Source organism: Streptomyces fumanus (genome assembly GCF_014655295.1).
Lineage (GTDB): Bacteria > Actinomycetota > Actinomycetes > Streptomycetales > Streptomycetaceae > Streptomyces > Streptomyces fumanus.
This window is the reverse complement of the sequence record NZ_BNBI01000014.1, coordinates 171,614-224,071: the sequence shown is the minus strand read 5'-3', so window position 1 is coordinate 224,071 and position 52,458 is coordinate 171,614. Positions and strand designations below refer to the sequence as shown.

Here is a 52,458-nt window from a genome sequence, read left to right as displayed (position 1 = left end):
GCGAGCTCTCCAACGCGGCGCGGGAGTTGGCCTGGATGGGCGATTCACCGATCAGGATGAAGCACAGCACCCGCGCTTCGTCCGAGAACTCGATGTAATCGACAGGCAGCATCGACAATCCCCATTTCACGCGGCAGCGCAGCCACCGACCGCGACAGAAAGATCGCGAAGTCGGACTGGAGTACCGAGCCGAATCGCGACTAGAAGAAGTGCCAGGAAGCCGTGGACTTGTACCCCGTGGTAGCGATGTTCGCCTGGTACCAGGCCCGGCCGAGGTTCTTGACGCCGCCGTCGTCGTATCGCAGGTAGACATCGACCGGGTTGCCGCCCAGGTAGATGGGGACGCACTCACCCGGGTGGGCGGTGAAGGAACGCAACGGTTCCCACCCGTCCGAGGAGGGCTCGCCGACCTGCTGAATGAAGGAACTGTAGGTGCCCTGCGAGCAGAGCATGTACGCGCCGGGCACACCGTTGGCACTCGCCGTACCGGCGGCCATCCCGACGCTCAGACATGCCACAGCCAAGACAGTGACCGCGCCCTGGCGCAGCCTGCGTGATGCGATCTTCATGCTTGCCCCGATCCTGTGAGGTGGTCAGACCGGCAACCTCAGCAAGCCTTGTCGGGCGACAGGGCCACGGGAGGTCACCGCCCTCCGCAACGGCGAAGTATCCCGACAGGTTCACGGGCTGCTGCCGGTTGCTTGCCGCCTCACCAGGAACGACCTTGACGATCAGAAGAGTGAGTGGTTGACTACTCACACAACGGAGGACCCATCACCGAAAGGCGACAAAAATGTCCGACAACGTAGCGATCTCGGTAAACCCCAGCGAGGAAGAGGTGCGCCCCTCCCTCGCCAAGGAAGCGGAGACCCCGGCTCGTGCCGCACTGACCACCCAAGCCGATCCCGGCTCGAAGAAGCAGAAGCGGATCAAGCGCCGGGTGGCCGAAGCAGCCGTCTACACCGGACTCGGCGCCGTGGCTCTCGCCGAGCCCTGGCTACTGCTCCTCATCGTGCCTGCGCTGGCGATGGCGTTGAAGGATTGATGCATTGGTCGCGCGACTTGGTCGTCCCACAGCAGGCGCCCACTTTGTGACTCGCGCGGTCGAGAGCGACGAGGTGCTGCCGGTCGGCGCGTCGAGAACGGCCATGCGGATTCGATCGCCGACATCACTTGACGGCGCCGGCGGTGACGCCGCGGGTGAGTGTGCGTTGGAAGACGAGGAAGAAGACGACCATGGGGATGACGCCGAGGAGGGCGGCGGCGCTCAGGGCCGTGGGGTCGCTGGTGTACTGGCCCTGCATGACGGACAGGCCGAGGGGGACGGTCTGGTTGTCGTTGGAGATCAGCAGGACGAGGGGGTAGAGGAACTCGTTCCAGCTCCAGACGAAGAAGAACACGCACATCACCGACAGGGTCGGCCAGCTCATGGGCAGGATGATGCGCCACAGGATGGTCCAGCGGCCGGCGCCGTCGAGGGAGGCGGCCTCGATGAGTTCGCGGGGGAAACTGCTGAAGACGGAGGAGAGCAGGTAGGTGCCGAAGGCGCTGTAGGTGATGCCGACGAGGATGGTGTAGCCGAGCTTTCCGTCGTACAGGCCCATCTCCTTGAACAGGTAGTAGATGGGGTAGACCAGTCCTTCCTGCGGCAGGACGTTGACGCCGAGGAAGAAGACGAGGAAGGCGGTGCGCCAGCGGATGCGGCCGATGCCGATGGCGTAGGCGTTGAAGAGGGCGAGGACGACGGCGATGAGGACGACGCCGAGGCTGATCTGGATGCTGTTGACAAGCTTCTGGGTGAAGTCGACGCGTTGCCAGACGTCGCCGATGATGTCCCAGTTCCAGCGTTCGGGCCAGGACAGTGACCCGTGGGCGCGGTAGTCGGCACTGGTCTTGAAGGAGTTGAGCAGGATGATCGCGAACGGGGCGAGGAAGGCCAGGACGAAGACGGTGACCGCGGCGAGGACGGCGTAGGAGCCCGCACCGCGCCTGCGGGGAGCCTTGTTCCCGCGCCGCCGCGTGGGGGCGCCAGGGCCGAAGGTGTGTGTCTTCGTGGTGCGGGAGGTGACGGGGGTGGTGGTGTCGGTGGTCATGGTCATCCGTCCTCGCGGGCCTGGCGGGTGAGCATCGTTCCGGCGATGATCAGCACGAGCAGGGTGATGGTGCTGGAGATCGCGGATCCGTAGCCGACGTCGGCGCGTTCGAAGAAGTTCTGGTAGGCGAAGTAGGCGGGGACGAGGGTGGAGTTGCCGGGGCCGCCGCCGGTGAGGACGAAGATCTGGGCGAAGACCTTCAGGCCGGCGATGGTGGTGGTGACCAGGACGACGTAGACCTCGGGCCGCAGGATGGGCACGGTGATGCGGGTGAAGCGCTGCCACCAGGAAGCGCCGTCGAGTGAGGCGGCCTCGTAGAGTTCGGGGTCGATCCGCTGCAGGCCGGACATGAACAGCACCAGCGGGTAGCCGAGCTGCATCCAGACGAGGACGCCGAGGACGACCCAGAGGGCGAGGCCGGGGTCGCCGAGCCAGTTCTCGGCAAGGGAGCCGAGGCCGATGGTGTCCAGGACGCTGTTGACGGCGCCTTCCGGGGCGAGGATCCATTCCCACATCAGGCCGGTGACGGCGACGGGGATGACCTGGGGCAGATAGAGGCCGGAGCGGAAGACGCCGACGATGCCGTCGCCGTGCTTCTTGCCGATGTAGTCGAACAGCAGGGCGGCCAGGAACAGGCCCAGCAGGGTCGGCACGATGGCGATGCCGATGATGACGAAGGCGATGTTGCGGAAGGAGGCCCAGAAGTCGGCGTCCTGGAAGAGGCGGGTGTAGTTGTCCAGGCCGGTGAAGACGGGATCGCCGATGCCCTGCCACTTGGTGAGGCTGTAGTAGAAGGTCATCACCAGCGGGACGACGAGGAAGAGCAGACTCAGCAGCAGGCCCGGCGCGAGGAAGACGGCATAGCCCGTGGACCGCGGGTGACGTTTGGTTTTCACTGTTGCTCCTGGTTGGGCGGGACGGCTGCGGCGGTGGGCCGGGCAGCCGTCCCCGGAACGCGGTTACCGGCCGGCGGTGCGATGCGGCGACGGCCGGGACGGGAACGTCAGGGCCTGGTCGCGAGGTACTTCTCGTAGGGGGCCGCGAGTTCGTCGAGGACGGAGTCGGCCTTGCCGCCGTTCATGAGGTTCTGCGTGGCGGCGACCCAGGTGTCGTAGTAGCCGGCGACCGGCCAGTCGGGGTAGAAGGCCAGGCCGTCGTGGTCCTGGATCTGCGCGAAGGCTTCGGTGAGCTGGCGGGACTTGGGGTTGGCGATGTCCTCGGGCTTGGCGGCGAGCGGGACGTTGCCCTCCTCACCGATCAGCTTCTGGATCCTGTCGGACATGGTGATGTCGATGAAGTCCGCGGCGAGCTCCTTGTTCCTGGCCTTGGTGGGGACGACCCAGTTGTTGCCGCCGGAACCGAGGGTCCTCTCGCTGCCCGGGTAGGCGGCGGTGGACCACTGGAAGTTCTTGATGTCGGTGGTCAGACCGCCGAACCACCAGTTGCCGCCGACCATGATGGGCCGCTTCTGCGAGACGAACTGCTCGACCATGTCGCTGCCCTTGAGGCCGACGTCCTTCTTGTCGAAGTAGCCCTTGTCGAGCCACTCGCGGTACTTGTCGACGGCGTAGGTCATCTCGGGGCCGTGGAAGTCGACCTTGCCCAGGTAGCTCTGGTACTTGTCGACCCAGGTGTTGTTCGCCTTGGACAGGGCGAGCAGGTAGAGCCAGTGGCTGGCGGGGTGGTCGTTGCCGGCGTTGGCGAGCGGGGTGACGCCGGCGGCCTTGAACTTCGCGAGCGCGGCCTCGAAGCTCTTGAAGTCGGTGGGCTTGTCGACGCCGTACTTCTTGAACAGGTCGTCGTTGTAGTAGGTGAGGACGAATTCACCGTAGTTGGGTATGCCGTACCACTTCTCGCCGCCCATCTCGCCCTTGTCGTCGTAGCGGGCGGTGACGGAGGCGCTGTCGCTGATCTTCCGGTCCCAGCCGTGTTCCTCCACGAGGGGGGTGAGGTCGGTGAGCAGGCCCTGCTTGGCGAGCTGTCCGGTGGTGGCGTTGCCCTTGTTGTACTCCATGACGTCGGGCGCCTTGTCGGAGTTGAGGATCATGCCGGCGTTCTGCTGGATCTGCTCGAACGTCTTGCGCTCGAAGACGACCTTGACGTCGGGGTGGGTCTTCTTGAATTCGGCGATGGCCGCGTCCCAAGCCTTGCTCAGGGCCCCGTCCGCCTGCTCGTAATGCCACAGGCGGAGGGTCTTGCCGTCGCCCTCGGCGGTGCCGGAGCCGCCGCAGGCGGTCAGCGGTGCCAGCAGGGCCAGGGCGGTGACCGCGAGCAGGAGCGGTTTTCTGCGAAGGGCGGAGCGGGTGCGCGGGATGTTCATGGCTGTTCCTCGGTGTGCGTCGTTGCGACAAGGGCGGGCGGTGTCAGCCAGTGGTGCGGCGGCGGTGGACGCGGGCTTCCCACGGCTGCAGGGTGTGCCGCTTCGTGAGCGCGGTGGTGGCGGCGACGTTGGCGATCAGGGTTTCGCTGTGCTCCCAGCCGTCGGGCAGGTCGACGGTGAGGTCGGTGCCGCTGAAGTTGGCCAGGACGAGCAGTTCGGTGCCCCGGTCCGCGTCGTGGCGGGTGAAGGCGTAGAGCCGCTCGTGGTCGGGGTGGAGCATGTGGAAGTCGCCGTGGGTGAGGGCGGGCTCGGTGTGCCGCAGGGCGATCAGGCGGCGGTAGTAGTGGAAGACCGAGTCCGGGTCGGCGAGCTGGGCCTTGGCGTTCACGTGCGTGTGGTCGGGGTTGACGGCGATCCATGGCGTGCCGGCGGTGAAGCCGGCGTGCTCGGTGGCGTCCCACTGCATGGGGGTGCGGGCGTTGTCCCGGCTGCGGTGCCGCAGCCCCCGCATGACGGCGTCGGGATCGGCCCCCTGGGCGGTCTGCTCGCGGTAGTGGTTGAGGGACTCGATGTCCCGCAGGTCGTCGACGGAGGTGAACGGGGCGTTGGCCATGCCCAGTTCCTCGCCCTGGTAGACGAAGGGCGTGCCCCGGTGCAGGTGCAGGACGGTGGCGAGCAGCTTGGCGGAGCGGTCCCGGTGGGCGGGGCTGTCGTCGCCGAAGCGGGAGACCACCCGGGGCTGGTCGTGGTTGTTCCAGTACAGGCTGTTCCATCCGGTGGTGCCCAGGCCGGTCTGCCAGCGGCCGAGGCTGGCCTTGAGGTCGGTCAGCCTCAGCGGCCGGACGTCGAACTTGCCGCCGGGGCCGTGGTCGAGGCCGACGTGCTCGAACTGGAAGACCATGTCCAGCTCACGTCGGGCGGGGTCGGTGAACAGCCTGGCCTGCTCCACCGTGACGCCGGGCATCTCGCCGACGGTGAGCAGTCGGCGGGGGTGGCGGTCGAAGACCTCGCGGTGCATCTCGGCGATGTAGTCGTGGATGCGGGGTCCGCACACGTAGTAGGGGTGGCCGAGACCGTAGCGGGCGCCTTCGGGGACGATTCCGTCGGGCAGGGCCGGGTCCTTGGAGATCAGGTTGATGACGTCCATGCGGAAGCCGTCGACGCCACGGTCGAGCCACCAGCGCATCATCGCGTACACGGCCTGGCGGACTTCGGGATTGTCCCAGTTCAGGTCGGGCTGCTTGCGGGAGAAGGTGTGCAGGTAGTACTCGCCGCTGGCGATGTCGTACGTCCATGCGGGGCCCGAGAACCACGACTCCCAGTTATTCGGTTCCGCTCCCGGTGTGCCGGGCTCCATGCCCTCGCGGGGCGGGCGCCAGATGTACCAGTCGCGCTTCGGTCCGTCCGGTCCGCCGTCGCGGGAGGCGGTGAACCAGGCGTGCTCGTCGCTGGTGTGGTTGACGACCAGGTCCATCACCAGTTTCATGCCGCGCTCGTGCACCGAGGCCAGGAGCCGGTCGAAGTCGGCGAGGGTGCCGAAGAGCGGGTCGATGTCCTGGTAGTCGCTGATGTCGTAGCCGTTGTCGTCGTGCGGCGAGGGGTAGACGGGGGAGAGCCAGAGCACGTCCACGCCGAGTTCGGACAGGTAGTCCAGACGCTCGATGATGCCCTGGAGGTCGCCGATGCCGTCCGCGTCGGAGTCGGCGAAGGAGCGCGGATAGATCTGGTAGACCACCGCGTTGCTCCACCAGGAGTCGGCGGGGCTGGCTGCGTTTTCCGGCACGTCAAACCTCATCGTGTGGGATCTGCTACGGAGAGTGAAGGGGCGAGTGAAGGGGGAAGGGCTGGGCAGGCCGTGGTGCCGGCCGGCGGCGTGGGTCAGGAGATGGCCGCGCCCACCGCGTCACGGATGACGAGGCAGGCGGCGCCCCTGGCCCACAGGTCGTGGCGGACGGGGTCGACGTGGATGTCGCAGTCGCGGGCGGCCGTGGAGAACGCGTGCGCCTCCAGGGCCTGGGTCGCCGCCGGGCCGAAGAGGTCGTGGGCGACCGCCCCTTCTCCGGCGATGATGATCTTCTGGAGGTTCAGCAGGTTGCACATGCCGGCCAGTCCCCGCCCCAGGGCGGCTCCCGCTTCGGCGAACGCGGAGCGGGCGACCGCCTGGGCGGACCCGCCCGCGGGCGAGCGGGCGAGGTCGATGGCTTCGGCGATCGTGGTGCAGGGGATACCGGCGTCCCGCAAATGGCGCAGGACCGCCCGGTCCCCGGCGAGGGCTTCCAGGCAGCCGCGGCGGCCGCAACTGCACATGGGGCCCGCGGGGTCCAGCGGCAGGTGGCCGAGTTCGCCGGCCAGGCCGGTGGCGCCGGAGAACAGGGCTCCGTCGAGGAGGAGGCCGCAGCCGATGCCGGGGCCGACGGTGACGACGGCGAAGGAGTCGACGTCACGGCCCTGCCCGAACCAGCGTTCGGCGACCACGAGGGTGTTGACGTCGTTGTTCACGACGACCGGCAGCCCGGTCGCCGCGCGCAGCGGGCCGGCCACGTCGACCTTGTTCCAGTCGAGCAGGGCCGAGTAGCGGCAGATGCCCGAAGCGGAGTCGACATGGCCGCTGACCCCGACTCCGAGCCCCAGCACCCTGTCCGCCGCTTCGGGCGCCTCGGAGAGGAGCCTGCTGGTCAGGGCGGCAGCGGCGGACAGGGCGGTCTCGGGTGTGCAGTCAGCGATCGGTTCCTCGGCGCGGGCCAGGACGTTGGCCGCCATGTCGGTGACCACCCCGGAGACCTGCGCGGGACCGATCTTCGTGCCGACCACGATGTGCTTGTCCGGATTGACGTGGAGCATCTTCTGCGGCCGGCCCCGCCCCTGGGGAGCGGCGTCCGACTCGCGCAGGTAGTCGTGCTCCAGGAGCGGGGGAAGCATCCGGGTCACGCTCGAGGGGACGAGCCCGAGACGCTGGGCGAGCTGGGTACGCGAGAGGGGACCCGCGGTGAGGACGGTCGCGAAGATCTCCGCCCGGGTCTGTTCACCCACCAGCTCCGAGAAACGGATCTTGGACGGGCTCATCACGCGTGCCTCCAAAGGTGCAGTCGGTCAAGGGCTGGTCTGTCCGGTCCGCTTCCATCGAACCCGATGCGGTGCGTGCCGTCGCCCATGACGGCGAAACACCGGCCCAGCCAGGGACAGGAAGACCACCGTCCTCTCCTCCCGCCTCGCTCCAGGCGCCGGCCCGGTGCCCCGGACCGGCTGGACATGACGGGAGTCTGTCCCCCCAGTTTTCGTGCGTCAAGAAAGAAAACAGCGCGTTACGCAACCGTAATCGCGCCTCATGCTCCGGCTTCCTGGGCGAGAAGTCCCGGTCTGAGACATCTGTTCGGCCGGGAGGGAGGCCGATCGGCAACGAATCTTGTTCATTTCGTTGACACGGCGAAGAAATGACGGGACGTTATCCGGCGACCGCACCGCACTGGGCTGTACGTGGCCCGGTTCCGGCCGGGGACACCCGGATTCCGCCCCGGCACACCTGTAGGGACCCACCGGTGGCCGCCTCGGCCGCGCTTCCCCCTTGACGCGTGCCGTCGCACCGGCCTGCGCGCTGATCGAGCCGCCCGGACGAGGACGCCTGGGACGGTGCGGAGACGCCGGTGGGCCCCTTATCGCCAAGGAGAAGGACATCAGCATGCCCGCAGCAGCACTGAGACGACTGGCGGCGATCGCCGTCGGTCTGGCGCTGGCACTGGCCTCGGTCATGGTGCCCGTCGGCACGGCCGCCGCCGGGACATCCCCGGCCCGCCCCGCCGCCGGGGCCCGGCCCGCCGCTTCGGCGGCCGAGCCGAGGCTCTCGGACAGCAGCGCCCTGAAGACCTGGTGGCACGACAACTACGAGTACAACACCACCAGCCCGGTGGCCAATGACAAGGTCCGGCGGTCGTCGTTCTACGACGTGAAGGTCGCCACCGCCGCGGCCCCGACGACCAAGTACGACTCGTTCGCGTACATGAGCATCCCGCGCAGCGGCAAGGGCAAGATCGGCTACACCGAGGAGGACGGCGCCGAGTTCTCCTCGTCCGCGAACCTCACCATGAGCTGGTCGTCCTTCCAGTACACCACCGATGTGTGGGTCGACGTCTCACTGCGCACCGGCCAGACGATCTCCTCCGCCGACCAGGTCAAGATCAGGCCGAGCAGCCTGAACTTCGCCAAGGAACTGGTCGACAGCACCACCGTGCGCGTCAAGGTGCCCTACGACGCGGCGGGTTACCGGTTCTCCGTCGAGTTCGACCCGCAGCTCTACACGGCCTACAACGACATGTCCGGCCCCGCGAACGACGCCGGCAAGCTGACCACCCAGGGCGGCGGCGGCAACCGGGCCATCCACACCGAACCCCGCAACTCCATGATGGTCTTCGCGGAGCCGGCCCCGACCGGAGCCGAGCAGGACCGCCTGGTCCCCACGGCGGCCTCCGGCAGCGTCTACTACCCGCCGCAGGGGCAGGTCACCAACCTGAACACGATCGGCGAGGAGATCGTGTACTTCCGGCCCGGCACCTACTACATGACCTCCAAGTACCACGCGCTGCTGCCCAAGCAGGTCAAGTGGGTGTACCTGGCCCCCGGCGCGTACGTGAAGGGCGCCATAAGGTTCCCCGACGACAGCCAGGGCCTGTACAAGGTGACCGGTCAGGGCGTGCTCTCGGGTGAGCAGTACGTCTACGAGGCGGACACCAACAACAACTACGACCACCTCTCCGGCGCCTCCAACTGCCACTCCAGTTGCGTGAAGATGCTGCAGTTCCAGTCCGCGCAGGGCCGCCAGCAGCGTCTGGACCTGCAGGGCGTGACCATCAACGAGCCGCCCTACCACTCGTTCGTCGTCTACGGCGACGAGGACACCTTCAGCATGCGGGTCGACAACTACAAGCAGGTCGGGTCCTGGTACTGGCAGACCGACGGCATCGAGCTGTACCGGGGCAGCACCATGAAGAACACGTTCTTCAACGCCAACGACGACGTGCTGAAGATGTACCACAGCGATGTCAGCATCGATAACACGGTCGTCTGGAAGAACGAGAACGGTCCCGTCATCCAGTGGGGCTGGACGCCGCGCACCATCGACAACGTCCGGGTCAGCAACACCCATGTCATCCACAACCGGATGTACTGGAAGGACGTCAAGTACAACACCTGCATCCTCAACTCCTCCTCGCACTGGGAGGACATGGGCTCGACCACCAAGGCCGACCCGGGCGCGTGGGTGAGGAACATGACCTTCGACAACATCACCGTCGAGGGCATGACGAACTGCGCGATCCGCGTCTTCGCCCTGTCCAGCACCGAGAACATCCACGTCAAGAACCTCAAGATCGGCGCATGGAACCAGCTCGATCCGTCCTCCCAGGTCAGCCTCCTCAAGCGGTACTCCAACAGCGCCGGGCAGAAGGTGACCCTCGGCAACGAGACGCGTGACAGCAGCGGCCTGAAGCTGGAGAACTACACCGTCGGCGGCACCGTCATCCAGAAGTCCGGCGACAACTGGGCAGCCGGTCAGCTCGGCCGGATCGGTTTCGACGCCGAGACCTGGGACAACTGGAACGCCTGGGGCCCCGGCGGCGGCAACCCCGACCCGGTCACCGGCGGCAGGATCGTCAACGGCGCGACCTCCAAGTGCGTCGACCGCGCCGGCGGCGCCACCGCCAACGGCACCGCCGTCCAGCAGTGGACCTGCGCCGACGTGGCCTCGATGCGCTGGACGCTCGACGGACAGCAACTGAAGTCTGGCGGCAAGTGCCTCGACGTCGAAGGCGGCGCCACCGCCAACGGCACCAAGGCCCATCTGTGGGACTGCGGTACCTGGGACAGCCAGAAGTGGGCCTTCCAGTCCAACGGCACCCTGAAGAACCTCAAGTCCGGACGCTGCCTCGACATCGAAGGCCAGAGCACCGCCGACGGCGCCCGTCTGCACCTGTGGGACTGCGGCACGTGGGCCAGCCAAAGGTGGACCCTCACCTCCTGACCCGTCCTGGTGGGCCACGACCGAGCTGCTCACCCACTCCGCCCACCGCGAGCAGTACCCGTGCAAGGTGGTGAGCGGCCCGCGCAGCACCTGACCCCGTACTCACAACCTGTCATGAGCACGTAAATCACGGTCGCGCTCGGCCTGTGATTCCCCGACACACGGAGGAAGATCACCATGAACCGCCTACCCGCAACCGCGTCCGGCCGCACCGCACTGGGCGCCGCCGTCCTGGCCACCAGCCTGCTCGGCGTGCTCGCCCAAGCGCCCACGGCCTCCGCACACGGCACGGTCATCGCCCCCGAGACCCGCAACTACGGCTGCCTGCAGCGCTGGGGCTACAACGAGCCCAACGAGGCCCAGGACCCCATGTGCTACCGCACCTACCACGAGAACCCCAACGCGATCACAGCCTGGAAGGCCGTCTACGCCAACAACACCGGCGACAACTACAAGCAGGTCATCCCCGACGGCCAGATCTGCAGCGCCGGCGGCCAGGGCGAGACCAACTACCGGCCGCTCGACCGCCCCGGCCCCTGGAAGATGACCGACATCGGGTCCAACTTCACCGTCGACCTCTACGACGAGGCCCGGCACGGCGCCGACTGGCTGGAGGTCTACGTCACCAAGCAGGGCTTCCACCCCGAGTACGAGCTGATCGGGTGGGACGACCTCGAACTGGTGAAGAAGACCGGCCGCTACCCGTACCAGGCGCACTACGTCACCGACGTCAGCACCTCGGGCTACAGCGGACGGCACGTCGTGGTGACCGTCTGGAAGGCGTCCCACATGGACCAGAAGTACTTCCTGTGCAGCGACGTCAACTTCACCTGACGCCAGCCGGACGCAGCGGAACCAGCCCCACGGCACACCGGCCCCGCGAGCTTCCCCCTCGCGGGGCCTCCCCCTCGCCCACCCACCGGCCCGGCTGCCGCACGGAGGCTCCCATGCTCGCCCCCCGCACTCCCTCCTCCCAGGCGGACTGCCCCCGCCGTCTCCTGCGCGGCCGGGTCCTCCCCGCCGTGCGCACCTCCTCGGCCCGTAGGGCCGTCGCACAGCGCGCGGCCGAGTACTACCGAACGCGCAGCGTCCCGGTCCTGCGCATCAGTGTCGGTGCCGTCTACTGCTGGTTCGGGGTGTTCAAGCTCCTCCCCGCCGGGAGTCCGGCCGAGGAGATCGCGGCGGCGACCATGGGGAAGCTCACCGGCGGTCTGCTGCCCCCGCACGTGTCCGTGCCGCTGTTGGGCATCGCGGAAGCTTTGATTGGACTCGCCCTGGTCACCAACGTGTTACTACGTCCCGCCCTGACCCTGTTCTTCGCTCACATGGCCGGTGTCTTCACCTCCCTCGTACTGCTGCCGGGCGAGATGTGGCACCACGGTGTGCCCACGCTCGAAGGCCAGTACGTCCTCAAGAACCTGGTCCTGGTGGCCGCCTGCCTGGCCGTCGCGTCCGACGAGCTCACGCGCTGAAGCCGCCCATGGGCCCACCACGCGGCCGCTGGCCAACCCGCCCGGCCCTGCGGGCCTCGTACAACCTTCTTGCAGGATCTTCGTGCAGGGGTGAGCGGGGTCCGAAAAGCTCCTCAACCGGCCCGGCCCAGGGTCACGGTGCGGGATCCGGGTGTGAAGTCGCCGAAGGACTGCTGCCAGGACTCGCCGGGCCAGTAGTACGTCACGCGGCCCTCGGCGGGCCGGTAGTGGGCGGTGTAGAGCGTTCCCGACCCCTGCTCGTCGACGGGCCGGTACAGCGGCGGCTTCAGCATGGCCGCCACGTCGGCACCCGCGGCGCGAAGGGCGTGCAGCCGCTCCCGCGTCCGCAGGGTGCGCTCCTGCTCGTCGGTCACCGGCAGGTGCTGGTGATTGGCGGCGCAGGCGTCCGGCGCCACCGTCAGCGGCATGTCCGGTCCGACGAACACCGTCATCGCCTTCACGGGGTCGACCAGGGTGAGGTTCTGAGGGACGGCGACCGGCAGGGACCGCAGCCTGCCGACCGCCTCATCGACGGTGTCGCACGTCTCCAGCAGATAGCGCACCAGGACGAGAACGGCGAAGCCGCGCCCGTAGGCGGAACGTCCGCCCCAGGTGATCGAGACCGCGAGACCCGCGTCGTTCATCCCGTCCAGCAGACCCCACAGCATGTCCTGCATCCCGATCACGGGGCGCAGGAAGCAGGAGGAGACGATGGTCCCCTCGCATTGATCGGGCCGTAAGTCGTAGTTGCGCAGCAGGGTGCCGTTCTGGCCGATCTGAGTGCAGGCCGGGGAGAACGGCCGCAGTGCCGCGTGGGTGAGGAAGGCTTCCGCCCCGGGCCGGTCGAGTCGGCCGGCCAGGCGGTGCAGAACGGGGACCAGTTCCGGCATGTGCGCACGGAACAGCGCCCGAACACGATCCGCGCCCTGTGGAGTGCGGCCCTCCTCGGTGAGCAGGCCCTCCATCTCCTGCCACCGGCCCCGGGCGTGGGCGGCCCACCGCCCGTCGCTGCCGTCACCGACCTCGATCGCCTGGAAGGTCTTGTACTGGTGCCGCACGGCTGCCACTCCCCCTGCGATAACCGGACGAGGAGAGGGCAACCTAGCCAATCGGGCAGGTAATCACCAGATGGCCGCCATCGGCGACGGTCGGGCGCTGGCGGTGATCGCGCGCCGGCCTTCCTGGGCGGACTCGACCAGCTTGACGCCGACCCGGCACAGGACCTTGAAGATGACCTTCAGCCCCGCGTGGTCAGATCGCCTCACCGAGATCCTCGCCGAGTCGCGCCAGGCCCTCCGTGCCCGCCGACCGGTTCTTGGTGAGCTGGGCCAAGTGCGCTTCGAGGGCATCGAGCTGCTCGGCTCCGATCTGCGCCGCCCAGCGGTCACGCACCTCGGTGAAGAGCGTCGCACCGAGAGTCATCATGTCGTGGCCGCGGGCCGTGACGCGGAGTCGCTTGACGCGTGCGTCGCTCGGGTCGGTCTCCCGCTCGACGTACCCGAGTCGCTCGAGGGCGGCGATCGTCTTGGCGGCGGCCTGCTTGGATACCGACAACCGGCGGCCGAGTTCCGTGGCCGTGTCCGCTCCCTCCTCGATGGCGCGCAGGGCGAACTCGTGCGATGCGCGGACGCCTTCGTGTCCGCGGCTCGCCAGTTCGCCGACTACGTCGTCCACCATCGACTGGAAGCCGCCGAGCAGCAGCAGCGCCAGCTCAGCGCCTGATGACCGTGCCATGAGGCGCATCATACGAGAATTCCGTCGGGGTCGACAACCTGGTTGTCTACCCATAGTCTGACAACCAGGTTGTCGATTCAGATGGAGGAAACCAATGGCCCCCACGACCCCCGGCGCCACCCTTCCGGCCCTAGAACACCACCGCGTCAGCCTCAACGGCACAGAGCTTCACTACGTCTCGGCGGGAACCACCGGATCCCCCGTCATGCTGGTCCACGGCTTCCCGGAGACCTGGTGGGTCTTCCACAAGCTGATCCCCCTGCTCAGCGCGGACCACCGCGTGTTCGCTCCCGACCTGCGCGGCTTCGGCGACTCCGCCACCGCCACCGGAGAGCACGACAGCGCGACCGCGGCCCGAGATCTGAGCGAACTGATCACTCACCTCGGCATCGGCCCCGTTCACCTGACGGGCCAGGACATCAGCGGTCCCACCACCTTCCGTGTCGCGGCCGCACACCCCGACCTGGTGCGCAGCTATACGGCGATCGAGACCGGCCTGCCCGGGTTCGGCCTGGAAACGCTCGCGGACGTCACCCACGGCGGTGCCTGGCACATCGGCGTCCTCGCCGCCCCCGGCGTCCCGGAGATGCTCCTCGCCGGACGGGAGCGCGCCTTCCTCTCCGAATACGCCCTGCCCTCCCTCAGCGCTACCCCCGGCGCGTTCACCGACCAGGACATCGACGAACTCACCCGCTCCTACACGCGACCCGACGCGTTCAAGGGTGCGGCCGGCCTCTACCGGTCGATGCTCCGCGAAGGCGAGGAGATCCGAGAACTGGCCTCCGGGCAGCTCACCATGCCCGTGCTCGCCATCGGCGGCGGGTCGGGAGACTTCACGTCGGCGACACTGCGCCAAGTCACCGAGGACGTGAGTTCCGTATCGCTCGACGGCATCGGCCACTACGCGGCGATGGAAGCGCCTGAACGGCTCGCGAACGCCCTCCTCGCCTTCTACCGGAACATCGACAGCCCGGAATGACCGGCGGACCGGTCAGCAGGGCGACCGCTGCGATCAGGCGAGCAACAGGTGCCCGTGGTCGGCCAGCACTTCGCGTGCCTCGGGCACGTCCTCGTACTCCTTCAGCCGGTGCAGGACCGTCCGGGCCCGCTCCGCCGTGCGCTCCGAGGACAGGTCCCCGGAGGCTTCGATGACGCGGCGGGCTTCCTCGGCAGCCTGCTCGGGCTCGTTCGCGTCGGCCAGGGCCACGGCGAGCCATGAGCGGTACAACGCGACTTCCCGGGCGTGCGTGGCGTTGTAGCGTCCCAACACGTCCTGGAGCAGCGGTACCGCGCGCAGCGGGCGGCGCAGCTCGGTGAGCACCCGGGCGTCCATGACCTCCAACTCCTCGCGGTTCACCCAGTACGCCCACGAGGGCGACGGAGGACCGTCCGTGGCGTCCAGGGCGGCGTGCGCCGCCCCGAGCGCCCGCATGGCCGGTTGCGGCTCTCCTGCGCGCGTGTGGGCCCACGCCACACGGTCCAGGAACAGGGCGCGCGTCGCGGCCGGGGCGTCCGGTCCACTTACCGCCACGGCGGCCTGTGCCAGCTTCAGGCCCTCCCGCTCCCGGCCGCTGTTCGTCATGTGGTAGCCGAGACTGCCGGCGAGCTGCGCCACGAGCACCGCGTCACCGGCCTGCCGGGCGGCGGAGATCCCCAGCCGGTAGGCGCGCTCCGCGTCCTCACCGCGCCCGGCGTCCGAGGCGATCCACCCGGCGATCTGGCCCAACTCTCCGATCTGCACCAGCAGTCCGCGCCCTGTCTCATCGGAGTGCTCGGACTCGCGGTAGAGCCGGACGGCGGCGCGCAGCTCCCGGAAGGCGGGGGCGATCAGGTCTCCGCCGGACAGCACGTCGTCCGCGAGTCGGAGGCCGTGCACGCGGGCCGCCAATCCGTCCACCGTGGTGGCGCCGATCCGACGGCCGCGAGGGGCCGTCAGGGGCTTCAGCTCTTCCCCGTCGGGCAGCAAGTCCGCGAGGGTCGCCGCGACCCCGGGGAGGGTGGCCTGAGCGTCGCCCCGGGCGTACGCGGCGGCCTGCTCCAGCTCGTGCAGCGGGACCCCGAGTACCTGGGCGAAGGCGGGCAGCCACACGTCCGGGATGCGCTCCCCGCGCTCCCACCGGGAGACCTCGTTCCGCGTGATCGACTGCGCGCCGGACACGGCGCACAGCGCGGCGGCGAACTGCCGCTGTGAGCGGCCCGAGTGCCGCCGCAGGCCGGCGAGGTAGGCGCCGAATTCGCGCCGCCTGTCAGTGCTCGTCATGCCGGCCCCCTTCCGTAACCAGTGTGGCCCCTCCCCGGCCCCCTGGTTGGCTCCTCCGCCCGATCACGCCCCCCGGTTACCTGAACGCACAGCGCCCCGGCGACCGTGCGACCGGTCCCGGGGCTTGGCCGATCTGAGAGAGCAGACCGACATGCCGCGACCTACAGCGCGGGCCCGGCGGACCGGGCACCCCGGGTACAGCGAGACCCTGCCCCGCCGGCCCGAGAGCGCGGCCAGGGCCGGCGCGCGTGCGCATCGGCGTCGTGGACTTCTCGAAGGCGCGTCCAGTGCGCCGGAAGCCGAACCCTGAGGACGAAGGCGGGCGCGGTCTCGCGCTTGTGGGAGAGCTGGCCGAGGACTGGGGAACCGCGCCGCTGCCGTGGGGCAAGCAAGTGTGGGCGGAGCTGCACGGGAAGGGAGACCAATGACCGGCGAGCAGGAGCGGCGCGTGGGTGGGCGACCTGATCCATGACGAGGACACCGGCCGACGCGGGATCGTGGCGGACGTGCGCGGCGGCGCCACGTGGGTGCTGCGGCCGGAGTACGGGCCGGACCGGTGGACCTCGCAGCGGCCGGACCGGCTGCGGGTGATCAAAACCCGGGAAGAGAGGCTGCGGGAGCGGAGCGTCTGACGACAACTTCCACCCGGCGGCAGCGGCCCCCTCACACCGAAGCCAGGCGCTGCGCTCGACGACCGTCGGGCAGGGCCTGGCTCAGGGGCACACTCATCGGCGACGGAACGGGGACTGGGTCAGGGCCATGGGCGGCGCATGGCCCCGCCCATGGGTCCCGACCGCCTGTCCGGCCGGTCCGTGAGACGTCCGGCTCTAGAAGAAATGCTTTCGTCCACCGACCGCGCGACCGGTCGCGCCCAGGATCCACAGGATGGCGCCGACCAGAATGAGGATGCCACCGATCGTCGTCAGCAGGCCCATGCCGACGAGCAGGCCGATGATCAGCAGAATCAACCCAAGAATGATCATTTCTCAACCCATTCGTCATTTCGGGCTCAGGCACGTGCGCGCTTCCGCTCCACGAGGGCCTGAGTACGTCCTTCGTTGGTAGGTCCCGCCAGCTCCGGCTGCCACGACCTCGTTGCGATAGCCCTTGTGCCCGGCCAGACGACGTTCACGCGGCTTTCACGCATTCCTTCTTCGGAACTTTGTTCGCGCAGGGGGACGGCCCGCCCGTCAGTCCGTCTCCTGGGCGTGGGGAGCCGTCGCGGGCGGGTCGGTCGGGCGGTCGCGGCCGCCGTCGTGGCCGGAGACCACCACGACGACCACCCCGACGACGACGGCCCCGGCGGCGACGCGGCCGGTCGCCCGTGCCCACCAGGCCGGACGGGCCGCGCCGGTCGCTCCGCTCGGACGGCCCAGTCGTTCCACGCGCCGGGCGGGTCGCAGCAGGCGCAGCAACAGCAGGGCGGCGACGGGCAGTTGCAGCAGCCACAGGGCGGTGCGCGGCCACTCCCCGTACCAGACGTTGGTGCCGTAGAGCAGGGTGTGCCAGACGCTGAGGACGTAGACGACGATGACGAAGCGGTGCAGCCGGCGCCAGGTGGTGGCGCCGATGCGGTGGCGGACGTAGAAGAGCAGGCCCAGCGGGATCGCCAGGTAGAGGGCGCCCTGCCCGATCGGGATGGCGGTCCGGCCGGTGCCGGAGTCGTACCAGCCGGGGACGAAGGTGTCGGCGAAGCCCGCCCACAGCCGCTCGGCCCAGTCCAGCCCGGTCTCGTAGCGCACGAGTTCCGCGGCGAACATCAGCGCGTGCGCGAACATCAGCGCCATCGTGGTCAGGCTGGTGGTGCGGTGCCAGCGCTCCAGCACCTGCCGGGAGACCGCCGGCCGGGCGGGGCGCGGCCCCGACAGCAGCAGGCCGAGCATGACCGTGCCCCAGGCCCACAGCAGCCCCGACCAGCCGAACGCCTGGCTCAGCAGATACATCCAGTAGGTGCGGGCATCGTCCATGAACGGCATGACCGCCACGGTGTCCGAGGTCCCCGACTGCATGCGGGCCCACAGCAGCGCGAACACGAGCGCCGTGACCACCACCGCCGCGGAGGCGTCGGGCAGGGCGGAGCGCAGATCGCCGCGGAGCGCGACCCGGTCCCCGGGGGTCCGGGGCCGTCCGGACGGGACCGCGGCCCCGTCTTCGCCGGGCCTCGTGTCTGACGTCATCAGGGGCCTCCCGGGCACGGGCCACCACGGCAAGGGGGTGTGCGTGGGTCGTGAGGACCACCAGTGTGGCTGATGCGGCAGTGGTCCCAGAGGCGTTATCCGGCCAGAGCTGTCACGGTACCCGTACGGAGGACACCCCTGATTCCGCCGTCCCTCCCTTTTCAGGACAACCGCTGAAGCCCCTCTGTCGCAGGGACCCGAGTGGCCCTACCCTGATGCTCGCAGTCGGTTCACGCCTCCCGTCCGCCCGGACGCCGGTCGGTGTGACGCAAGAGGGAACCCGGTGCGAATCCGGGGCTGTCCCGCAGCGGTGAGTGGGAACGGAAGCCGTCGATGTCACTGGGCCCGTGTCAGGGCCGGGGAAGAGACGGCCGGTAGGTGTCCGCCGGTTCGGCGGACGTGCCCGCGAGTCCGAAGACCTGCCACTGTGCCCGCGTTCCGCGCGGGCTGTGCACGTGACCTCGTGGACTGGGTCGGCGGTGTGGGCGGTCGTCCGCCGTGCGGATGGTCGCCGTACGGATGGCCGCGCCTCCTTCCCTGTCGGTGTTCCATGGCCCGGTACCGGAGGAGGACGATGTGCGCGACCCCGCCGCTTCGGGCCGGACGGGCCGGCCCGTCCGGTCCCGGGCCGATGTGTCGTCCGCCGGGCCGGGAGAGACGGCCCCCGGACCGGTCGAGGGCGTCCCTCGGGAACGGGACGAGTGCCTCCCCCGGGAACAGGACGTACCCCTCCCCCGGGAACAGGACGTATCCCTCCCCCCAGAACAGGCCCCGTCCGGTCCCACCGTCTCCGGCGTCTGCCACGGCACCCTCGGCGAGCTGTACCAGGGCCCGTTGCGCGCCGGCCCCGATCCGGAGATCGCGGTGGTGTCCTTCCCGGTGGACCGTCACTCCTGGGTGCACTTCACGCCGAGGGCGACCGTCGGACCCGCACCGCTCGCGCCGCCGCTCGGGGAGAAGGCGAGGCGGGCGGCCCGGCTCTTCCTGGACCACTACGGCCTGACCCTGCCCCCGGGCGACTGGCACACCCACTCCGAACTGCCGGTGGGCGTGGGCATGGCCAGTTCGACGGCGGACATCGTGGCGACGCTGCGCTGCCTTTTCCGGGTCTTCCGCCTGCCGTACGACCTCCAGGTGGTCCTCGGCGTCCTGGCGGCCATCGAACGCGCCGACAGCGTCTTCCTCGACGAGTTCGCCCTGTACCTCAGCGGCCGGCACCGGGTGGTGCGGCGGCTGGGCACGGACATCGGCTTCCACACCGCCTTCGTCACCGAACCCGGCACGGTGGACACCGCCGCCGTCACCCCCCTGCTCCTCGACCACTACCGGCGTCGCGGCGACGAGTACCAGCGCTGCCTGACCGACCTGGTGAAGGGCTTCGACTCGGGTGATGCCGCCGCCGTCGCCCGGGCCGCGACGGTCAGCGCCGCGCTCTCCCAGGAGGTGCTGCCCAAGGCGACCTTCGGCAGCCTGCTCGCCCACCGCCAACGGTTCGGCGCCGACGGGGTGTTCGTCGCCCACACCGGCTGCCTGGCCGGCTACCTCTACACCGCACGCCCGCGTGCCCACGTCAAGGCCGACCTCTCCGCGTTCTTCCACTCGCTCGGCCACCAGTGCACCTTCGCCCAAGGAGGCTACGGGTGATCCACCCCCACATCGCCGACGCCCTCAAGGCCCCGGACCTGGTCCGGCTCACCGGCGGCCTGGTCCTGCTGCGGTTCGAGTCGATGAAGATCTACTCGGCCCTGGCCGCCGTCCGCCATCTGCTGGAGCGGGGCACGGTCCGTCCGGGACAGACCCTGATCGACAGCTCCAGCGGCATCTACGCCTACGCCCTCGCCCTGGCCTGCCACCGGTACCGCATGCGGTGCCACATCGTCGCCTCCACCACCGTCGACGCCACCACCCTCGCCCAGTTGGAGATCCTCGGCGCCACGGTGGAGCAGGTCAGACCCTCGCGCGACCTCAAGCTCGACCAGGAACTGCGGGTGCGGCGGGTGCGCGAGATACTCGCCGAGCGCCCCGGCCACCACTGGATGCGCCAGTACCACGACGACATCCACTACCTCGGTTACCGGGAGGTCGCCGACCGGATCGCGGCGGAGTTCCCGGCGACGCCGCTGACCGTCGTCGGCGGGGTGGGTTCCGGAGCGTCCACCGGCGGCATCGTGGAACGCCTGCGCACCCGGGACCCGGCCGTACGGCTGGTCGGCGTCCAGCCCTTCGGCAGCGTCACCTTCGGCAGCCAGGACCACCACGACCCCGAGGCGATCATCGCCGGTATCGGCTCGTCGATCGTCTTCGACAACGTCCGCCACCACCTCTACGACACCGTGCACTGGCTCGACTTCACCCACGCCATGTCCGGCGCGGTCGCCCTGCTGCGCGAGCACGCCGTCTTCGCCGGGCTGTCCACCGGCGCCGGTTATCTGACGGCGACGTACGAGGCGCGCCGCCACCCCGACCGGCTGCACCTGGTGATCGGCGCCGACACCGGGCACCGTTACGTGGAGCGCGTGTTCGCCCGGCACGCGGAGGCCCTGGACCCGGCCGCGCTGAAGCCCGTCGAGGTCCGCGCTCCCCGGGAGATGACCATGCCCTGGTCGAGGATGGCGTGGCAGCGCACGCCCTGCCCGGCCGGCCGGAAGGAGAGCGCCGCATGACCGTGGCCTGCCTGGAGTCGCTGACCTTCGGCCTCGGCCATCTGGTCCGCGCCGCCGACCGGCTCGGCGAGCGCCTGCTGCTGCTCACCCGGGACCCCGGCTACTACGCCTACGAACTGGACCGGCTGCCGACCGGCGCCCTCGACGTCGTCGTGACCGACACCTTCGACGTCGACGGGGTCGAGGCCCTGCTCCGGCGTACCCCGGGGCTGCGCGGCCTGATCAGTTCCACCGACACCTGGACCCTGGCCGGCGCCGCCCTCGCGGAACGCCTCGCGCTGCCCGGACTCGATCCGGCCGTGCTGCGGCTGACCCGGGACAAGGCCGCCGTACGCGACCGGCTGTACGAGGCCGGTCTCACCCGTGCCCGGGCCGTCGAGGGCCCCGCCCGGGACCGGGAGGCACGCGGGCTGCTGCTCAAGGAGGCGGGGCTGCCGCTCGTCCTCAAGGACACCGCGGGCACCGGCAGCCAAAACGTATGGCTGGTCCGGGACGAGGCCGAACTCGACGCGGCGCTGGCGCAGGCGTCCGGCCGGGACCTGAAGGGACGGCTGTTCGCCGAGCCGTACTTCGGCGGCCCGGTCTACAGCGCCGAGACGCTGACCTGGGCGGGCCGAACCAGGCTGCTGGGCGTCTCCAGCCGGCTCATGTCACCGGAGCCGCACTTCCGGGAGGAGATCACCGCCTTCCCCGTCGCCTTCCCGGCCCCGCAGCGGATCTCGCTGGAGCGCTGGCTGGACCGGGTGCTCGCCGCCATCGGCTACAGCGACCGGTTCGCCCACGTGGAGTTCGTCCTGACCACCGACGGCCCCGAAGTGGTCGAGGTCAACCCCCGCATCGGGGGCGCGCTGGTCGGCGAGGGCCTGTGCCGGGCGCTCGGTGTCAATGTGTACGAGGCGATGGTCGAGGCCGCGCTCGGCCGCCGCCCCGGCCTCATGGACGCGGACCTCCCCGGCGGCCCGGCCGTCGCCTTCGTCCTCGGCTACCCGGCCGCCCCCGGCGTCTTCACCGGCGTCACCGGCCTGGACCGGCTCGCCGGCCTGCCGGGACGGCCCGCCTGGTACCCGGTCAAGCGGACCGGCGAGTTCATCGAGCACCTGGGCGACAGCCGTGGATACGCGGGCATCGTCTACGCCGAGGCGGAGACCGCCGAACTCGCCACCCACCGCGCGGTGGCCGCGGCCGGCGCCCTGCGCGTGCGTACCGAACCGGCCGGCCGGGAGGCGCCCGGTGGGTGAGCGCGCCGCCCGGGGGCCGGGCCTGCGGACCTCGCTGTTCCCGCTCACCGGCCCGCTGCGGTTCCTCCTGCTCAGCTCGTTCCTCATCCCGCTGGGCAGCTTCATGGTCCTGCCGTTCATGTCGGTGTTCCTGCACGAACGGCTCGGCATGGGGCTCGGCATGGTCGGTGTCGTCCTGGCCGTGGCCTCGCTCGTGCAGTTCTCCGGCGGTGTGGTCGGCGGGGCCCTCGCGGACCGGATCGGGCTGCGCCGCACGATGCTGTGGGCGCTCGCCGTGCGCACCGCCGGTTTCGCCGGGCTGCTGGCGGCCCTGCGCTGGCCGCCGCTGGCGGTCTGGGCGCTGGTCCTGACCTGCTGCGGTGCCGCGCTGTACCTGCCCGCGAACAAGGCGTACCTGGTGCACGGCGTCGACGACGAGCGCCGCCCGGCGTTCCTGTCGGCGGGCAACGCGGCGCTCAACGCCGGGATGGCCGTGGGCCCGCTGATCGCCGGGCCGTTCGTCCTGTCCTCGCCGGGCTGGCTGTTCGCGGCCGTCACGGCGCTGTTCCTCGCGCTCACCGCGGGACACGCGCGGCTGCCCGGAACCGGCGACGGGGAACACCCCGCCACGCCGGAGCGGACGGCCCCCTCGGGGCTGCTGGCCGGCGTGGCGCTCCTGCCGTTCGCCGCCAACGCGCTCGCCTTCTACCTCTACTTCCACTTCCAGCACTTCCTGGCGGTGTACGCCGTGGAGCGGGCCTCCGGCGCGTTCTACAGCGTGGTGCTGCTGCTCTGCTTCACGCTGGTCATCGTCGTACAGCCGCTCGCGTCCGGCCTGATCCGGCGGATGCCGTACGCCCTCGCCCTCGCGGCCGGCTTCACGGGCCTGGCGGCGGGCCTGGCCGTGCTGGCGGCCGGCAGCCGGGCGGCACTGCTGGCGGGCGGGGCGCTGATCACCCTCGGGGACATCGTGCTGTTCCTCAAGAACGACCTGGAGGCGCTGCGCCGCAGCCCCCGCTCCGACGCCGTGGTCTTCGGTCAGCAGCGGCTGGCCGCGGGCCTGGGCGCCTGCGCGAGCGGGGTGCTGGGCGGGCAGGTGTACGGCCTCGGCGAACGGGCCGGCCACACCGGCTGGTTCTGGCTGCTGGCCGCCGCCCAGTGCCTGCTGCTGCCCCCGCTGCTGCTCACGCTGCGCCACCGCACGGCGCGGCGCCCCGCCTCCGACGGCGACCACGAAGGAGCCCTCGCGCGATGACCCGTACCGGTGGTTTCCAGGACGACGACTTCTGGACCGAGTTCCATGACTTCCTCTTCTCCGAGCAGCGCTACCGGCAGGCCGAGGAACTGCTCGACACCTCTCCCCTGCTGGCCCTCCCCGGCGGATCGCGCGTACTGGACCTGTGCTGCGGGCCGGGGGTGTTCACCGTGCCGCTGGCCCGCCGCGGCCACCGGGTGACCGGGGTCGACCTGAGCCCGGCCATGCTGGACCGGGCCCGCAAGCGGTCGGCCGACACCGGCGCGGAGGTGACGTACGTACGGGCCGACGCGCGCGAGTACCGGGCACCGGGCGCCTTCGACGTCGTCCTCAACATGTTCACCTCCTTCGGGTACTTCGAGGACCCCGCCGACAACGCGCGCGTGCTGCGCACCATGCACACCTGCCTGGCGCCCGGCGGGACCCTGGTCCTGGACCTCGCCGGGAAGGAGCTGCTGGCCGGCCGGGTCACCCCGCCCAAAGTGGTGCGCCGCGGCGAGGACCTGCTGGTGCAGACCGACACCGTGCTGGACGCGTGGGCGCGGCTGCGCAGCGAGTGGGTGCTGGTCCGGGGCGAGCGGGTGACGCGGGCCACCTTGACGTGGTTCGTGTACAGCGCGGTGGAGCTGCGCCGGATGGCCGAGGAGGCGGGTTTCGGCCAGGTGGAGATCTTCGGCGGCTTCGACGGCCGCCCCTACGACGAGAACGCCGAGCGGCTGGTCCTGCGCGCGGTGCGCGGGGGGTGAGGGCGGCGCGGGGGGCGCGGGGCGTGCGGCCGGATCGGGGCGCGGCCCGCGGTCGGGGTGTGCGGCCGGGTCACCCTGGCCGCCATGGCCTTTTGCCGTCGGCCCGGGCGCCGTAGGATCACCTGGTCATCGCCGCGACGGGAGACAGGAAGCCGGTGCGAATCCGGCACGGTCCCGCCACTGTGACCGGGGAGCGCCCCTCCGAGCAGGCCACTGCGCACCGCGCGGGAAGGCGGAGGAAGCGTCGATCCGGGAGTCAGGACACTGGTCCGTCGCGGGCCCGTCCCACGGAGCGCGGACTCCAGGAGGCTTCACGTGTCCCAGATGCTCACCCCTGCCCGCACGCGCGGATCACTCCGCGCCACGGCCGCCGCCGTGTCGCTCGTCTCGCTGCTGCTGACGGCCGGCTGCGGCGCGTCCGCCGGAAGCGGCGGGCACGCCAGGGCCACCGCGGCCGTGCCCGCCGGCTTCCCGGTCACCATCGACAACTGCGGTGTGCGCACGACGTACCACCGGCCGCCGTCCCGGGTGGTCACCATCCACCAGCATCCGGCCGAGCTGATGCTCGCCCTCGGCCTGAAGGACCGCCTGATCGGAACGGCCTTCCCCGACTCCGCCGTCCTGCCCGAACTGAAGGAGGACTACGCGTCCGTACCGCGACTCGCGGACCGGGAACCGTCGTTCGAGACCGTCCTGGACGCCGAACCCGACCTCGTCTACGGCGGCTACGGCAGCGCCTTCGACGCGAAGGAGGGCCGCTCCCGCGAGGCGTTCGCCGACGCCGGCATCGACACCTACCTCAACCGCGAGTACTGCGGCGAGAAGCGGGTGACGATGAAGGACACGTACGACGAGATCCGCACCATCGGCCAGATCTTCGGCGTCCGGGACCGGGCCGACCGGCTGGTCGCGGACCTCAAGGGCCGCGTCGGCAGGGCCGCCACCGCCGTCGCGGGCGAGCCCGCGGTGTCCGTCTTCGTGTACGACAGCGGCGACAAGAGCGCCTTCACCGCGGGCGGCAGGAGCCTGGGCACCGAGCTGATCCGGCTGGCCGGCGGCGAGAACGTCTTCGCCGACCTCGACGACGTCTTCGGTGACGTCTCCTGGGAACAGGTCGTCGAGCGCGAGCCGGACGTCATCGCCCTCTACGACTACGCCGGTGCCGGGAGCGTCGAGCAGAAGAAGGAGTTCCTGCTCTCCCGGCCCGCGCTGGCCGACGTACCAGCCGTCCGTAACAAGCGGTTCGTCGTGCTGCCGCTGACCGCCACCCTGGTCGGCATCCGCTCGGCCTACGCGGTCGAGGACCTGGCCCGCGGACTGCACCCGGGGAGCTTCCGGTGACCCAGGCCACGACCGGTGCGCCCGCCGAACGGACGACGGCACGACGGCGGAGGACCACCGCCCCGGGCACGGGCCGTACCCGGCTCGCCGTCACCCTGCTGGTGCTCACCGCACTGCTCGCCGTCTCCGCGACGGCGGGCCTCGCGATCGGTTCCGTACGGGTGCCTCCGGCCCAGGTGTGGGGCATCGTCACGCACGCCCTGGGCGCCGACTGGCGGGAGCCGGACTGGTCCAGGGCCCGGGAGACCATCGTGGTGGACGTGCGGGCGCCGCGGGTGCTGCTGGGCGCGGTCACCGGCGCGGGCCTGGCGGTGATCGGGACCGCGCTGCAGGCCCTGGTGCGGAACCCGCTCGCGGAGCCGTACCTGCTGGGCGTCTCCTCGGGCGCGTCGCTCGGCGCGGTGTCGGTGATCGTCTTCGGGGTCACCCTCTTCGGTCCCCTCTCCCTGCCGGCGGCCGCCTTCGCGGGCGCCCTGGGCGCGCTCCTGCTCGTGTACGCCACCGCCCGCACCGGCGGCCGCATCACCTCGTCCCGGCTGGTGCTGTCCGGGGTGGCGATCGCGGCGGTGCTCACCGCGCTCCTCGATCTGCTGCTGCTCACCACCGACCGGGGCAACGAGGCCCGCGCGGTGCTCGCCTGGACCCTCGGCGGGCTGGGCGGGACCGACTGGGGCACGGTGTGGCTGCCGGCCACGGCCCTGCTGCTCGGCGCCGGCGCCCTCATGGCGCAGGCCCGCAATCTGAACCTGCTGCTGGCCGGCGAGGAGGCGGCGACCACCATGGGGCTGGACGTGGCCCGGTTCCGTGCCCGGCTGTTCGTGCTGCTCTCCCTGGTCACGGGCGTGCTGGTGGCGGCGGCCGGACCGATCGGCTTCGTCGGCCTGATGATGCCCCACATCGTGCGCCTGTTCGTCGGCGGCGACCACCGCCGGGTCCTGCCGACGGCGGCCCTCGGCGGAGCGGTCTTCCTGGTCTGGGCCGACATCGCCGCACGCACGGTCGCCGCCCCGACGGAGATACCCGTCGGCGTGCTCACGGCCCTGTGCGGCGGCCCGTTCTTCCTGTGGCTGATGCGCCGGGACGCCAGGCGCGGCACGGAGGGAGGGGTGGCATGACCGCCACCGAACTGACCATCGCCGGCGTCACGCTCACCGCCGGGGCCCGGCACCTGGTGCGCGATGTCTCCCTGACCGCCCGCCCCGGCGAGACCATCGGGCTGGTCGGGCCCAACGGCAGCGGCAAGTCCAGCCTGCTGCGCACCGTCTACCGCGTGCTGCGCCCCGCCGCCGGCCAGGTCCGCGTCGACGGCGGCGACGCCTGGTCACTGCCGGTGCGGCGACTGGCCCGTACCGTGGCGGCGGTGGTCCAGGACCCGGCCGCCGACTTCGATCTCGCCGTCCGCGAGGTCGTCGCCATGGGCCGCACCCCGCACAAGCGCCTCCTCGCCGGCGACACCCCCGAGGACGCCGAGATCATCGACTCCGCGCTGCTCGCGGTCGACGCCGTCCACCTGGCCGACCACCCTTTCGACCGGCTCTCCGGCGGCGAACGCCAGCGCGTCCTCATCGCCCGCGCCCTCGCCCAGCGGCCCACCCTCCTCGTCCTCGACGAACCCACCAACCACCTCGACATCCGCCACCAACTGTCCGTCCTCGACGCCCTGCGCCGCCTGCCCGCCACCGTGCTCCTCGCCCTGCACGACCTCAACCTCGCCGCCTACTACTGCGACCGCCTCTACGTCCTGCACGACGGCGAGATCACCGCCTCCGGCCCACCCGCCGAGGTCCTCACCCCGCGTCTGCTGGCCGAGGTCTACGGGGTCGCCGCGGACGTCACCGTCCATCCGCGCACGGGGGCGCCGCAGGTGACGTTCTTTCCTGGGGAGCCGCGTATCTGACGGCCCGATCGCGTTCGTTCCGGTGCGGCCCTCGCCGATCGCGCATCCGCGAGCGCACAGGCATGCAGGCTCTGTGGAGACCGTGTGTGACGCCTCCCTCACGCAGTAGATTCGTCCCGTGCGCGGGCAGGACGGCCGCGTGCTTTCCGGACCGCGCGATGGGGAGGATGACGGTGCGTCCCGGAGACGAACTGGCCGGCCGTTACGTCGTGAAAGAGGTCATCGGCACGGGGCAGGGCGGTGAGGTGTGGCTCGCCCACGACACCGTGGTGGGGCAGGATGTCGCGCTGAAACCCGAGCGGATCGAGGGGGACCGGGAGACCGCGCTGCGGCTGCTGGGCGAGGCGCGGGCGCTGGCCAAGTTCCGCGACCATCCCCACGTCGTGACCCTGTTCGACGTGGTGCCCGAGGCGGCGGAGGGGGACGCCGCCACGAGGTACTGGTTCGTCATGGAACACGTGCCCGGCGGCCTGGATCGCGAGCCGCCGCTGCCGCCGCGGCAGGCGGCCCGCATCGGCGCCCAGCTCGCCACCGCGCTGGCGGCGCTGCACGAGGCGGGGGTCGTCCACTGCGACGTCAAGCCCGCCAACATCGGCCTCACCCGGTACGGCACGGCCAAGCTGCTGGACTTCGGTGCCGCGTACCGCGTCGGTGGCGTCGAGACCATCACGGCCAACCGCCCCTACAGTTTCACTCCCGACTACGCCGCTCCCGAACTGGCCCGGGGGAACGTCCCGCTGCCCGCCTCCGATGTGTTCTGCCTGGCCGCCACGCTCCACGCGCTGGTCACCGGCGCGCCACCGCGCGGAGACGCGGGCGGCGGGACCGACGGCCCCGGTGCCGACCGGGCCGGTGGCGGGGACGGTGCCCGTCTGGCGTGCTGGAAGGCGGAGCAGGGGATCGTGGAGATCGACGCCAAGGCCGTGGGCCCTCTGCACCCCGTGCTCTCGGCCATGCTGCGGCGCGATCCGGGGGGACGCCCGGACGCGGCCGAGGCGCGGCGGCTGCTGGCGGCCGTGGCCGAGCACGAGGACCGGCGCCCCCGCCGCCGGTGGTTACTCACCGCGGCGCTCGCGGTGAGCGCCGCGCTGGCGGTCGCGGTGGCGGTCACGCTGTCGACCTTCTCCGCCGACCGGGCCGGTCCGGGCGACGACACCGTGAAAGGGGCCGGCCGCGGCTCCGCCCAGCGGCAGCTTCCCGGTGACTCCGCACCGGGCGCGGCGCGGTCCCTGATCGGCGATCCGCGCACGGCCGACGTGTGCGCCCTGGCCGACACCGCGGCGTTCGACCGTTTCGGCGAGAGCCACGTGGACGTGGACTACGGCAACTTCGACCGCTGCGACGTGCTCGTCCAGACCGATGACCGCAACCGCATCGATGTGTCGTTCCAACTGCGCGACGGCTCGCCCCCGGAGGTCTCGCTCCCCTCCCGGACCATCGGGGAGATCGCCGTCCGGGAGGAGCCGCCGGCCGAGGACGAGTGCGGGCTCCTGCTGTCCCACGGGGACCGGGGCGAGACGGGCGACGTCGTCCGGATCCGCGTCGACGTCGGCGAGGGTACGGTGGCCGGCGGCGCGGCCACGCTGTGCACGGTCGCCGACGCCGCCGCCCGCAGCGCCGCCGACGCGCTGAACCGGGGCCCGCTGCCGCGCCGCCGGCCCGGCTACCCGGCCGACTCCCTGGCCTGGGCGGACGCCTGCGCGCTGCTCGGCGCCAAGGCGCTGTCCGCCGCGGTGCCGGGCATCAGCGCCGGCACTCCCCAGGTGGGCGTGGCGAACTGGAGCTGCGAGTGGTTCAGCGATGTCGACGACCTGGAGGCGGGGATCTCCTTCTTCCGCGACCAGCCCAAGTCCGCACGTGACGGCGACCCCGTCCGGCTGGGCGGCCGGGACGCCGTCGTGGTGCCGGAGGGCAACGACGACCGGACCTGCACGGTCTTCGTCCTCTACCGCGAGTACAGCGGCCACGACGCCGAGACCGCCGCGGAGATGCTGCGCCTGTACGTCGGCGGCCTGCGGCCCGTCGCCGAACTCTGCGCCATGGCCACCGACCTCGCCGCCGCCGCGGCCGCGAAACTGCCCGCCGTCTGAATGCGTCCCGCGTCCCCGGGAGGGGTCCCGAGCGGGCCGGCGCATGCTGGCGGGCCCATGGGGCCGGACCCGGACCCGGACCCGGCCGCCCGGAGTCCCGCCCCACCCGATCCGCAGGCGTCCCCCGCCCCGCGCGCACCGAGGAGACCAGCGATGCCCTTCTCCAGCAGCCTCGCCCGCGGTGTCGGACCCACCGCGCCCGGAACCCTGCACGCACGCACGGTCACCGGTGACCTCCGCGTGCCGCCCAGCCCGGGACGGACCGTCCGCTTCGGGCGGGGCGAGCGTCCCGACGTGGACCTGGAGGTCGGTGTCGACGATCTCCGGGTGAGCCGCCGGCACGGGGAGCTGACGTTCCGCCAGGGCCGCTGGTGGCTGCGGAACACCGGGCGTCAGCTCGTGCGGCTGCCGCGCGGCCGGTGGATGCACACCACCACCGAGCCCGTACCGCTCACCACCGGGTACACCCCCCTGTTCGTCACGGGTTCCGGGTACCGCGAGCACCTGGTCGAGCTGTACGTGGCCGACCACGACGACCAGGGGCCGGTCTCCCGCCGCCGGGCCGACACCCTGCGGCCGCGCACCTGGGCCCTGGACGACGACGAACGGCTGCTCCTCGTCGTCCTCGGCCAGCGGTACCTGCTGTACGAGGAGGATCCGCGGCCCCTGACGTACGCGATGGCCGCCCGGCAGCTCGTCCATCTGCGTCCGGACGGCAACTGGAACGAGCGCAGGATCGAGTACCGGATCGAGGCGGTACGCCGCCGGCTGCACGGCACCGGCTTCAAGTACGCCCTGATGCACGACCGGTCCGAGGGGCGTCCGTCCGACAACAGCCTGCTGCACAACCTGCTCAAGGGCCTGGTCGAGTCGACGACGCTCGTGCCGCCGGACCTGGAGCTGATGGACGACGCCCCCGACGCCTTCGGCGCCCCCGGCGGCCCCGGCGGCCCGAGCGGCCCGGGCGGAGCGCCGACGGGGTGACCGGTGGCGGAGGCAGCCCCCGCCACCGGTCCTCCCGTCCGTCCTACGCGGCGCCGGGCCCGACGTCCGCCGTGGTGAGCGGGGCCCGGGTGACCGCGGAGGACGACCGCTCGTCGGCGCCGACGTCGACGCCTCCGGTGCGGGCCTGGCCGTCCATGTCGTCGGTCACGAAGGCGTGGCCTCCGGTGCCGGTGTCGATGGCCGGGCTTCCCGAGCCGATCCGGTACAGCGTTCCGTCGGAGGCGAGCAGCGGGTCGACCGCCCTGACGGAGCCGGCGGGCAGGGACACGCCGAGGGTCGCCGATCCGGTCGGCCACGCGATGTTCCCGGCGTAGGTCATGTTCTGCGGCTTCCTGACCTCGTTGATCAGCTTGCCCCGGCTGCCGGTGACCACGTTGTCGGCGATGACCGAGTCGACCGGCGGGAGGCTGTAGTTGGCGCCGATCTCGATGTTCGACACGTTGTTCACGAAGGTGTTGTTCACGACGGTCGCCCGGTAGACGCGCCAGTGTGCGCTCAGCGCGCCGGAGGTGTCCACGTCACCGCCGTCGATCTGCAGCGCGGCGTCGTACCCGCTGCCGGTCAGACCCTCGAAGTAGTTGTTGTAGATCTTGTGGTCCTGGCCGTAGACGCGGATGCCGCCGGTTCCCGCCTTGCCCTGGCCGAGGAAGAAGTTGCCGTAGAACTCGCCGCGGTTCCCGTGCCGCTGGGACAGGACTCCCTGGGAGGCGCGGAAGGTGTTGTAGCGGACGATGTTGTCGTTGCTCTTCACGGAGACGATCTCCGGGTCGCCGTCGCAGTTCTCGAACAGGTTCGACTCGACGACGGTGAATCCGCTCGACCGGGAGATCCCGCTCCAGCCGACCCGGACGGCCTCCATCTCGTTGTCCGCGCGCGGACCGATGTCGCTGAAGCGGTTGTGGTCGATGCGGTCGTACTGCGACTGCTGGGTATCGGATCCGTCGATGGTGATGAAGTTCCCGAGCTGGTGCTTCTCCTCGAACAGGTTGTGGTCGATCCGGTTGTGGTGGCTGCCCGCGCCCTGCACGATCACCCACTTCAGCGAGGACTCCTCGGTCAGCCGGAAGTGGTTGCGGGTCAGCCGTACGTTGTTCGAGCTGGTGACCTTCAGGGTGCTGCTGTTGGTGAACTTGAGCCCTTCGAAGGTGACGTAGGAGGAGTTCGCCACCTCCAACTGCCCGTCGTCGATCACCGCCTTGCCGCGGTTCTTCGCGACGACGGTGATGGGCGCGGCGGCCGTTGCGTTCTTGCCCGTCATCTTGCCGATCGTGTACGTGCCGTCCGCGAGCACGATGCGGTCCCCGGCCCGCGCGTCCGCGAAGGCGGCCTGGAGCGCACCGGAGTCCGCGACCGGGACCGTGCGGACGGGGTCCGGCTCTCCGCCGTCTCCGCCGCCGTCATCTCCGCCGCCGCCGTCGGCTCCGTAGATGTCCGTCTCGGTGATGCTCGTCCAGTCGTTGGACGTGTTGCCGTGGCCGACGATCCGCACGTAGCGGGCCGGGGCGTCGGTGAAGTCGTACTCCTGCTGGGCGCGTGTGCTGCCGCTGCTGACCGTCCGGGCCAGGACGGTCTTCCACGACGAGCCGTCCTCGGACAACTGGACGTCGAACGTGTTCTTCCTGGTGTCCCCCTGGTGCCAGGCGAGCGATACCGACCCGACGGTCCGCACCGAGCCCAGGTCGTAGCGGATCCACGCCCCGTCGCCCTCGGACGACCAGCGGGTGGTGAGATCGTTGTCCAGCGTGTTGGCGGGGACGTTGCCGTCGTCGGGGCTGGCCGTGACGCCCACGACCTCGGCCGGCGAGTCCCCGCCGGGGTCGGTCGGGTCCTCGCCCGACGGCTCGATGTCGTACGTCCGGACCCAGTCGACCTCGAGCACGGCCGGGCGCAGCCCGCTGCTTCCGGTGAAGTTGTCGAGCTGGATGTTCAGGTGCCCCGACGGCATCGTCTGGATGTCGCCCCGGTCGGCGTTCGCGCCGCCCGACTCCCGGAACCACTCGACGCCGTCCACGTAACCGACCAGCGCGTCCGGGGTCCACTCGAAGGCGAAGTTGTGCCACTGGGTCATGTCCAGCGGGCAGAGGTCGTTGCGCTCCTTGTCGTCCGTCGGGCTCTTCGGATAGTGCAGGAAGGCGGTGAGGCACTGCGCGGCGGGGTCGGAGGTCTCGACCCAGTCGTACTCCCCGTTCTCGAGCCGGTTGCCGGCGGAGGGCCAGATCAGGTGCAGTACGTGGTAGAGCCCGCCGTCCGAGCCGGTGTTGCGGGAGCGCGATCGGATCTCCCACCGGCCGTACTGGGCATCGCGCTCCTGCCTGAGCCACCCCGTGTCGCCGTTGGCCTCGCCGCGCATGGTGAGCATGCCGTCGGCGACGGTGCTGTTCTTCGCGCACCGGCGGCCGTTGCCCGCGTGTCCTTCCCAGCATCCCTCGGTGCCGCCGACATCGCCGGTGGGCACGGCCCACTTGGCGGGGTCGACCGCGCCGGTGTAGTCGAACTCGTCGGAGACGGGCAGCGGTGTGCCCCAGCCGTACCGCTCGGCGGCCTCGGTCCCGTCCCCGTCGCCCCCGTCGTCGCCCCCGCCGTCGCTGCCGCCGTCGCCATGGGTGACGTCCAGGTCGTAGATCTTCACCTGGCCGTAGTTGTCGTCGCTGCACGGGTCCGAGTTGCCGCAGTTGGCCTGGGTGTAGGCGCCGGCCTTGAAGTAGGCGCCCGAGTAGTCCTTCGACAGCGTGGTCTGCAACCGGCCGTTGTAGTAGACCTTGGTTTTGCCGTCGCTGACCTCGAACTTGGCCTGGAACCTCGTCCCCAGCTCGTAGTCGTCCGTCACCAGGTGGTGGTGCGTCGTGTCGCCGTCGGTGATGTAGAGCTTGCTGCCCTCCAGCCGGAAGACGGTGACGTCGTCCTCCGCGTCGTGGATCTGCCCGGCGACGACATACGGCCGCTCCTGGGGGACGTCCGTGATGGCCTGGTCGATCACCATCGTGTGTGTGCCGGACGTGGACGACCAACTTGCCTTGGTCTTCCCTGAGTTCGTCATCTCCCGCAGTTCCGAGCGGGGGTTGCTGGAGCCGCTGGTGGTGACCCCGTTGACCGGGGCCCGGAACCGGACGGCCGAGCAGTCGTCGGACGTGACGAACCACGGGTCGTTCGCGTACGTGGCGAGTTCCGGCTGGTAGACGTTGGTGGGGGACTCCTCCTCGCCCACCGGCAGCCCGATGTACCAGTTCGTCAGGTCCAGTACATCGGCCGGGTACGCGCAGGAGCCGCCACCGCCGTCTCCGCCGCCGCCGTCGGCGCCGTAGATGTCCGTCTCGGTGATGCTGGTCCAGTCGTTGGACGTGTTGCCGTGGCCGACGATCCGCACATAGCGGGCCGAGGTGTCGGCGAAGTCGTGGCTCTGCTGCTGCAGTGTGGTGCCACTGCTGGCCTTCCGGTTGACGACCGTGGTCCACGACGAGCCGTCCGCGGACGTCTGGACGTCGAAGGTGCTCTTCCTCCTGTCCCCCTGGTGCCAGGCGAGCGACACCGACCCGACGGTCCGCACCGAGCCCAGGTCGTAGCGGATCGACACCCCGTCGCCCTCGGCGGACCAGCGGGTGCTGAGGTTGTTGTCGAGGGTGTTGGCGGGGACATTGCCGTCATCGGCGCTCGCCGTGACGCCCTTGACCTCCAGCGGAGCGGGGTCGGCGGCCGACGCGACCGGGTGGAGTACACCCGATACTCCGACGGCGGCCGCACCCGCCAACAGCGCGTGCACCATGCCTCTCATAGGGCCTCGCTTCGATTGACAGCCCCGGGCGGCCGGGACGGCCGGCCCGGGGCCGGACGGTTGTGGTCGGTAACCGCACGGCGGCGCACCACACGGTGGCGCTCCACAGCGGCAGTACCGTGACAGACGGGTGACGGGACCCCTCCCGCGTCACGGGCCGCCGGGTGAGCGCGGCATGGGCGGGTTCGGTGACCGGGCGCCGGTCGGGTAGATCTCGATCATGCATCTTTCATGGTCATGACATCCATCAGGGTGTGAAGATCCTTCTCGCTCAATGACCTATCGATGGAGACGCGATGAGGACTGCCCGCTTCAAGAGGAAGATCGCCGCCTGTGCCACGTCGTTCGCGGCGCTGGTGGGTGCGCTGGCGACCGCCGGTCCGGCGGAGGCCGCGGAGTACACCGTCATGGACAACTGCGACGTTCCCTGGATCACCTGCTCCTACGGTGACCTGTGGCTCTTCTACAACTCCAAGGACATCGCCGTCCAGGACGGCTACTACAAGTCGGCGTTCACGATGTTCTACAGCAATGTCTCCGACCACTGGGGCACGAGCCAGTACCAGGGCTCCTCCCTGTCGACGTACCGGTACGTCTTCGGCAACGGCGGCAACGGCAACGGCCAGTACATGAAGAACAACGCGGCCTCCGTGCAGAACTGCGCCCGGGACGACAACTACCGCGTGTACTACAACTCCGGCTACGGCGGCACCTCCCAGTACTTCGCGAAGAACGGGCCGTACGGGGACTGCAACATCACCGATCTGATCTCCGCCCTGAAGAACAACAACGCCTCCTCCCACTTCGCGTGATCCGCCCACTCGCTCAAGGACACCTCCCCGTGACGCACCTCAAGCGGTCCGCCGCCGCGGTGGCCCTCGCCGCCTCCGCCCTCCTGCTCAGCGCCTGCTCCTCCGCGCCCGCCCCCGACACCACGGCCAACGCGGCCGACGGCCGGCCGGTCGTGGACAGGGGCAACTGGCCCGAGAAGGTCCCCACCCACGGCCTGACCAAGAACCTCAGCCTGCCGCTGGAGACGTACATGGCCTCCTACGAGGACCAGGTCACCGTCGAACAGGCCGCCAACGACCTCCAGCGGGCCTGCATGAAGGAGTACGGCATCGACCTGGCGCTGCCGCGCGCGGGCGCCAACCCGCCGCCCAGCGACAACGACGCCAACATCGAACGCCGGTACGGCCTCACCGACCGGGCCGGCGCCGAGAAGTACGGCTACGAGCTGCCGCCCGAGCTGCTGGTACACACCAAGCAGTCCATGCGTGAGCTGTCCGACGTGGAGGTCGAGGTGCTGACCGGCCACACCAAGCCCGCTCCGGTCAAGGCGCCGAAGGCGGGCCAGGCGGTGGCCGCGCCCGGTCAGCGGACCGAGCCCGCGCGGGCGGAGGTCAACGGCAAGAAGGTGAAGGCGGGCGGTTGCGTCGGCTGGTCCAAGGCGCGGCTCGGCGCGCCGGAGGCCGACCCGGTGCTCGTGGCGGAGCTGGCCGGGGAGAGCCTGACGCGGTCGATGAAGGACGAGAAGGTCGTCGACGCCATCGCCGCGTGGTCCTCGTGCATGGCCGGCCAGGGACACGCCGGGCTCGCCGATCCCTACAAGGCGATGGACCAGGGTGTCACCCAGGACCAGCGGCCGACGCCGGAGTCCATCGCGCTCGCGGTCGACGACGTCGACTGCAAGGAGAAGACGAACCTGGTGAAGATCTGGTTCGGCGTGGAGTCGGCGATCCAGGACCGGCAGATCGCGGACGACAAGGACCGGCTCACCGGCATCAAGGAGCGGCACGGCAAGGAAGTCGCCGCGGCGCGGCAGCAGATGACGGCTTCCGCGCGGTGAGGACCGGTCCGGTGACGGTCGGTGGGCCGGTGGCGGTCGGTGGGCCGGTGACGGCCGGTTCGAGGGTGCGTGGGTCGGGGGCGGTGCGGGTGGTCGTCCTGGTGGTGGCGGGGGTGCTGGTCGCCGGGTGTACGGCCGGGGCCGCCGACGGCAGCGCGTCGCCTCGGCGGTCGGCGAACCCCGGTTCCATGGGTACTCCGACCGCGACTTCGGCCGCGAGCGCGGAACCGAGCGGTACTTCCGCGCGTCCCTCGCCGGTCCCCTCGGTGCACTCCGAGGGCGGTACCCGGGTCCTGGAGTACGGCGATCTGGTCGTGCGGGCCACGCCGGAGGGCGACGGGGTGCGTACCGAGATCGCGGTGACCAACACCTACCAGCGGAAGGCGACGTACTCGGTCCAGATCACCGTCGCCGACGGTGCGGGCTGGACCGCGTACGACCGGTTCTGGCTCCAGGGTGTCCCGCCGGGTGCGACCCGGCGGGACGAGGCGGTGATCGGTTCGGCGGAGATGGGTCCCGCGCCGCGGGTGCCGAAGATCTACGTCGACGAGTTCAGCCCTCTCGTCGACGGGGAGTAGGCCGGGGATCTTTTCGGTGCCTACTCGGTGACCTGGACGGTGGTCGTGCGGGCGGGCGGTGACGTCCTGTCCGGGTCTTCGAGGGGTCCGGTCGTGAGGGGCGGTTCGGGGTTCTCGCCGAGGAAGCCGCCCGACTGGTGCTGCCAGAGCTTGGCGTACGCACCGCCCGCGGTGAGCAGTTCGGCGTGGCTGCCCTGTTCGACGACACGGCCGTGGTCGAGGACGACGAGCCGGTCCATGCCGGCGACCGTGCTCAGCCGGTGGGCGACCACCAGGGCCGTACGCCCCTCCATCAGCCGCCACAGGGCGTCCTGGACGAGGAGTTCGCTCTCCGAGTCCAGCGCGCTGGTCGCCTCGTCGAGCAGCAGGATCGGCGCGTCGCGCAGGATCGCGCGGGCCAGGGCGACGCGCTGGCGCTGGCCGCCGGAGAGTTTGACGCCGCGCTCCCCCACCAACGTGTGGAAACCGTCGCGGAGTTGCTCGGCGAACTCGGTGACGTGCGCGGCCGCGGCCGCCGCGTACACCTCGTCGTCGGTGGCGCCGGGCCGGGCGAAGGCGATGTTGTCCCGCAGGCTGCGGTGGAACATGGCGGGTTCCTGGGGGACGTAGGCGATCAGTGAGCGCAGATCGGTCTGGCGCAGCCGGCTGATGTCCTGGCCGCCGATCAGGATGCGTCCGCCGTCGAGGTCCGACATCCGCAGCAGCAGCCGGGTGAGGGTGGTCTTGCCGCCGCCGGACCTGCCGACCAGGCCGATCCGGGCCCCCGCGGGCACCTCCAGGTCGAGTCCCCGGAAGATCGGCTCGGCGCCCGCGTGGGCGAAGGTCACGCCCTCGAAGCGGATGCCGGTGTCCGCGGGCGCCAGCGGTTCGGGGTCCGCCGGGTCGAGCACGGTGGGCGGGTCCAGCAGCAGTTCGGTGAACTGCGCGGCCTCGGTCATCGAGCTCTCCAGCCGCCGGTAGATCTGGTTGAACTCGAACATGATCTGGGTGGCGTTGGAGTAGTAGGTGAACGCGACGACGACCTCCTCCACGCCCCGGCCCGGGCCGCCGAACGCGATGGCGACCAGCAGGCCCAGCACGTTGGTCAGGACGGACATCGGGGCGATCAGGGTGTCGACGCGCAGATTGCCGTAGTCCCACGACCGCAGGGTCAGGCGCCGGGAGTCCGCGACCCGGCTGCGGTGTTCGTCGGCCTCCCGGCGCTCGGCCGCGAACGCCCGGATGGTCTCCATGTTCATGAGGCTGTCGGCGACATGGCCGGAGACCCTCGCGATCGCCGCCTCACGGTCGTTGACCAGCCGCTGCCGGCGCCGGATCACCGGGGTCGCGATCACCACGGTCAGCGCCATCATCACCAACAGGCCGACGACCAGCATCGGTGCGTAGCCCCACAGCACCACCGCGCCGAACACCAGGGGGACGAGGCTGCCCACGATCCGGTACGTCACCGTGTCGACGAAGTCCTCGAAGCGCTTGCCGAAGCTCAGCACCCGCTTGGTCAGGGAGCCGGCGAAGTTGTCGTGGAAGAACGCCGCGTCCTTGGCGAGGAGTTCGTCCATGCCGCTCACGTACAGGTGTTCCATACCGAGGGCGTCGACCCGGTTCAGGCAATGCTGCCCGACCCGCCACACCCCCTCGGCGGCCAGCAGTGTCGCGCCGAAGCCCAGCACGTACGGCAGGGCCGCGGCGAGGGTGAGGCCGCCGTCGCCCGCGGCCTGTCCGGCCAGTTTGGCGATCAGCAGCGGGGCGATGTAGCGGATGCCGATGTTGCCCACGGCCGGGAGCAGCAGCGCGGGCAGGGCCAGCAGGCGCAACCGCCGCAGTTCCCGGCCGTAGTGGCGCAGTGCCAGGACGACCGCGCTCCGGCCCGGCGTCGGTCCTCGTGCATCGGTAGTTCCCATCACACTCCCGAAGGTGGGGAAAACGGAAGTTTCCCGTCACCGGGGACGCCCGGTCCAGGCGTTTACGGCGGATCGGCGAGAACCGGACACCGTGGCGCGGAGGGCCCGGCGGCTGGTCAGGGGCGCCTGGAGGCAGCGGGCGCCGTCCCGGGGGCAGTGGGTGCCGTCCCGGGGGGGGCAGCGGGCGCCGTCCCGGGCGTTCACTCCTCCGTGGGTGCGCCGAGGCCGGTGAGGGCGCCCACCGGGTCGAGATCGGGGGTGCCTCTGGGCCACCAGTCGTCGCGGCCGGGCTCGGACTCGTAGGCGTACCACAGGCCGTCCCGGCCGAGCCGGAGCTGGACGTGGCCGCGGGGGTGGGTGAGGCGGTTGCGCCAGGGGCGGAAGGCGGGGAGGTCGGCGGCGAGCAGCAGCGGGCGGGCGCGGTCGAACCGGCCGGCCGGCGGGTCCCACGGCTCCTCCAGCACGCTGAGTCCCTCCGGTCCGCCCTGGCGCCAGGCGGCCACCGCGCGGGCCAGCTCGGCCGGGGAGCGGCCGGCCGCCCCGGCGAGGGAGGAGTACAGCGCGCGGGTGCCGGCGGTGAGGCCGGAACCGGGGCGGGCCGCGGCCAGCCGGACCGCGTCCTGCCACAGCGTCAGCCCGCCGACCGGATCGCGGCCCGTGGTGAGCAGGGCGTGGGCGCGGGCGGCGGCGTCCGTGGCGAGCTGGTCCAGGGCGAACGGGTCGGGACCGCCCGGGGCCGCCGGATACGCCGGGGGCTGCTCGGGGTGCGGGGGCGCGGGCAGCGGCGGCGGAAGGGGCGGCAGCGTGCGCGGGGCCAGGGCCTCGGCGGCCCGTACGCCGGGCAGGGCCCCGGGGTCGCGGTCCTGGGCGGCGCGGGCCGCGCGGGCGGCGCTGAGCCGGGACAGCGCGTCGAGCAGTTCGCGCTCGCCCCGGCCGCGCAGCAGGAGCAGCACGAACGGGTCGGCGTCCAGCAGCCGGGCCGTCTGGTAGCACAGCGCCGCGGCGTGCTTGCAGGGGTGGCCGGAGTCGGGGCAACTGCACTGCGGGGCGAGGTCGCCGGGGCCGGGGAGCAGCGGGACGCCGCAGTCGGCGAGGGAGTGCGGCAGCTCCTTGTCCAGCAGGGCGGCGATATGGCCGGGGCGCTCGGCGGCGGCGTCCAGGAAACGCTCCCAGTCGCTGTCGTCCAGCGTGCGCAGCCGCACCTGCACGCGGTACGGCCGGGCGCGGCTGCCCTGGACGTAGGCGAGGACGAGTCCGGGCGTGACGGTGATGGCGTCGACGTGGCCCCGCTCGGCGTACCCGCGCCCCCGCGCCAGCCGCTTGACGTCCAGCGCGCCTTCCTCCAGTGCCTCGACCCAGGCGTTCCCCCACCAGGTGTCGGCGAACGCCTCCCCCGCCGACGGTCCGGCCGGGAACGCGGGGAAGGTCCGCCGCAGCTCGCCGTCGCGGTCGGGGGCGGCCATGGAACGGGGGGTGGTGGGGCGGGAGGGTGAAGCGGGGGCGGGCTCGGGAGCGGGGTGGGGCTTCGCCGGGGCGGGGCGGGGGCGGGTCGGCTGCTCGGTGCGGGTCTCGTCGGTCAGGGCCTCGTCGGCCGGGGCGTCGTCGGCGGGGAGGCGGAACGCGCCCGCGAGGAGGTCGCGTACGGCGGCGGCGCGAGCGGCGGGGCCCTCGGGGCGGGCGGCGGCCGGCGCCGGGCGGGCCGGGCGGTGTCCATGGCCGGTGCGTTGCGCGGGCGCGTCCGGCCGGGCCCGGCGCGCGGCCCGCAACGCCTCACGGGCGCGGTCGCCGGGGCGGGAGGCGGCGTCGGGGGCGGGTGCGCTGCGGGGACGGGAGGGTGGATCCTCTTGAGTGGGAGCGTCGGGGTCTACTGAGGTGCCAGGGTGCTGGGTGGGGGCCCCGGTGTCGGCGTCCTCGGCCGGAACGCCGGCGTCCGCGGCCGAGGAGTCGGCGGGCTGGGCGGGCTCGGCGGGCACGCCCGTGCCCTCGGTCGGCGCGTCGGCGTCCCGAGGCGTGCCGGTCGGCGCGTCGGCGTCGGCGTCCTGAGGCGTGCCGGTCGGCGCGTCGGCGTCGGCGTCCTGAGGCGTGCCGGTCGGCGCGTCGGCGTCGGCGTCCTGAGGCGTGCCGGTCCGCCTGGCGGACATCGCGCGCCGCAGTGCCGCGCGGGCGGCGTCGCCGGGACGGGGCTCGGCACAGCGGTCGGACCCGGACCCCTGCGTAACGTCGTCCGGCAGGTGTTCGGACGTCGAGCGCGGAGGCGCGTCGGCGGACAGCTCGGGCATGGGCGGCGCAGGGGCGCCTGCGGACTCTCCGGCCTCCGCGGACGCGGCCTCCCGTCGTTCCCGTGCCGCCCGCAGCGCGCGGCGGGCCTCTTCCGAGGGGCGGGGGCTCATGTCGGCCTCCGGAGGGAGACGAGGTCGGACAGCTCGCGGTCGGTGAGTTCGGTGAGGGCCGCCTCGCCGGAGCCGAGGATCGCGTCGGCCAGGGCCCGCTTGGCGCGGAGCATGTCGGCGATGCGGTCCTCGACCGTGCCCTCGGTGACCAGGCGGTGGACCTGGACGGGCTGGGTCTGGCCGATGCGGTAGGCGCGGTCGGTGGCCTGTTCCTCGACGGCCGGGTTCCACCAGCGGTCGAAGTGGACGACGTGTCCGGCGCGGGTGAGGTTGAGGCCGGTGCCCGCCGCCTTGAGGGACAGCACCAGGACCGGGGTGGCGCCGTCCTGGAAGCGGTCCACCATGCGCTCGCGCTCGGCCACCGGCGTACCGCCGTGCAGCAGTTCGACGGGAACGGCGCGGTCGGTGAGGTGGGCGGTGAGGATGCGGGCCATGCCGACGTACTGGGTGAAGACGAGTACCGAGCCGTCCTCCGCGAGGACCGTGTCCAGAAGTTCGTCGAGCAGGGCGAGCTTGCCGGAGCGGTCGGTGGCGCCGCGCGGGCGGCGGTGGTCCTCCTTGAGGTACAGCGCGGGGTGGTCGCAGATCTGCTTGAGGGCGGTGAGGAGCTTGAGGACGAGGCCCCGGCGGGCCATGCCCTCGGCCGTCTCGATGGCCAGCATCGACTCGCGGACCACCGCCTCGTACAGCGCGGCCTGCTCGCGGGTGAGGGGGACGGGGTGGTCGGTCTCGGTCTTCGGCGGCAGTTCGGGGACGATGCCGGGGTCGGACTTGCGGCGGCGCAGCAGGAAGGGGCGGACCAGCCGGGCGAGGCGGGCCGCCGCCTCGTCGTCCTCGCCGGACTCCACCGCGCGGGCGTGCCGGGCGCGGAAGGACTTCAGGGGGCCGAGCAGTCCGGGGGTGGTCCAGTCGAGGAGGGCCCACAGCTCGGAGAGGTTGTTCTCCACGGGGGTGCCGGTGAGGGCCACGCGGGCGGGGGCGGGGATGGTGCGCAGCGCCTTCGCGGTGGCCGAATAGGGGTTCTTCACATGCTGGGCCTCGTCGGCGACGACCATGCCCCAGGGCTGTGCGGCGAGGGTGGCGGCCGCCGAGCGCATGGTGCCGTAGGTGGTGAGGACGAAGCCGCCGTCGAGGCCGTCCAGGGTGCGGTCGGGGCCGTGGAAGCGGCGGACGGGGACGCCGGGCGCGAACCGGGTGATCTCCCGCTGCCAGTTGCCCAGCAGGGAGGCCGGGCAGACCACCAGGGTGGGTTCGCGGCGGGCCCGCTTCAGGTGGAGGGCGATGAGGGTGACCGTCTTGCCGAGGCCCATGTCGTCGGCGAGGCAGCCGCCGAGCCCGAGGGAGGTCATCTGGTCCAGCCAGGCCAGGCCCCGGAGCTGGTAGTCGCGGAGGGTGGCGGCGAGGCCGGGCGGCGGCTCGGCGGGGCGCGGTCCGGCGGTGAGCCGGTCGCGGAGGGCGGCCAGCGCGCCGACGGGGACCGCCTCGACGCTCTCGCCGTCGACCTCGGCGGTGCCGGTGAGGGCGACGGACAGCGCGTCGACGGGGTCGAGGAGGCCCAGGTCGCGCTTGCGGGCGCGGCGGACGAGGGCCGGGTCGACCAGCACCCACCGGTCGCGGAGGCGGACGACGGGGCGGTGGGCCTCGGCCAGGAGGTCCATCTCGGCCTCGGTGAGCGGGTCGCCGCCGAGCGCGAGCTGCCAGCCGAACCGGAGCAGGTCCTCGCTCTCGAAGAAGCCGGTGCCGTCGGTCGCGGAACCGGGCGCGGGTCGGACCACGGCGGTGGCGGTGAGGTCCTGGGCGAGGTCGCGGGGCCAGTGCACGGCGACGCCGGCGGCGGCGAGCCGGGTGGCGGCGACGCCGAGCAGGTCGGTGACCTCGTCCTCGGACAGGGCCAGCACATCGGGCACGTCCTGCTCGGTGAGCCGGTCCAGCGGGGGCCAGACCCGGGCGGCGCGGCGCACCGCGAGGGCGGTGTCGACGCGCGCGCGGGGACCGAAGGCGGGGTCGGCCGCGCCCGACCAGAGGTCCGCGGCGTCGGCGACCAGGGTGGGGTCGGCGAGGCTGTGCACCTGGACGACGGCGGCACCCGCGCCGCGCCCGCGCCCGGCGTCGCCCTCGCCGTCCGCGTCGAACAGGGCGTACGCCGACAGGTCCAGGCGGAGGGAGATCCGTACGCCCGCGTCCATGCCGGCGGCGACCTCGGCGGCCCAGTCCCGGGCGGCGGGCAGGTGCTGGGCGGGGCGGGCGGCGAAGGGCCGGCCCAGGGCGTGCGGCGCGGCGGCGGTGCGGGGCAGGGTGTCGGCGACCGCGTCCAGGAAGGCGCGGATCAGCGCGCGGGGTTCGGGGAGCCGGACGACGCCCGGACCGTCCAGCGGGACGGCGTGGCCCTCGGGCGGCAGGGCGGCGGCGACGGCCCGCAGGTGGGCGATGTCGTCGGGGTCGAGGGGTCCGGCCCGCCAGGCGTCGTGGCCGGTGGCGGTGAGGCCGGGCAGCAGCCTGCCCCGCGCGACGAGCCGCAGGGCGTGCAGGGCGGCGGCGCCCCAGCAGGCGGTGGCGGGGTGGGCAGCCGGGTCGTGCCGGGCGGCGGTGAGCACGGGCAGCGCGTCGTCGAGGGGGAGGACCAGGGCGGGGACGCTGCGGCGGCGGACCCCGGCGCCGTGCCGCCGTACCACCGTCAGCGGGACGGAACCGGCGGGCAGCTCGCCGCCCTCCGGGTCCCAGAAGGCGACGCGTCCCTCGCGCGGGAGCGGGGCGGGCAGGAAGACGGCGGCGAGCCGGACCGGGACGGGCCCGGCGGGGTCTCCCGCCGCCGTCGTCCGCTCGGCCACCACGGCCGTGTCACGCATACGTCCTGCCACCTCCCGCCCATGAGCCGGATCACTTGTCTTCGACTCTACGGGCGGGGTCTGACAATCGGCTCCGGCCCCTGCCGGGACCCGGTCAGGGGACCGTCCGCGAGACGACGTACACCATCGGCAGACTCGGGTTGGCCAGGTTGACGACGATGTCCTGGGTCGGAGCGGGGTTCTTCTGCGGGTGCTTCAGGCCCCACCAGACGCCCGGCCCGGTGAACCGCCAGCCCGAGACGTTCTGGTCGCGCTCGCTCATGGTGATGCCGTCCCGCTTCAGGTCGCCGCGGTCGACGCCGACGCCCGCCAGGAAGACGTCCAGGCCCGCGGCGGTGGTCTCGAACTGGACGTACAGCCTGCTGGTCTTCCAGTTGTTGGTCTCGTAGTACGCGACCTTGCCGGCGGGGTGCGGTATGGGCACCTGGTAGATGCGGCGCTGCACCTTGGAGGGCCAGGCCGCGCTCAGGCCGGTCGCCGAGTACTTCTCCTCCTTCTCCCGGCCGCTGCTGCGGCTCTGGTCGGCGGAGATCATCAGGTATCCGGCGGGGACGCCGATGAGCAGCACGATGGTCAGCAGGGTGAGGGCCCGGCGGCGGATCATGTGCCGCCGGTCCTCCGGCGGGCGCCGCGCCTCCTCGGGCGGGCCGACCTGGTGCGGCAGGGTCTCCGTCACAGCGCCTCCCGGTCGGTGCGGCGGGCCTTGGTGTAGCGCTCGTAGCGCTCGTGCCGCTCGACGCGGCGCCGGTTGGCGCGGCGGAAGCGGCGGGCGACCAGCCGGGCCAGGTCGGCGGCGCCGACCATGCCGGCCTCGGGGCCGAGCTGGGCCCGGACTATGCGGGCCTCGGGCCGGTAGCCGCGGCCGGTGAGCTGGCGTTTGAACGCGTCCCGGGCGGGTCCGATCAGCAGGTCGTCGGCGGCGCTGACGCCGCCGCCGATCACGAAGCAGGACGGGTCGAGGGCGGCGGCGAGGTTGGCGATGCCGACGCCGAGCCACTGGCCGATGTCCTGGAGCAGTTCGACGCACATGGCGTCGCCCTCCCGGGCCAGCTCGGTGATCATCGGCCCGGTGATGTCGCCGATGCTGCCCTTGACGTGCTCGATGATCCCGTACGCCACCGGCGAATCGGCCGCGGCCAGCTCGCGGGCCTCTCTGACCAGGGCGTTGCCGGAGCTGTACTGCTCCCAGCAGCCGCGGTTGCCGCACGGGCAGCGGTGGCCGCCGGGCACCACCTGCATGTGGCCGAACTCCCCCGCGACGCCGTACTTGCCGCGCTTGACCTGGCCGTCCTCCAGGATCGCGCCGCCGATGCCGGTGCCCAGGGTGATCATGACGAGGTGGTCCTCGCCGCGGCCGGCGCCGAAGCGCCACTCGGCCCAGGCGGCGGTGTTGGCGTCGTTGTCCACCAGGACGGGGACCGCGAGGCGGGCGGCGATGCGGTCGCGCAGGGGTTCGTTGCGCCAGGACAGGTGGGGGGCGAACAGGACGCGGTTGCGGTCGGCGTCGACCCAGCCGGCCGCGCCGATGCCGACGGCGTGCACGTCGTGCCGGTCGGAGAGGTCCAGGACCAGTTCGACGATGGTGTCCTCGACGACCTTGGGGCTCTTGGACTTGTCCGGGGTCTCGGTGCGGAGCTTCTCCAGGATGTTGCCGTCGGCGTCCACGACCCCCGCCATCACCTTGGTGCCGCCGATGTCGATGCCGACGGTCGGCACGCGGGGGGCCGTCAGGTGCGAGCGGCGTTCCCTCGTGCCGACGGTGCGCAGGACCGGGGCGCGGCGGGATCCGATGGGGGCGGTGAGGTCGCGGTAGGTGCTCATCGGCGTCGATTGTGCCGCACGGCTCCGCCGGGTGCCGAACGGTGTGGGGGGTTCGTCGTCGGGTGCGGGTGCGTTGTGGCTGGTCGCGCAGTTCCCCGCGCCCCTTTTGGGGCGTTGCGGATCGCGGCGTGGAGTGGTCAGAGGCGTTGCACGGTGTCGGGTGCGGGTTTGTCGTGGCTGGTCGCGCCCACGCGGCGGAGCCGCAGATCGACACAGCCCCGCGCCCCTTTTGGGGGCGTTGCGGTTCGCGGCGTGGGTGATTCAGGGGCGTTGCAGTTCGTGGCGGAGGTCGTCCAGTTCGTTGCCGCCTGCCATCTGTCTGGTCAGTTCGTCCAGGGTGATGTCGTCGCGTTCGTGGTTGCCGACCATCGTGCCGCGCTTCAGGAGGACGAAGCGGTCGCCGACCAGGTAGGCGTGGTGCGGGTTGTGGGTGATCAGTACGACGCCGAGGCCCTGGTCGCGGGCCGCGGCCACATATTTCAGGACCACACCGGACTGCTTGACGCCCAGGGCCGCCGTCGGCTCGTCCAGGACGAGCACCTTGGCGCCGAAGTACACCGCGCGGGCGATCGCCACGCACTGGCGTTCGCCGCCGGAGAGGGTGTCGATGGGTTGGTCGACGTCGCGGAGGTCGATGCCCATGCGCAGCAGTTCCGCGCGGGTGGTGCGGCGCATCAGGTCGACGTCCATGCGCTTGAAGGGGGCGATGCCCTTGCGCGGCTCGGAGCCGAGGAAGAAGTTGCGCCAGACCGGCATCAGCGGGACGACCGCGAGGTCCTGGTAGACGGTGGCGATGCCGCGGTCCAGGGCGTCGCGGGGCGAGGCGAGGCGGGTCTCCTCGCCGTCGAGGGCGAGGGTGCCGCCGTCGTGCTGGTGCAGCCCGGAGACGATCTTGATGAGGGTGGACTTGCCGGCGCCGTTGTCGCCCAGGACGCAGGTGATCTCGCCCGCGCGCACGGTCAGGGAGACGCCTTCGAGGGCGCGGACGTTGCCGTAGTGCTTGCTGACGCCGGACAGCTCGACGAGGGCCGTACGGTTCGGGTTCCGGGTCACTTGGTGGCCTCCGCGCGCTTGCGGACCCAGGCGTTGAGCAGGGTCGCGAGGAGCAGCATCGCTCCGAGGAAGAACTTGAACCAGTCGGGGTTCCACTCGGCGAAGACGATGCCCTTGCTGGTCATGCCGAAGATGAACGCGCCGACCGCCGAGCCGACGGCGCTGCCGTAGCCGCCGGTGATCAGGCAGCCGCCGATGACGGCGGCGATGATGTAGATCAGCTCGTTGCCGACGCCCTCGCCGGACTGGACCACGTCGTACGAGAACAGCAGGTGCTGGCCGGCGATCCAGGCGCCGAAGGCGACGCCCATGTAGAGGCCGATCTTGGTCTTGGCGACCGGGACGCCCACCGCGCGGGCGGCGTCCTGGTTGCCGCCGACCGCGAAGATCCAGTTGCCCGCGCGGGTGCGCAGCAGGATCCAGCTCGCGACGGCGACCAGGGCGAGCCACCACACGATGGTGATCTTGAAGCCGACGCCGCCGACGGTGATCGTCGAGGCGAACACGTCCCGGGCGGAGGGGAAGCCCTCCATGTCGGCGATGGTCTTGGTGGAGACGGTGCCGTCGATCAGCTTGGTGAAGCCGAGGTTCATGCCGGTCAGCATCAGGAAGGTGCCGAGCGTGATGATGAAGCTGGGCAGCTTCGTGCGGGTCAGCATGAAGCCGTTGAAGGCGCCGACGGCGAGGGTGACCAGCAGGGAGACGCCGACGCCGACCCAGACGTTGGCGGTCATCTGGTAGCTGAACATCGACGAGATCAGCGCCGAGGAGGTGACCATCACCCCGGCGGACAGGTCGAACTCCCCGCCGATCATCAGCAGCGCCACGGGTACGGCCATGATGCCGATGGTCGAGGAGGCGTACAGGACCGTGCTGAGGCTGGCGGCGCGCAGGAAGCTGTCGGCGGCCAGGGCGAAGAAGACGAAGACGGCGATGGCGCCGACGACCGAGCCCAGTTCCGGGCGGCCGAGGAGCTTCCGCAGCGGAGAGGTCCGCAGAATCCTTTCGTCGGCGGTGGGGGCGTCGGTGGCGCTCATCGGGTGCCCCGCTTCGTGTAGTCCGCCAGCGCGCCGGCGTCGTCCTTGGTGATGATCTGCGGTCCGGTGAGCACCGGCCGGCCGCCGCCGAGGACATCGGCGTTGTACTTGTTCAGCCAGAGCAGGTCGACCGCCTCGTAGCCCTGGAGGTACGGCTGCTGGTCGACGGCGAAGCCGAGGGTGCCGTCGGTCAGGCCGGCGGCGACCTTGGCGTTGAGGTCGAAGGTGTCGATCTCGGCCTTGCTGCCCGCGCTCCGCTTGGCCTTGACGGCGGTGTCCGCGTACGGCGCGCCGAGCGTGACCACGGCGTCCACCGACTTGTCGGTCTGGAGCTTGGCCTCGATGGCGGACTGCACGTCCGGCATGCTGGTGCCGTTCACATACAGCCGCTGCACCTTGCCGTCGAAGGTCTTCGCCACGCCGTCGCAGCGCTGCTCGTGGCCGACGTTGCCCTGCTCGTGCAGGACGCACAGGGCCTTCTCGCGGCCCCGCTCGTTCAGCTCCTCGCCGACGGCCTCGCCGGCGATGGTCTCGTCCTGGCCGATGTGGGTGAGCGCACCGAACTTTTTGGACTCGGCCGAGCCGGAGTTCACGGTGATCACCGGGATGCCCGCCTTGACCGCGCGGGCGACGGCGGCCTTCATGGCGTCCGGCTTGGCCAGCGTGACGATGATCCCGTCGACCTTCTTGTCCACGGCCGCGTCCACGAGCTGCGCCTGCTGCTGGGCCTCGTCGTCGTGCGAGTACAGGAAGTTGATGTTGTCCTTGACGGCGGCCTGCTCGGCACCGCTCTGGACGATGTCCCAGAAGGTGTCGCCGTCACCCGAATGGGTGATCATCGCGAAGGTCCAGCGGGGCGTGTCCACCGCCGCCCTGCCCTGGGCCGCCGCGGCCTTGCGGGCGTCCTCGGCGCGCTTGCCGCCGGTGCTGCTGCAACCGGCGAGGGAGAGTGACAATGCCCCTGCCAGCGCGATGCCTGTCCAGGTCCGAAACCGTGCCACGAGGCGGTGCCCTTCTTGCTGTGTTCTGTGCTGGTTCTGTACTGGTTCCGCGGTGGTTCCGCACCGCGGGGGGACCGGTGGTCTCACCGACCCAAACGCCCCATTGTCGGGCACGGCCACCGGCCGCGCCGCACGGGGGGCGGGTGCCGGAGGTCATGTCCGGACAATGCGACGTCCTGAGGGCTCGGTTCAGGACCGCACGAGGAGCTGGAACTCGAACGAGTAGCGGGCCGGCCGGTAGGTGTGGGTGCCGTACTCGACCGCGCGGCCGGTGTCGTCGTACGTGGTGCGCGCCATGGTGAGCAGCGGGGCGCCGGTCTCCTCGCCGAGCCGCTCGGCCTCGGCGGCGGTGGCGGCGCGGGCGCCGATGGCCTGGCGGGCGCTGTGCAGGGTGATGCCGGCGCCGCGCATCAGGCGGTACAGGCCGGTGCTCTCCAGGTGCCCGGTGTCCAGGTCGAGCAGGCCGAGCGGCAGGTAGTTGCAGAGGCAGGCCATCGGCTCGCCGTGGGTCAGCCGCAGCCGTTCGACGTGGTGGACCTCACTGCCCTCGGGGACGGAGAGCGCGGCGGCGATCTCGGCGCCGGCCGGGACAACGGTGTTGACCAGGACCTTCGTGGCCGGGCGCTGGCCCGCGGCCTCCAGGTCGTCGTAGAGGCTGCTCAGCTCCAGGGGGCGCTTGACCTGGCTGTGCACGACCTGGGTGCCGACGCCGCGGCGGCGGACCAGCAGGCCCTTGTCGACCAGCGACTGGATGGCCTGGCGGACGGTGGGCCGGGACAGGCCGAGCCGGCCGGCCAGCTCGATCTCGTTGCCCAGCAGGCTGCCGGGGGTGAGGGCGCCGTGCTCGATCGCCGCCTCCAACTGCTGGGACAGTTGGAAGTACAGCGGCACCGGGCTGCTCCGGTCCACGCTGAGGTCGAGCGTCACGGTCGGGTCCACATCTGGTTTCGGCACGGGGCGAGCGTAGCTCCGCGCGTTGTTGACGGGAAGTTGTGTAGTCCGGTTGTCCGGACATGCGGATTGACAGCGGGGTGCGGGGCGCTCACCTTGATGGCATGCGCATCGGAGTCATCGGTACGGGCCGGATCGGCACCGTCCACGCTCACACGCTCAGCCGTCACCGCGACGTCGGCTCGCTGATCCTCACGGACGCGGACGGGGCGCGGGCGCAGGAGCTGGCCCAGCGGCTCGGGGAGACGGCGGCGCCGGGCGTGGACGAGATCTTCCGGTGGGGCGTGGACGCCGTGGTGATCACGACGGCGGCCCCGGCCCACGCCGAGCTGATCGGGCGGGCGGCGCGGTCGGGGCTGCCGGTGTTCTGCGAGAAGCCGATCGCGCTGGACCTGCCGGGCACGCTCCAGGCGATCGCCGAGGTGGAGGCCGCGGGGACGGTTCTGCAGATGGGGTTCCAGCGGCGCTTCGACCCGGGCTACGCCGGGGCCCGGGAGGCGGTACGGTCCGGGCGGCTCGGCAGGCTGCACACCGTACGGGCGGTGACCGGCGACCGGGAGCCGCCGCCGGCCGCGTACCTGGCGGCGTCCGGGGGCCTGTTCCGGGACACGCTGATCCACGACTTCGACCTGCTGCGCTGGGTGACCGGACGGGAGGCCGTCGAGGTGTACGCCACCGGGTCCGACGCCGGTCCGCCGGCCTCCCGCGCGGCCGGTGACGTCGATACGGGGGCGGCGCTGCTCACCCTAGACGACGGCACCCTGGCGACCCTGACCGCGACCCGGCTGAACGGCGCGGGGTACGACGTCCGGATGGAGCTGGCCGGGGAACGGGACCAGATCGTCGTCGGCCTGGGCGACCGGACGCCGATCGCGTCCACCGAGCCGACCGGGCCGCCGGCCGCGGACGCCCCGTGGACCGGTTTCGTGGAGCGCTTCGGGCCCGCGTACGAGGCGGAACTGGGCGCCTTCGTCGAGGTGGTGCGCGGCGAGCGCGCCAACCCGTGCGACGGCCGCGAGGCCCTCCAGGCCCTGCGGATCGCCGAAGCCTGCGAACTCTCCCGGCACGCACACCGGCCGGTACGGCTCGCGGAGGTGCCGGGGGCGGTGGAGTTCGCCCCCGCCGGCCCCCGCCTCTGACCCGCCGGGCCGCCCTCCTCGTCCCTCACCCCGCGCCCCTCGCCCCTCGCCCGTCACCCCGCCGAGGTCAGTGCCCCTCCTCCTGGAATGCGTCCAGGAGTCCGGCCTCGTGGGCCAGCAGGGCGATCTGTACGCGGTTGTCGAGGCCGAGGGCGGCCAGGACGCGGGAGACGTGGGCCTTGACGGTGGCGACGCTCAGGTACAGCTCCGCGGCGATCTCGGCGTTGGCCAGTCCTCGGCCCACCGCGACGGCGACCTCGCGCTCGCGCTCGCCGAGCCCGGCCATGCGGGCACGCGCGCGTGCGCGCCGGGCGTCGGCGGTGGAACCGGCCGCGTGCTCCATCAGCCGGCGGGTCACGGCGGGCGACAGCACGGGGTCGCCGGCCGCGACCCGGCGCACGGCGTCCACGATCTCGGCGGGCGGCGTGTCCTTCAGCAGGAACCCGGCGGCGCCCGCCCGCAGCGCCCGCAGGACCTGCTCGTCGGCGTGGAAGGTGGTCAGCACCACCACCTGCGGGGCGTCCGGGCGGCCGCGCAACCGCTCGGTGGCCGTCAGCCCGTCCACTCCGGGCATCCGGATGTCCATCAGGACGACGTCCGGGCGGGTGCGGTCGACGAGCGCGGCGACCTCGCCGCCGTCGGCGGCCTCGCCGACGATCTCGATGTCGTCGGCGCCGCCCATCATGAGCGACAGCCCGGCCCGTACCAGCGGATCGTCGTCGACGAGGAGCACTCTGATCGCGGTCATGGGGTCACGTAATCACGCGCGGTGGTGCGGACGGGAGTTGACGGCTCGTCACCGTGCCGCTCACCCCCATGGCAGCCAGGCCCGTACCTCGAAGCCGCCGTCCGCGGTGGGGCCGTGGGTCAGGGTGCCGCCCGCCAGGGCGGTGCGTTCGGCGAGGCCGATCAGGCCCTGCCCGGAGCCGGGGACCGGCGGTGCCTCGCCGTCCGGCGGGGTGTTGCGCACGGTCACGGTGAGGCCGTCGCCGGGCGCGCCGGTGACCGACACGGCGACCTGCGCGCCGGGGGCGTGCTTGCGGGCGTTGGTCAGTGTCTCCTGGGCGATCCGGTAGGCGGTGCGCCCGGCGGAGGCGGGGACGGCGGCCGGGTCGGTGACCCGGCCGTCGAGGGTGACCCGCATGCCGGCCCGGCGGGACTCGGCGACCAGGGTGTCCAGTGCCGCGAGTGTCGGCTGGGGGCGGCCGGCGTCGTCGGAGTCGCCCGCGCGGAGCACGCCGATGATCTCCCGGAGGTCCTGGAGGGCCTCGTGGGCGCTCTCCCTGATGACGCCGGCCGCGCGTGCCACCTCCGCGCGGGGCGCGTCCGGCCGGAACTCCAGGGCGCCGGCGTGCACGCTGAGCAGCGACAGCCGGTGGGCGAGGACGTCGTGCATCTCCCGGGCGATGGCCTCCCGGGCGAGCCGCTGGGCCTGCTCGGCGCGGAGCCGGGCCTCGGTCTCCGCGTGCCGGGCCCGGTCGCGGAGGCTGACCAGCAGTTGCCGTTTGGACCGGGCGAGCATGCCCCAGCTCGCCGCCGCCCCGATGAGCAGCGTCCCGAAGAGGACGACGCCCAGGTAGGGCAGGTCGGGGTCGGGGCGCAGCCAGAAGTACAGCGGCTGGAGCGCGATGGTGGCGCCGCCCATCCAGGCCACGTACCGGAACGGCCGGTGGACGGCGAGGGTGAACAGGGAGACCAGGGCGGCGCCGCCGGCGGTGGCGGAGAGGAAGGAGGCGGGGACCATCGCCACGGCCAGTTCCACGGGCCGGCGGCGGCGCAGCCAGACCGCGGCGACGGCGGCGGCGCCGATCCACTGGTCGGCGGCGGCCATGGCGTTCGACAG

General features: G+C 71.7%; 44 protein-coding genes, 1 pseudogene and 2 riboswitches (1 of these 47 running past the window's edge). Of the genes and pseudogenes, 21 read left to right on the top strand and 24 right to left on the bottom strand.

The features are described from left to right. Positions 1-200 precede the first annotated feature (200 nt). The gene (locus tag IE316_RS28640) at positions 201-569 is read right to left on the bottom strand and encodes a hypothetical protein (RefSeq protein ID WP_190207415.1); all 369 of its coding nucleotides are present in this window, start codon (positions 567-569) and stop codon (positions 201-203) included. Between the two features lie 224 nt (positions 570-793). Here IE316_RS28640 and IE316_RS28635 point away from each other — a divergent pair, with 224 nt between their 5' ends. Then, positions 794-1,045: a hypothetical protein gene (locus IE316_RS28635; protein ID WP_190207414.1), complete on the top strand. Its 252-nt coding sequence runs from the start codon at positions 794-796 to the stop codon at positions 1,043-1,045. A 124-nt stretch (positions 1,046-1,169) separates the two neighbouring features. On the opposite strand, the gene IE316_RS28630 is transcribed toward IE316_RS28635, so the two are convergent. The 5 genes from IE316_RS28630 to IE316_RS28610 form a co-directional block, all read right to left on the bottom strand. Beyond that, entirely contained in the window at positions 1,170-2,093 is a 924-nt protein-coding gene (locus IE316_RS28630; RefSeq protein ID WP_190207413.1) for a carbohydrate ABC transporter permease, read from the bottom strand. Positions 2,094-2,095: 2 nt separating this feature from the next. Next, a complete protein-coding gene (locus IE316_RS28625; protein ID WP_229910593.1) occupies positions 2,096-2,989 on the bottom strand; it encodes a carbohydrate ABC transporter permease in 894 nt (297 codons plus the stop codon). A 107-nt stretch (positions 2,990-3,096) separates the two neighbouring features. Continuing rightward, a complete protein-coding gene (locus IE316_RS28620) occupies positions 3,097-4,413 on the bottom strand; it encodes an extracellular solute-binding protein (protein ID WP_190207412.1) in 1,317 nt (438 codons plus the stop codon). 43 nt (positions 4,414-4,456) lie between these two features. Then, positions 4,457-6,196, bottom strand: coding sequence for an alpha-glucosidase (locus tag IE316_RS28615; RefSeq protein WP_229910592.1), 1,740 nt, complete (start codon positions 6,194-6,196; stop codon positions 4,457-4,459). A 95-nt stretch (positions 6,197-6,291) separates the two neighbouring features. Beyond that, entirely contained in the window at positions 6,292-7,476 is a 1,185-nt protein-coding gene (locus IE316_RS28610) for an ROK family transcriptional regulator (protein WP_190207410.1), read from the bottom strand. A gap of 613 nt (positions 7,477-8,089) precedes the next feature. Between IE316_RS28610 and IE316_RS28605 the strand changes: the two genes are divergently transcribed. The 3 genes from IE316_RS28605 (at position 8,090) to IE316_RS28595 (ending at position 11,895) form a co-directional block, all read left to right on the top strand. After that, a complete protein-coding gene (locus IE316_RS28605; protein WP_190207409.1) occupies positions 8,090-10,423 on the top strand; it encodes a family 49 glycosyl hydrolase in 2,334 nt (777 codons plus the stop codon). A gap of 177 nt (positions 10,424-10,600) precedes the next feature. After that, a complete protein-coding gene (locus tag IE316_RS28600; protein ID WP_190207408.1) occupies positions 10,601-11,257 on the top strand; it encodes a lytic polysaccharide monooxygenase auxiliary activity family 9 protein in 657 nt (218 codons plus the stop codon). Positions 11,258-11,370: 113 nt separating this feature from the next. Continuing rightward, on the top strand, positions 11,371-11,895 hold the full coding sequence (locus tag IE316_RS28595; protein ID WP_229910591.1) for a DoxX family protein: 525 nt from the start codon (positions 11,371-11,373) through the stop codon (positions 11,893-11,895). A 113-nt stretch (positions 11,896-12,008) separates the two neighbouring features. Here the strand turns inward: IE316_RS28595 and IE316_RS28590 are convergent, their stop codons facing one another. The 3 genes from IE316_RS28590 to IE316_RS28580 form a co-directional block, all read right to left on the bottom strand. Continuing rightward, entirely contained in the window at positions 12,009-12,953 is a 945-nt protein-coding gene (locus IE316_RS28590) for a C45 family peptidase (RefSeq protein WP_190207407.1), read from the bottom strand. Positions 12,954-13,016: 63 nt separating this feature from the next. Next, a complete protein-coding gene (locus IE316_RS28585; protein ID WP_190207406.1) occupies positions 13,017-13,160 on the bottom strand; it encodes a hypothetical protein in 144 nt (47 codons plus the stop codon). Further along, positions 13,147-13,629: a MarR family winged helix-turn-helix transcriptional regulator gene (locus IE316_RS28580; RefSeq protein ID WP_229910590.1), complete on the bottom strand. Its 483-nt coding sequence runs from the start codon at positions 13,627-13,629 to the stop codon at positions 13,147-13,149. The genes IE316_RS28585 and IE316_RS28580 overlap by 14 nt, the downstream gene beginning before the upstream one ends. Positions 13,630-13,723: 94 nt before the next feature. Between IE316_RS28580 and IE316_RS28575 the strand changes: the two genes are divergently transcribed. Further along, a complete protein-coding gene (locus IE316_RS28575) occupies positions 13,724-14,608 on the top strand; it encodes an alpha/beta fold hydrolase (RefSeq protein WP_190207404.1) in 885 nt (294 codons plus the stop codon). A gap of 33 nt (positions 14,609-14,641) precedes the next feature. Here IE316_RS28575 and IE316_RS28570 read toward each other — a convergent pair whose 3' ends face one another. Beyond that, positions 14,642-15,889 carry a helix-turn-helix domain-containing protein gene (locus IE316_RS28570; protein WP_190207403.1) on the bottom strand — a complete coding sequence of 416 codons (1,248 nt, stop codon included), beginning with the start codon at positions 15,887-15,889 and terminating at the stop codon, positions 14,642-14,644. A gap of 151 nt (positions 15,890-16,040) precedes the next feature. Here IE316_RS28570 and IE316_RS35680 point away from each other — a divergent pair. Both IE316_RS35680 and IE316_RS28565 read left to right on the top strand, forming a co-directional pair. Continuing rightward, a pseudogene (locus IE316_RS35680) lies at positions 16,041-16,317 on the top strand (ATP-binding protein). Positions 16,318-16,341: 24 nt separating this feature from the next. Beyond that, entirely contained in the window at positions 16,342-16,521 is a 180-nt protein-coding gene (locus IE316_RS28565) for a hypothetical protein (RefSeq protein ID WP_190207402.1), read from the top strand. Positions 16,522-16,716: 195 nt separating this feature from the next. Here the strand turns inward: IE316_RS28565 and IE316_RS28560 are convergent, their stop codons facing one another. Both IE316_RS28560 and IE316_RS28555 read right to left on the bottom strand, forming a co-directional pair. Then, complete coding sequence (locus IE316_RS28560) at positions 16,717-16,857, bottom strand: hypothetical protein (protein WP_190207430.1); 141 nt, start codon at positions 16,855-16,857, stop codon at positions 16,717-16,719. Positions 16,858-17,079: 222 nt separating this feature from the next. Next, positions 17,080-18,066: a ferric reductase-like transmembrane domain-containing protein gene (locus IE316_RS28555; RefSeq protein WP_190207401.1), complete on the bottom strand. Its 987-nt coding sequence runs from the start codon at positions 18,064-18,066 to the stop codon at positions 17,080-17,082. Between the two features lie 209 nt (positions 18,067-18,275). Next, positions 18,276-18,506, top strand: a riboswitch (cobalamin riboswitch). Positions 18,507-18,642: 136 nt separating this feature from the next. Between IE316_RS28555 and IE316_RS28550 the strand changes: the two genes are divergently transcribed. From IE316_RS28550 to IE316_RS28505, 10 genes are all read left to right on the top strand, one after another. Continuing rightward, positions 18,643-19,710, top strand: a complete 1,068-nt coding sequence (locus IE316_RS28550; protein ID WP_229910589.1) for a GHMP family kinase ATP-binding protein — start codon at positions 18,643-18,645, stop codon at positions 19,708-19,710. Then, positions 19,707-20,729 (top strand): cysteine synthase family protein, encoded by a 1,023-nt coding sequence (locus IE316_RS28545; RefSeq protein ID WP_190207400.1) that lies wholly within the window; start codon positions 19,707-19,709, stop codon positions 20,727-20,729. The genes IE316_RS28550 and IE316_RS28545 overlap by 4 nt, the downstream gene beginning before the upstream one ends. Continuing rightward, positions 20,726-21,967, top strand: coding sequence for an ATP-grasp domain-containing protein (locus tag IE316_RS28540; protein ID WP_190207399.1), 1,242 nt, complete (start codon positions 20,726-20,728; stop codon positions 21,965-21,967). Before IE316_RS28545 ends, IE316_RS28540 begins: the two co-directional genes overlap by 4 nt. Further along, positions 21,960-23,201, top strand: coding sequence for an MFS transporter (locus IE316_RS28535; protein WP_190207398.1), 1,242 nt, complete (start codon positions 21,960-21,962; stop codon positions 23,199-23,201). Before IE316_RS28540 ends, IE316_RS28535 begins: the two co-directional genes overlap by 8 nt. Next, on the top strand, positions 23,198-23,947 hold the full coding sequence (locus IE316_RS28530) for a class I SAM-dependent methyltransferase (RefSeq protein ID WP_190207397.1): 750 nt from the start codon (positions 23,198-23,200) through the stop codon (positions 23,945-23,947). Before IE316_RS28535 ends, IE316_RS28530 begins: the two co-directional genes overlap by 4 nt. Before the next feature lie 145 nt (positions 23,948-24,092). After that, a riboswitch (cobalamin riboswitch) is annotated at positions 24,093-24,214 on the top strand. A gap of 57 nt (positions 24,215-24,271) precedes the next feature. Beyond that, positions 24,272-25,288, top strand: coding sequence for an ABC transporter substrate-binding protein (locus IE316_RS28525; protein WP_190207426.1), 1,017 nt, complete (start codon positions 24,272-24,274; stop codon positions 25,286-25,288). Then, positions 25,285-26,403 (top strand): FecCD family ABC transporter permease, encoded by a 1,119-nt coding sequence (locus IE316_RS28520; RefSeq protein ID WP_190207396.1) that lies wholly within the window; start codon positions 25,285-25,287, stop codon positions 26,401-26,403. Before IE316_RS28525 ends, IE316_RS28520 begins: the two co-directional genes overlap by 4 nt. Next, complete coding sequence (locus tag IE316_RS28515; RefSeq protein ID WP_190207395.1) at positions 26,400-27,185, top strand: ABC transporter ATP-binding protein; 786 nt, start codon at positions 26,400-26,402, stop codon at positions 27,183-27,185. The genes IE316_RS28520 and IE316_RS28515 overlap by 4 nt, the downstream gene beginning before the upstream one ends. Positions 27,186-27,358: 173 nt before the next feature. Continuing rightward, complete coding sequence (locus tag IE316_RS28510) at positions 27,359-29,275, top strand: serine/threonine-protein kinase (protein WP_190207394.1); 1,917 nt, start codon at positions 27,359-27,361, stop codon at positions 29,273-29,275. 153 nt (positions 29,276-29,428) lie between these two features. Further along, positions 29,429-30,259, top strand: a complete 831-nt coding sequence (locus tag IE316_RS28505) for an FHA domain-containing protein (RefSeq protein WP_190207393.1) — start codon at positions 29,429-29,431, stop codon at positions 30,257-30,259. A 43-nt stretch (positions 30,260-30,302) separates the two neighbouring features. On the opposite strand, the gene IE316_RS28500 is transcribed toward IE316_RS28505, so the two are convergent. Then, positions 30,303-34,040, bottom strand: coding sequence for a chondroitinase-B domain-containing protein (locus IE316_RS28500; protein ID WP_229910588.1), 3,738 nt, complete (start codon positions 34,038-34,040; stop codon positions 30,303-30,305). Between the two features lie 305 nt (positions 34,041-34,345). On the opposite strand from IE316_RS28500, the gene IE316_RS28495 reads away from it, so the two are divergent. The 3 genes from IE316_RS28495 to IE316_RS28485 all read left to right on the top strand — a co-directional run bounded on the left by IE316_RS28495 (position 34,346) and on the right by IE316_RS28485 (position 36,476). Then, complete coding sequence (locus tag IE316_RS28495) at positions 34,346-34,861, top strand: hypothetical protein (protein ID WP_190207391.1); 516 nt, start codon at positions 34,346-34,348, stop codon at positions 34,859-34,861. A gap of 29 nt (positions 34,862-34,890) precedes the next feature. Continuing rightward, complete coding sequence (locus IE316_RS28490; protein ID WP_190207390.1) at positions 34,891-35,898, top strand: hypothetical protein; 1,008 nt, start codon at positions 34,891-34,893, stop codon at positions 35,896-35,898. Between the two features lie 266 nt (positions 35,899-36,164). Continuing rightward, on the top strand, positions 36,165-36,476 hold the full coding sequence (locus IE316_RS28485) for a hypothetical protein (protein ID WP_190207389.1): 312 nt from the start codon (positions 36,165-36,167) through the stop codon (positions 36,474-36,476). 20 nt (positions 36,477-36,496) lie between these two features. Here IE316_RS28485 and IE316_RS28480 read toward each other — a convergent pair whose 3' ends face one another. From IE316_RS28480 to IE316_RS28440, 9 genes are all read right to left on the bottom strand, one after another. Next, positions 36,497-38,377, bottom strand: coding sequence for an ABC transporter ATP-binding protein (locus IE316_RS28480; RefSeq protein ID WP_229910587.1), 1,881 nt, complete (start codon positions 38,375-38,377; stop codon positions 36,497-36,499). A 200-nt stretch (positions 38,378-38,577) separates the two neighbouring features. Continuing rightward, complete coding sequence (locus tag IE316_RS28475; RefSeq protein ID WP_190207388.1) at positions 38,578-40,767, bottom strand: SWIM zinc finger family protein; 2,190 nt, start codon at positions 40,765-40,767, stop codon at positions 38,578-38,580. Next, positions 40,764-43,613, bottom strand: a complete 2,850-nt coding sequence (locus tag IE316_RS28470; protein ID WP_190207387.1) for an SCO1167/SCO6262 family helicase — start codon at positions 43,611-43,613, stop codon at positions 40,764-40,766. The genes IE316_RS28475 and IE316_RS28470 overlap by 4 nt, the downstream gene beginning before the upstream one ends. Before the next feature lie 94 nt (positions 43,614-43,707). Next, complete coding sequence (locus tag IE316_RS28465) at positions 43,708-44,289, bottom strand: sugar kinase (RefSeq protein ID WP_190207386.1); 582 nt, start codon at positions 44,287-44,289, stop codon at positions 43,708-43,710. Beyond that, positions 44,286-45,434 (bottom strand): ROK family glucokinase, encoded by a 1,149-nt coding sequence (locus tag IE316_RS28460; RefSeq protein ID WP_190207385.1) that lies wholly within the window; start codon positions 45,432-45,434, stop codon positions 44,286-44,288. Before IE316_RS28460 ends, IE316_RS28465 begins: the two co-directional genes overlap by 4 nt. 261 nt (positions 45,435-45,695) lie before the next feature. Then, entirely contained in the window at positions 45,696-46,487 is a 792-nt protein-coding gene (locus tag IE316_RS28455) for an ATP-binding cassette domain-containing protein (protein WP_190207384.1), read from the bottom strand. Next, positions 46,484-47,524: an ABC transporter permease gene (locus IE316_RS28450; RefSeq protein ID WP_190207383.1), complete on the bottom strand. Its 1,041-nt coding sequence runs from the start codon at positions 47,522-47,524 to the stop codon at positions 46,484-46,486. Before IE316_RS28450 ends, IE316_RS28455 begins: the two co-directional genes overlap by 4 nt. Then, entirely contained in the window at positions 47,521-48,525 is a 1,005-nt protein-coding gene (locus tag IE316_RS28445; RefSeq protein ID WP_190207382.1) for a sugar ABC transporter substrate-binding protein, read from the bottom strand. Before IE316_RS28445 ends, IE316_RS28450 begins: the two co-directional genes overlap by 4 nt. A 189-nt stretch (positions 48,526-48,714) precedes the next feature. After that, entirely contained in the window at positions 48,715-49,452 is a 738-nt protein-coding gene (locus IE316_RS28440) for a GntR family transcriptional regulator (RefSeq protein ID WP_190207425.1), read from the bottom strand. A 128-nt stretch (positions 49,453-49,580) separates the two neighbouring features. On the opposite strand from IE316_RS28440, the gene IE316_RS28435 reads away from it, so the two are divergent. Continuing rightward, positions 49,581-50,615 (top strand): Gfo/Idh/MocA family protein, encoded by a 1,035-nt coding sequence (locus IE316_RS28435; RefSeq protein ID WP_190207381.1) that lies wholly within the window; start codon positions 49,581-49,583, stop codon positions 50,613-50,615. Between the two features lie 67 nt (positions 50,616-50,682). Here the strand turns inward: IE316_RS28435 and IE316_RS28430 are convergent, their stop codons facing one another. Together IE316_RS28430 and IE316_RS28425 are read right to left on the bottom strand one after the other, a co-directional pair. Then, on the bottom strand, positions 50,683-51,363 hold the full coding sequence (locus IE316_RS28430; RefSeq protein ID WP_190207380.1) for a response regulator transcription factor: 681 nt from the start codon (positions 51,361-51,363) through the stop codon (positions 50,683-50,685). Positions 51,364-51,423: 60 nt separating this feature from the next. Next, on the bottom strand, positions 51,424-52,458 hold the 3' portion of the coding sequence (locus tag IE316_RS28425; protein WP_190207379.1) for a sensor histidine kinase. The gene runs 282 nt beyond the window's last position; the window shows 1,035 of its 1,317 coding nt (coding positions 283-1,317); its start codon lies off the right edge, out of view; its stop codon occupies positions 51,424-51,426.

Excerpts from the sequence above, each read along its gene's own strand:
- IE316_RS28595 (WP_229910591.1), top strand. The coding sequence starts at position 11,371 with ATGCTCGCCCCCCGCACTCCCTCCTCCCAGGCGGACTGCCCCCGCCGT.
- IE316_RS28480 (WP_229910587.1), bottom strand. The coding sequence starts at position 38,377 with ATGGGAACTACCGATGCACGAGGACCGACGCCGGGCCGGAGCGCGGTC.
- IE316_RS28570 (WP_190207403.1), bottom strand. The coding sequence starts at position 15,889 with ATGACGAGCACTGACAGGCGGCGCGAATTCGGCGCCTACCTCGCCGGC.
- IE316_RS28530 (WP_190207397.1), top strand. The coding sequence starts at position 23,198 with ATGACCCGTACCGGTGGTTTCCAGGACGACGACTTCTGGACCGAGTTC.
- IE316_RS28525 (WP_190207426.1), top strand. The coding sequence starts at position 24,272 with ATGCTCACCCCTGCCCGCACGCGCGGATCACTCCGCGCCACGGCCGCC.
- IE316_RS28505 (WP_190207393.1), top strand. The coding sequence starts at position 29,429 with ATGCCCTTCTCCAGCAGCCTCGCCCGCGGTGTCGGACCCACCGCGCCC.
- IE316_RS28610 (WP_190207410.1), bottom strand. The coding sequence starts at position 7,476 with ATGAGCCCGTCCAAGATCCGTTTCTCGGAGCTGGTGGGTGAACAGACC.
- IE316_RS28430 (WP_190207380.1), bottom strand. The coding sequence starts at position 51,363 with ATGACCGCGATCAGAGTGCTCCTCGTCGACGACGATCCGCTGGTACGG.
- IE316_RS28515 (WP_190207395.1), top strand. The coding sequence starts at position 26,400 with ATGACCGCCACCGAACTGACCATCGCCGGCGTCACGCTCACCGCCGGG.
- IE316_RS28500 (WP_229910588.1), bottom strand. The coding sequence starts at position 34,040 with ATGGTGCACGCGCTGTTGGCGGGTGCGGCCGCCGTCGGAGTATCGGGT.
- IE316_RS28640 (WP_190207415.1), bottom strand. The coding sequence starts at position 569 with ATGAAGATCGCATCACGCAGGCTGCGCCAGGGCGCGGTCACTGTCTTG.
- IE316_RS28600 (WP_190207408.1), top strand. The coding sequence starts at position 10,601 with ATGAACCGCCTACCCGCAACCGCGTCCGGCCGCACCGCACTGGGCGCC.
- IE316_RS28450 (WP_190207383.1), bottom strand. The coding sequence starts at position 47,524 with ATGAGCGCCACCGACGCCCCCACCGCCGACGAAAGGATTCTGCGGACC.
- IE316_RS28435 (WP_190207381.1), top strand. The coding sequence starts at position 49,581 with ATGCGCATCGGAGTCATCGGTACGGGCCGGATCGGCACCGTCCACGCT.
- IE316_RS28540 (WP_190207399.1), top strand. The coding sequence starts at position 20,726 with ATGACCGTGGCCTGCCTGGAGTCGCTGACCTTCGGCCTCGGCCATCTG.
- IE316_RS28475 (WP_190207388.1), bottom strand. The coding sequence starts at position 40,767 with ATGAGCCCCCGCCCCTCGGAAGAGGCCCGCCGCGCGCTGCGGGCGGCA.
- IE316_RS28635 (WP_190207414.1), top strand. The coding sequence starts at position 794 with ATGTCCGACAACGTAGCGATCTCGGTAAACCCCAGCGAGGAAGAGGTG.
- IE316_RS28470 (WP_190207387.1), bottom strand. The coding sequence starts at position 43,613 with ATGCGTGACACGGCCGTGGTGGCCGAGCGGACGACGGCGGCGGGAGAC.
- IE316_RS28580 (WP_229910590.1), bottom strand. The coding sequence starts at position 13,629 with ATGGCACGGTCATCAGGCGCTGAGCTGGCGCTGCTGCTGCTCGGCGGC.
- IE316_RS28630 (WP_190207413.1), bottom strand. The coding sequence starts at position 2,093 with ATGACCACCGACACCACCACCCCCGTCACCTCCCGCACCACGAAGACA.
- IE316_RS28460 (WP_190207385.1), bottom strand. The coding sequence starts at position 45,434 with ATGAGCACCTACCGCGACCTCACCGCCCCCATCGGATCCCGCCGCGCC.
- IE316_RS28575 (WP_190207404.1), top strand. The coding sequence starts at position 13,724 with ATGGCCCCCACGACCCCCGGCGCCACCCTTCCGGCCCTAGAACACCAC.
- IE316_RS28555 (WP_190207401.1), bottom strand. The coding sequence starts at position 18,066 with ATGACGTCAGACACGAGGCCCGGCGAAGACGGGGCCGCGGTCCCGTCC.
- IE316_RS28495 (WP_190207391.1), top strand. The coding sequence starts at position 34,346 with ATGAGGACTGCCCGCTTCAAGAGGAAGATCGCCGCCTGTGCCACGTCG.
- IE316_RS28605 (WP_190207409.1), top strand. The coding sequence starts at position 8,090 with ATGCCCGCAGCAGCACTGAGACGACTGGCGGCGATCGCCGTCGGTCTG.
- IE316_RS28620 (WP_190207412.1), bottom strand. The coding sequence starts at position 4,413 with ATGAACATCCCGCGCACCCGCTCCGCCCTTCGCAGAAAACCGCTCCTG.